The sequence below is a fragment of the Martelella sp. AMO21009 genome (genome assembly GCF_053484295.1).
Genome location: NZ_JBAKFR010000013.1, coordinates 1 through 56,878, shown reverse-complemented (window position 1 = coordinate 56,878; position 56,878 = coordinate 1). Strand labels below are relative to the sequence as shown.

At 63.0% G+C, this 56,878-nt stretch carries 50 protein-coding genes and 1 tRNA gene (1 of these 51 cut by a window edge); 24 read left to right on the top strand and 27 right to left on the bottom strand.

The features are described from left to right. Positions 1–122 carry the 5' portion of a DUF2842 domain-containing protein gene (locus V6766_RS15015; RefSeq protein WP_448428358.1) on the bottom strand. The gene continues 94 nt to the left of window position 1, outside the view, so only the first 122 of its 216 coding nucleotides appear in the window; it begins with the start codon at positions 120–122; the stop codon falls past the left edge of the window. A gap of 104 nt (positions 123–226) precedes the next feature. On the opposite strand from V6766_RS15015, the gene V6766_RS15010 reads away from it, so the two are divergent. Next, the gene (locus tag V6766_RS15010; protein WP_448467753.1) at positions 227–1,315 is read left to right on the top strand and encodes a COX15/CtaA family protein; all 1,089 of its coding nucleotides are present in this window, start codon (positions 227–229) and stop codon (positions 1,313–1,315) included. 9 nt (positions 1,316–1,324) lie between these two features. Here the strand turns inward: V6766_RS15010 and V6766_RS15005 are convergent, their stop codons facing one another. From V6766_RS15005 to V6766_RS14995, 3 genes are all read right to left on the bottom strand, one after another. Continuing rightward, positions 1,325–2,158 (bottom strand): DODA-type extradiol aromatic ring-opening family dioxygenase, encoded by an 834-nt coding sequence (locus V6766_RS15005; RefSeq protein WP_448467751.1) that lies wholly within the window; start codon positions 2,156–2,158, stop codon positions 1,325–1,327. A gap of 385 nt (positions 2,159–2,543) precedes the next feature. Beyond that, on the bottom strand, positions 2,544–3,470 hold the full coding sequence (gene argC, locus V6766_RS15000; protein ID WP_448467749.1) for an N-acetyl-gamma-glutamyl-phosphate reductase: 927 nt from the start codon (positions 3,468–3,470) through the stop codon (positions 2,544–2,546). An 83-nt stretch (positions 3,471–3,553) separates the two neighbouring features. Continuing rightward, entirely contained in the window at positions 3,554–4,810 is a 1,257-nt protein-coding gene (locus tag V6766_RS14995; RefSeq protein ID WP_448467747.1) for an AGE family epimerase/isomerase, read from the bottom strand. Between the two features lie 262 nt (positions 4,811–5,072). Here V6766_RS14995 and metH point away from each other — a divergent pair, with 262 nt between their 5' ends. Further along, a complete protein-coding gene (metH, locus tag V6766_RS14990) occupies positions 5,073–8,843 on the top strand; it encodes a methionine synthase (protein ID WP_448467745.1) in 3,771 nt (1,256 codons plus the stop codon). Between the two features lie 251 nt (positions 8,844–9,094). Here the strand turns inward: metH and V6766_RS14985 are convergent, their stop codons facing one another. The 5 genes from V6766_RS14985 to V6766_RS14965 form a co-directional block, all read right to left on the bottom strand. Continuing rightward, positions 9,095–9,712: a glutathione S-transferase family protein gene (locus tag V6766_RS14985; RefSeq protein ID WP_448467743.1), complete on the bottom strand. Its 618-nt coding sequence runs from the start codon at positions 9,710–9,712 to the stop codon at positions 9,095–9,097. 94 nt (positions 9,713–9,806) lie between these two features. Continuing rightward, positions 9,807–10,241, bottom strand: a complete 435-nt coding sequence (locus V6766_RS14980) for a DUF779 domain-containing protein (RefSeq protein WP_448467741.1) — start codon at positions 10,239–10,241, stop codon at positions 9,807–9,809. Between the two features lie 77 nt (positions 10,242–10,318). Then, positions 10,319–11,830, bottom strand: a complete 1,512-nt coding sequence (gene adh / locus V6766_RS14975) for an aldehyde dehydrogenase (protein WP_448467856.1) — start codon at positions 11,828–11,830, stop codon at positions 10,319–10,321. Positions 11,831–12,038: 208 nt separating this feature from the next. Continuing rightward, on the bottom strand, positions 12,039–13,052 hold the full coding sequence (locus V6766_RS14970) for a GAF domain-containing protein (RefSeq protein ID WP_448467739.1): 1,014 nt from the start codon (positions 13,050–13,052) through the stop codon (positions 12,039–12,041). A gap of 243 nt (positions 13,053–13,295) precedes the next feature. After that, positions 13,296–14,510, bottom strand: coding sequence for an NADP-dependent isocitrate dehydrogenase (locus tag V6766_RS14965; RefSeq protein WP_448428374.1), 1,215 nt, complete (start codon positions 14,508–14,510; stop codon positions 13,296–13,298). A 232-nt stretch (positions 14,511–14,742) separates the two neighbouring features. On the opposite strand from V6766_RS14965, the gene V6766_RS14960 reads away from it, so the two are divergent. From V6766_RS14960 to V6766_RS14950, 3 genes are read left to right on the top strand one after another with little or no spacing between them, the layout of a single operon-like run. Next, entirely contained in the window at positions 14,743–15,873 is a 1,131-nt protein-coding gene (locus tag V6766_RS14960) for a carbohydrate kinase (RefSeq protein WP_448467737.1), read from the top strand. Next, complete coding sequence (locus tag V6766_RS14955) at positions 15,866–16,861, top strand: pseudouridine-5'-phosphate glycosidase (RefSeq protein WP_448467735.1); 996 nt, start codon at positions 15,866–15,868, stop codon at positions 16,859–16,861. Before V6766_RS14960 ends, V6766_RS14955 begins: the two co-directional genes overlap by 8 nt. Further along, on the top strand, positions 16,858–17,850 hold the full coding sequence (locus V6766_RS14950; RefSeq protein ID WP_448467733.1) for an MDR family oxidoreductase: 993 nt from the start codon (positions 16,858–16,860) through the stop codon (positions 17,848–17,850). The genes V6766_RS14955 and V6766_RS14950 overlap by 4 nt, the downstream gene beginning before the upstream one ends. Before the next feature lie 6 nt (positions 17,851–17,856). On the opposite strand, the gene V6766_RS14945 is transcribed toward V6766_RS14950, so the two are convergent. Genes V6766_RS14945 through V6766_RS14935 form a run of 3 tightly spaced genes read right to left on the bottom strand, consistent with a single transcriptional unit; the run spans position 17,857 to position 22,352 of the window. Next, positions 17,857–18,741: a DMT family transporter gene (locus tag V6766_RS14945; RefSeq protein WP_448467731.1), complete on the bottom strand. Its 885-nt coding sequence runs from the start codon at positions 18,739–18,741 to the stop codon at positions 17,857–17,859. A 4-nt stretch (positions 18,742–18,745) separates the two neighbouring features. Further along, positions 18,746–21,121, bottom strand: a complete 2,376-nt coding sequence (locus V6766_RS14940; RefSeq protein WP_448467729.1) for a PIG-L family deacetylase — start codon at positions 21,119–21,121, stop codon at positions 18,746–18,748. 19 nt (positions 21,122–21,140) lie between these two features. Next, positions 21,141–22,352: an ROK family protein gene (locus tag V6766_RS14935; RefSeq protein WP_448467727.1), complete on the bottom strand. Its 1,212-nt coding sequence runs from the start codon at positions 22,350–22,352 to the stop codon at positions 21,141–21,143. A 261-nt stretch (positions 22,353–22,613) separates the two neighbouring features. Here V6766_RS14935 and V6766_RS14930 point away from each other — a divergent pair, with 261 nt between their 5' ends. The 8 genes from V6766_RS14930 (at position 22,614) to V6766_RS14895 (ending at position 30,362) form a co-directional block, all read left to right on the top strand. Next, on the top strand, positions 22,614–23,864 hold the full coding sequence (locus V6766_RS14930) for an extracellular solute-binding protein (RefSeq protein WP_448467725.1): 1,251 nt from the start codon (positions 22,614–22,616) through the stop codon (positions 23,862–23,864). A 14-nt stretch (positions 23,865–23,878) separates the two neighbouring features. Beyond that, the gene (locus tag V6766_RS14925) at positions 23,879–24,829 is read left to right on the top strand and encodes a carbohydrate ABC transporter permease (protein ID WP_448428389.1); all 951 of its coding nucleotides are present in this window, start codon (positions 23,879–23,881) and stop codon (positions 24,827–24,829) included. After that, positions 24,826–25,683 (top strand): carbohydrate ABC transporter permease, encoded by an 858-nt coding sequence (locus V6766_RS14920; protein WP_448467723.1) that lies wholly within the window; start codon positions 24,826–24,828, stop codon positions 25,681–25,683. The genes V6766_RS14925 and V6766_RS14920 overlap by 4 nt, the downstream gene beginning before the upstream one ends. A 4-nt stretch (positions 25,684–25,687) precedes the next feature. Further along, a complete protein-coding gene (argH, locus tag V6766_RS14915; protein WP_448467721.1) occupies positions 25,688–27,196 on the top strand; it encodes an argininosuccinate lyase in 1,509 nt (502 codons plus the stop codon). After that, complete coding sequence (locus V6766_RS14910; RefSeq protein WP_448467719.1) at positions 27,196–28,245, top strand: ABC transporter ATP-binding protein; 1,050 nt, start codon at positions 27,196–27,198, stop codon at positions 28,243–28,245. Before argH ends, V6766_RS14910 begins: the two co-directional genes overlap by 1 nt. Next, positions 28,242–29,135: a carbohydrate kinase family protein gene (locus tag V6766_RS14905; RefSeq protein WP_448467717.1), complete on the top strand. Its 894-nt coding sequence runs from the start codon at positions 28,242–28,244 to the stop codon at positions 29,133–29,135. The genes V6766_RS14910 and V6766_RS14905 overlap by 4 nt, the downstream gene beginning before the upstream one ends. 110 nt (positions 29,136–29,245) lie before the next feature. Further along, a tRNA-Ser gene (locus tag V6766_RS14900) sits at positions 29,246–29,335 on the top strand. A gap of 70 nt (positions 29,336–29,405) precedes the next feature. Then, positions 29,406–30,362, top strand: coding sequence for a sugar-binding transcriptional regulator (locus tag V6766_RS14895; RefSeq protein ID WP_448467715.1), 957 nt, complete (start codon positions 29,406–29,408; stop codon positions 30,360–30,362). Between the two features lie 15 nt (positions 30,363–30,377). Here V6766_RS14895 and dhaL read toward each other — a convergent pair whose 3' ends face one another. The 4 genes from dhaL to V6766_RS14875 form a co-directional block, all read right to left on the bottom strand. Further along, positions 30,378–32,126 (bottom strand): dihydroxyacetone kinase subunit DhaL, encoded by a 1,749-nt coding sequence (dhaL, locus tag V6766_RS14890; protein WP_448467714.1) that lies wholly within the window; start codon positions 32,124–32,126, stop codon positions 30,378–30,380. A 20-nt stretch (positions 32,127–32,146) separates the two neighbouring features. Beyond that, positions 32,147–33,139 (bottom strand): ABC transporter permease, encoded by a 993-nt coding sequence (locus V6766_RS14885; RefSeq protein ID WP_448467712.1) that lies wholly within the window; start codon positions 33,137–33,139, stop codon positions 32,147–32,149. After that, positions 33,129–34,658 (bottom strand): sugar ABC transporter ATP-binding protein, encoded by a 1,530-nt coding sequence (locus tag V6766_RS14880; protein WP_448467710.1) that lies wholly within the window; start codon positions 34,656–34,658, stop codon positions 33,129–33,131. The genes V6766_RS14885 and V6766_RS14880 overlap by 11 nt, the downstream gene beginning before the upstream one ends. Before the next feature lie 113 nt (positions 34,659–34,771). After that, the gene (locus V6766_RS14875) at positions 34,772–35,716 is read right to left on the bottom strand and encodes a substrate-binding domain-containing protein (RefSeq protein ID WP_448425678.1); all 945 of its coding nucleotides are present in this window, start codon (positions 35,714–35,716) and stop codon (positions 34,772–34,774) included. 468 nt (positions 35,717–36,184) lie between these two features. Here V6766_RS14875 and serS point away from each other — a divergent pair, with 468 nt between their 5' ends. The 6 genes from serS (at position 36,185) to metF (ending at position 42,892) form a co-directional block, all read left to right on the top strand. After that, positions 36,185–37,468 (top strand): serine--tRNA ligase, encoded by a 1,284-nt coding sequence (gene serS / locus V6766_RS14870; RefSeq protein WP_448467708.1) that lies wholly within the window; start codon positions 36,185–36,187, stop codon positions 37,466–37,468. Between the two features lie 7 nt (positions 37,469–37,475). Next, positions 37,476–38,234: a 5'/3'-nucleotidase SurE gene (gene surE, locus V6766_RS14865; RefSeq protein ID WP_448467706.1), complete on the top strand. Its 759-nt coding sequence runs from the start codon at positions 37,476–37,478 to the stop codon at positions 38,232–38,234. Between the two features lie 17 nt (positions 38,235–38,251). Further along, complete coding sequence (locus V6766_RS14860; RefSeq protein WP_448428588.1) at positions 38,252–38,905, top strand: protein-L-isoaspartate(D-aspartate) O-methyltransferase; 654 nt, start codon at positions 38,252–38,254, stop codon at positions 38,903–38,905. Positions 38,906–39,035: 130 nt separating this feature from the next. After that, on the top strand, positions 39,036–40,526 hold the full coding sequence (locus V6766_RS14855; RefSeq protein WP_448467704.1) for a LysM peptidoglycan-binding domain-containing protein: 1,491 nt from the start codon (positions 39,036–39,038) through the stop codon (positions 40,524–40,526). 442 nt (positions 40,527–40,968) lie between these two features. Beyond that, entirely contained in the window at positions 40,969–41,973 is a 1,005-nt protein-coding gene (locus V6766_RS14850; RefSeq protein WP_448467702.1) for an ArsR/SmtB family transcription factor, read from the top strand. 4 nt (positions 41,974–41,977) lie between these two features. Further along, positions 41,978–42,892 (top strand): methylenetetrahydrofolate reductase [NAD(P)H], encoded by a 915-nt coding sequence (gene metF / locus V6766_RS14845; protein WP_448467700.1) that lies wholly within the window; start codon positions 41,978–41,980, stop codon positions 42,890–42,892. A 167-nt stretch (positions 42,893–43,059) separates the two neighbouring features. On the opposite strand, the gene V6766_RS14840 is transcribed toward metF, so the two are convergent. Then, positions 43,060–44,940 (bottom strand): ABC-F family ATP-binding cassette domain-containing protein, encoded by a 1,881-nt coding sequence (locus V6766_RS14840; protein ID WP_448467698.1) that lies wholly within the window; start codon positions 44,938–44,940, stop codon positions 43,060–43,062. A 44-nt stretch (positions 44,941–44,984) separates the two neighbouring features. Continuing rightward, positions 44,985–45,497: a DinB family protein gene (locus V6766_RS14835; RefSeq protein ID WP_448467696.1), complete on the bottom strand. Its 513-nt coding sequence runs from the start codon at positions 45,495–45,497 to the stop codon at positions 44,985–44,987. A gap of 136 nt (positions 45,498–45,633) precedes the next feature. Between V6766_RS14835 and V6766_RS14830 the strand changes: the two genes are divergently transcribed. Further along, complete coding sequence (locus tag V6766_RS14830; RefSeq protein ID WP_448467694.1) at positions 45,634–46,302, top strand: glutathione S-transferase family protein; 669 nt, start codon at positions 45,634–45,636, stop codon at positions 46,300–46,302. Between the two features lie 97 nt (positions 46,303–46,399). Further along, complete coding sequence (ndk, locus tag V6766_RS14825) at positions 46,400–46,822, top strand: nucleoside-diphosphate kinase (RefSeq protein WP_026173380.1); 423 nt, start codon at positions 46,400–46,402, stop codon at positions 46,820–46,822. 54 nt (positions 46,823–46,876) lie between these two features. Here the strand turns inward: ndk and V6766_RS14820 are convergent, their stop codons facing one another. From V6766_RS14820 to V6766_RS14795, 6 genes are all read right to left on the bottom strand, one after another. Then, positions 46,877–47,584, bottom strand: coding sequence for a DJ-1/PfpI family protein (locus V6766_RS14820; RefSeq protein WP_448467691.1), 708 nt, complete (start codon positions 47,582–47,584; stop codon positions 46,877–46,879). Positions 47,585–47,696: 112 nt separating this feature from the next. Next, on the bottom strand, positions 47,697–48,158 hold the full coding sequence (locus V6766_RS14815) for a molybdenum cofactor biosynthesis protein MoaE (RefSeq protein ID WP_448467689.1): 462 nt from the start codon (positions 48,156–48,158) through the stop codon (positions 47,697–47,699). A 4-nt stretch (positions 48,159–48,162) separates the two neighbouring features. Next, the gene (moaD, locus tag V6766_RS14810; protein ID WP_448467687.1) at positions 48,163–48,417 is read right to left on the bottom strand and encodes a molybdopterin converting factor subunit 1; all 255 of its coding nucleotides are present in this window, start codon (positions 48,415–48,417) and stop codon (positions 48,163–48,165) included. Beyond that, positions 48,414–49,010, bottom strand: coding sequence for a CDP-diacylglycerol--glycerol-3-phosphate 3-phosphatidyltransferase (gene pgsA, locus V6766_RS14805; protein ID WP_448467685.1), 597 nt, complete (start codon positions 49,008–49,010; stop codon positions 48,414–48,416). The genes moaD and pgsA overlap by 4 nt, the downstream gene beginning before the upstream one ends. 128 nt (positions 49,011–49,138) lie before the next feature. Further along, positions 49,139–51,154: an excinuclease ABC subunit UvrC gene (gene uvrC, locus V6766_RS14800; protein ID WP_448467683.1), complete on the bottom strand. Its 2,016-nt coding sequence runs from the start codon at positions 51,152–51,154 to the stop codon at positions 49,139–49,141. Then, positions 51,151–51,912, bottom strand: coding sequence for an SDR family oxidoreductase (locus tag V6766_RS14795; protein ID WP_448467681.1), 762 nt, complete (start codon positions 51,910–51,912; stop codon positions 51,151–51,153). The genes uvrC and V6766_RS14795 overlap by 4 nt, the downstream gene beginning before the upstream one ends. A gap of 301 nt (positions 51,913–52,213) precedes the next feature. Here V6766_RS14795 and V6766_RS14790 point away from each other — a divergent pair, with 301 nt between their 5' ends. After that, positions 52,214–52,858 (top strand): outer membrane protein, encoded by a 645-nt coding sequence (locus tag V6766_RS14790; protein ID WP_448428613.1) that lies wholly within the window; start codon positions 52,214–52,216, stop codon positions 52,856–52,858. A 76-nt stretch (positions 52,859–52,934) separates the two neighbouring features. On the opposite strand, the gene V6766_RS14785 is transcribed toward V6766_RS14790, so the two are convergent. Further along, entirely contained in the window at positions 52,935–53,537 is a 603-nt protein-coding gene (locus tag V6766_RS14785) for a glutathione S-transferase (RefSeq protein WP_448467679.1), read from the bottom strand. Further along, positions 53,534–54,421, bottom strand: a complete 888-nt coding sequence (locus V6766_RS14780) for a 23S rRNA (adenine(2030)-N(6))-methyltransferase RlmJ (RefSeq protein WP_448467677.1) — start codon at positions 54,419–54,421, stop codon at positions 53,534–53,536. The genes V6766_RS14785 and V6766_RS14780 overlap by 4 nt, the downstream gene beginning before the upstream one ends. A 98-nt stretch (positions 54,422–54,519) precedes the next feature. On the opposite strand from V6766_RS14780, the gene V6766_RS14775 reads away from it, so the two are divergent. Next, positions 54,520–55,128 (top strand): NUDIX domain-containing protein, encoded by a 609-nt coding sequence (locus V6766_RS14775; protein WP_448467675.1) that lies wholly within the window; start codon positions 54,520–54,522, stop codon positions 55,126–55,128. Positions 55,129–55,524: 396 nt separating this feature from the next. Here V6766_RS14775 and V6766_RS14770 read toward each other — a convergent pair whose 3' ends face one another. Further along, positions 55,525–56,142, bottom strand: coding sequence for a flavodoxin family protein (locus V6766_RS14770; RefSeq protein WP_448467674.1), 618 nt, complete (start codon positions 56,140–56,142; stop codon positions 55,525–55,527). A 402-nt stretch (positions 56,143–56,544) separates the two neighbouring features. Here V6766_RS14770 and V6766_RS14765 point away from each other — a divergent pair. Continuing rightward, a partial coding sequence (locus V6766_RS14765) for a 2-dehydropantoate 2-reductase N-terminal domain-containing protein (RefSeq protein ID WP_448467673.1) occupies positions 56,545–56,878 on the top strand: 334 nt, incomplete at its 3' end.

Here is a 56,878-nt window from a genome sequence, read left to right as displayed (position 1 = left end):
GCGGCGCCGGCGGAGCGGCCGTCGAGCACGACGGTTGCCAGCATGGTGGCAGTCAGTGCATAGACGATGACGAGGGTGACGATTGCGATCGTCCCGATGAATTTGCGCAATCTGACTGGCACGGCTGCGATACCCTCCTTATGGGTGTTCGAGATTATGCCGTTGAGCGGCAGGTGTGAAGTCCGTAAGCCAGAACGGCGCAAATGGCAAAGCGAGCGGAGCAGGAATGATGGCGTTTGGAAGAAACATCACGTGGAGCGAGGACGAACTCCGGTTCAACGCCGCCATGGTGCGGGGGTGGCTGTATTTCGTGGTGCTGGTGCTGTTCTGTCTGGTGATCGTGGGCGGGGCCACGCGGCTCACCCATTCCGGCCTTTCGATCACGGAGTGGAAGCCGCTGCACGGCGTGATTCCGCCGCTCAATCTGGCTCAGTGGCAGGAAGAGTTCGAGCTCTACAAGCGCATCCCGGAATACCAGCTCGTGAACAAGGGCATGTCGCTCGCCGAGTTCCAGAACCTGTTCTGGTGGGAATGGGCGCACCGGCTGCTGGCCCGCACAGTGGGGTTGATCTTCGCCGTGCCGCTGTTCCTGTTCTGGATCACCGGCCGTCTGCCCAAGGGGCTGGGGCTGCCGCTGGTCGGCGTTCTGGCGCTTGGCGGTCTGCAAGGTTTCATCGGCTGGTGGATGGTGTCGTCCGGCCTGTCGGAGCGCACCGATGTCAGCCAGTACCGGCTCGCGGTCCACCTGATCATGGCCTGTCTGATCATCGCCTCATGCGTCTATATCGGCCGGGGGTTGACCCCGCGCAAGCATGAGCATGTCGGCGGCGCGCACTGGCTTGCGGTGATCCTGCTGGTCGCGACCTTCGTGCAGCTCTATCTCGGCGCGCTGGTGGCGGGTCTCGACGCCGGTCTTTCCTACAACACATGGCCGTTGATGGACGGCGCGGTGGTGCCGGGCGGTCTGCTGTTGCATGAGCCGGCCTGGATCAATTTCTTCGAAAACCCGAAGACGGTGCAGTTCGCCCATCGCTGCGGCGGCTATATCCTGCTGCTGCTGGCGCTCGCGCATTTCGTCATCGAATGGCGCAGCGCCGTGGCGCGCGGGCTTGATCTGGAACTCTCCCAGCATGCCCGCGGCGCGCTGATCCTGCTGGCTGCCGTGGTGATCCAGGCCGTCATCGGCATCATCACGCTGGTGACGATGATGCCGCTGCCGATCGCGCTTACGCATCAGGCGATGGCGATCATCGTGCTGATCATCGTCACCGCCCATCTGCGGGGCTATAGCGCGCCACGCTTCGAACTGGCTTAGAGCGGTTCGTCAGCCGAAGCGGTAGGCCGAATAGGGCTTGCCGAGGAAGTTGCCCTGAAAGATGCGTTTGCCGGCATCCGGGCCCGCGGCGCCCGCTGCGGCGAACACCGGGACCAGATGGTCGTGGTCGGGCACGTGGGCGGCGAGCGCGTCGGGATTGTCTTTCCACTCCGCCAGCTTTTGCGCCCGCGCCACCGGGTTCTCGATCGCCACGGCCTCTGTCAGCCACGCATCAAAACGGGCAGCGGCCTGTTCATGGCCGGCATCCCGGCGGAAGAACATCCGCATATTGTGATAGGAGAGACCCGATCCGACGATCAGAATATCCTCGTCGCGCAGCCCTTCCAGCGCCTGCCCGATCCGGAAATGGGTTTCTGCCGAAAGATCCGGATCGAGCGACATCATGATGATAGGCACGTCGGCATGCGGATAGATCATCATGAACGGGATGAACACGCCGTGGTCGAAGCCGCGCTCGGAATCCGCCACCGTCTCGATGCCGGCCTCGCGCAGCACATCGCGGACGTGCTCGGCGATGAACGGCGCGCCGGGGGCAGGATAGTCGAGCTGATAGGTATGCGGCGGAAAGCCGTAATAATCGAACAGCATCGGCGGATTGGAAGCCGTCGAGACGGTCAGCTTGTCGACCTTTTCCCAGTGCGCGGAAACGAGCAGCACGGCTTTAGGACGCCGGCCGAGTGAGGCGTCGACGCCTTTCAGGAAAATCTCGAGTTCCTTCCACGGGTCGTCATCGGGAAGCTGGCCTTCCGGGCCATGCATGAACGGCCACGGACCACCCCCATGGGGAACGAACAGGACGGGAAGACGTGATTGATCTGACATGATCGGAAACCTCGTTGGTTGCTTGAATGCAATATAGCGAGGCGGAGACCCGGCGGCGATGGCTCAACCGGTCGACGGAGCGTTCACGATATGGGGGGGGAGATTGGTGACGACGATTCAGCCCTTGGAGGACGTTGTTTTTCTACGGAGGGCCTGGCCGCCATAATCTCCCCCTTGAGGGGGAGATGTCGCGAAAGCGACAGAGAGGGGTAAAGGGCGCAAGCCCTAAAAGCCGCAAGCTCCGAATTTGCCGAGAGGGTTCACCCCTCTCTGCCCCTGTCGGGGCATCTCCCCCTCAAGGGGGGAGATTGTAGGTTGAGAGCTCGGTGGACGTCGTTAGGCGGAACGCGCCTGCCCGCTATCAAGCCAAAGCAGCTCCCCAACCTCACGCCGAGAGCATCAGATCCATGTTCTGCACCGCAGCACCCGAGGCGCCCTTGCCGAGATTGTCGAGCTGGGCCACCAGATTGACGTGATCGCTGCTGCCGAAGACATAAAGCTTCATGATGTCCTGGTCGGCGAGTTCCTCGGCGTTGACGCGGGGAAGGGCGGCGCTTTGTTCAAGCGGCACGACCTGAACGATGTCCTGGCCGGCATAGTATTCGACAAGCGTCGCGTGAATGCTTTCCGTCGTCTGGCTGCCTTCGAGGTCTTCCAGATAAAGCGGCACCTGCACCAGCATGCCCTGCGCGAAGCGGCCGACGGAGGGCGAGAAGATCGGCGGGCGGGCCAGCAGACCGTGGGTCGTCATCTCCGGCACGTGCTTGTGTTTGAGGTTGAGCCCATAAAGGAAATATGGCGCGTCGATATGGTCGTCGCGGCTCGCGTCCTCCATCTGGGCGATCATGTTCTTGCCGCCGCCGGTATAGCCTGAGACCGCGTTGATCGTGACCGGGTAGCTGTCGGGCAGAATGCCGGCAGCGCGCAGCGGCCGGATCAGGCCGATCGCGCCGGTCGGGTAGCAGCCGGGGTTTGCCACATGGCGGGCGGAGCGGATGCGCTCGGCCTGGGCCTTGTCCATCTCGGCAAAGCCATAGGCCCAGTCGGGATCGGTGCGGTAAGCGGTGGAGGTGTCGATGACGCGCACCTTGTTGTTGCCGGAAAGCATGGCGACGGCCTCCCGCGAGGCTTCGTCCGGCAGGCACAGGATCGCGATATCGGCGCTGTTCAGCATGTCCTCGCGCATGGCGGCGTTACGCCGTTCCTCATGCGGGATCGACAGCATTTCGACATCGCGGCGGCTTTCCATGCGGCTGCGGATCTGCAGGCCGGTGGTTCCGTGTTCGCCGTCGATGAAGATTTTCGCTGCCATGGTCTCGTCCTTCGATGGGAATTATGCAGCGTTATATAGAGCGGGCCGGCCCGGCCCGCAATCATTCTGTCCGGGCAAAGTCGTCAGGGTTGTTTGACGTCGCGGAAGATCATCTCCGGCAGGCTGCCGATGGCTGGGTAGAGCGGGATCAGGCAGGCCTGAAGGGCGTGATAGATGTCGCTCTTGCCGGGAAACAGCGTGGACTGCGGCACCAAATCCTCCGACAACTCCTCATGCCAGCCGCCGTTTTCGTGGTCGAAAAGGTGGTTGGCAATGAAGCTCCACTGCTTGCGATAGGCATACATATGCATGTCCTCGCCGAAATGGGCGGTGAGGAAGTGGGTGGCGCCGATGCCTTCGGCATGCGGCCACCACAGCTTCGCCCGGTTCTGCGGCTGGTTGTTCCAGTCAAGCGTGTAGAACATGCCCCGCTTATCGAAATCCCAGCCGTATTTGAAGGCGGAGACGAACAGTTCGCGCGCGGCTTTCGGCATCCATTCGTAGGAGCGGCCGGTGAGCGTGTAGAGCTGAAGCAGAAGACGGGTCCATTCCAGCCAATGGCCGGGGGTGGTGCCGGAGGGGCGGAACATCTCGTTGCCTGAATAGTTGTAGTCGACCTTCCAGTCTTCGGTAAAATGCTCGGCCACGCGATATTCGCTCGCGGTCGCGTGCTTCTTGATGATCAGTTCGGCGATGCGCTTTGCCTTGGTGAGGTATTCGACTTCGCCAGTCACCTCGTAGGCTTCCATCAGCGCTTCGGTCATGTGCATGTTGCAGTTCTGGCCGCGATAGCCGGGCACCGGCGTCCAGTCGGTCTCGAATTCCTCGGCGACCGCGCCGTACTTTTCCTCCCAGAAGCGGGTATTGATCACCTCGGTCACGTCCGCGATCATCGCATCGGCCAGCGGATGACCTGCGAATTTGGCAGAGGAAGCGGCAAGTAGCACGAAGGCATGGCCATAGGCCTGCTTGGTCGGTTCTCCGCACGGGCCGTTATCATCGACCTGCCAGAAATAGCCGCCATTTTTCTTGTCGCGATGATGCTCCCACAGATAGTTCATACCGTGGTCCATCAGGTCGTCGCAGCCGGGCCGGCCGAGAAGATGACCGATTGCCATGCAGTGGACCATGCGCGTGGTGGTGTGGATGCCGCGCACCGGATTGTCGCCGCCCGTCGGCTTGCCGTGCTTGTCGAACTCGTAGAAGCCGCCCTTCGGGTTGATCGAACGATATTGGAAATAATCGAAAAGGTTGTTCGCCTGCTGCATCAGCCATTCGCGGTGATAGGGCCGCTTGATCCAGCGCGGCGGGGCGACCAGCGTATTGATCTTCGGCTTCATGGCAAATCCTCCAATTTGTGCGGCCGGAGCCGGCCATGCTATGCGGAAACGCCGTCAGATACGGCGTGGGTCAATTGATTAAGGTATATCGCGCTCAGGGCATCATCACAATTCTGATTTGCATCGTCCTTGATCATGCGCGAACAATGAAACACATAGGTGACAGCTGCGGCGCGCGCTGAAAGGTCCGAATTCAGCCGCTATATATTGACATAAAGATATCTTTATGTGATCTCGCAGCTTCGAAATCTGGAGATGAGTGATGTTTGACGACCTGTTCGGGGAAGAAGCGCCCAAACGCGACGGCAAGGAAATCCGGGCCGCGCTGGAAACGGCCGCGCGCGAGCGCATTCTGGTTCTCGACGGCGCCATGGGCACGCAGATCCAGGGGCTCGGTTTCGACGAGGACCATTTCCGCGGCGACCGCTTCATCGGCTGCGCCTGTCACCAGAAGGGCAATAACGACCTGCTGATTCTGTCGCAGCCGAAGGCGGTCGAGGATATCCATTTCGCTTATGCCATGGCGGGCGCGGACATAATCGAGACCAACACGTTTTCCGGCACGCGGATCGCCCAGGCCGATTACCAGATGGAAAACATTGTCTATGATCTGAACCGGGACGGCGCGCGGGTGGCCCGACGCGCCGCAATCCGGGCGGAAAAGGAAGACGGTCGCCGCCGCTTCGTGGCCGGCGCCGTCGGCCCCACCAACCGCACGGCCTCGATCTCGCCGGACGTCAACAATCCCGGCTATCGCGCTGTTTCCTTTGATCAATTGCGCGATGCCTATCGCGAGCAGATCAACGGGTTGATCGATGGCGGTTCCGACCTGATTCTGATCGAGACGATCTTCGACACGCTGAACGCCAAGGCCGCCGTGTTCGCCGCGCGCCAGGCGTTTCGCGAAAAGGGCATTGAACTGCCGCTGATGATCTCCGGCACGATCACCGACCTTTCCGGCCGTACGCTTTCCGGCCAGACGCCGACGGCGTTCTGGAACTCGTTGTCACATGCCGACGCTTTCACCATCGGGCTCAACTGTGCGTTGGGCGCGGATGCCATGCTGCCGCATCTTCAGGAACTGTCCGGCGTCGCCGACACCTTCATCTGCGCCTATCCCAATGCCGGGCTGCCGAACGAATTCGGCCAATACGATCAGGACCCCGACGAGATGGCTGCGCTGATCCGTCCGTTTGCCGAGCAGGGGCTGGTGAACGTCATCGGCGGCTGTTGTGGCTCTACGCCGGAGCATATCGCGAAGATCCGCGACACGGTTTCAGCATTTGCCCCGCGCGAAGTGCCGGAGCATCGCGCCGTGATGTCGCTCTCGGGCCTCGAGCCGTTCACGCTGACCAAGGACATTCCATTCGTCAATGTCGGCGAGCGCACCAATGTCACCGGCTCGGCCAAGTTCCGCAAGCTGATCACCAATGCCGATTACGCAGCCGCCCTCGACGTTGCGCGCGATCAGGTGGAAGCCGGCGCGCAGATCATCGACATCAACATGGATGAGGGCCTGATCGACTCGCAAAAGGCGATGGTCGAGTATCTCAACCTGATCGCCGCCGAACCGGATATCGCCCGCGTGCCGCTGATGATCGATTCCTCGAAATGGGAGATCATCGAGGCCGGGCTGAAATGCGCGCAGGGCAAGTCGCTGGTGAACTCGATCTCGCTGAAGGAAGGCGAGGAGCAGTTCATCGAAAAGGCGCAGCTCATCCGCGACTATGGCGCGGCCACCGTGGTGATGGCCTTCGACGAAGCCGGCCAGGCGGACACCTATGAACGTAAGGTCGAGATCTGCACGCGGGCCTACAATATCCTGACGCAGAAGGTTGGTTTTCCGCCGGAAGATATTGTTTTCGATCCGAATATCTTTGCCGTTGCCACCGGCATCGAGGAGCATGACAATTACGGCGTCGACTTTCTGCAGGCGACCAAGACCATCCGCGAAACGCTGCCGGGCGCGCATATTTCCGGCGGCGTGTCGAACCTGTCCTTCTCCTTCCGCGGCAATGAGCCGGTGCGGCAGGCGATGCACGCCGTGTTCCTCTACCACGCCATCCAGGCGGGCATGGATATGGGCATCGTCAATGCCGGCCAGCTGATCGTCTACGAGACCATCGACCCGGAACTGCGCGAGGCCTGCGAGGACGTGGTGCTGAACCGCCGCAAGGATGCGACCGAGCGTCTGCTGGAGATTGCTGAACGCTTCCGTGGCACGGGCAAGACCGAGGAGCGCAAGCAGGACCTCGCCTGGCGCGAATGGCCGGTCGAGAAGCGGCTCGAGCACGCGCTGGTCAACGGCATCACCGAATATATCGAGGGCGATGTCGAGGAAGCCCGGCAGGCCGCCGAGCGCCCGCTGCACGTGATCGAAGGGCCGCTGATGGCCGGCATGAATGTCGTTGGCGACCTGTTCGGCGCCGGCAAGATGTTCCTGCCGCAGGTGGTGAAATCCGCCCGCGTGATGAAGCAGGGCGTGGCCGTGCTGCTGCCTTACATGGAAGAGGAAAAGCGCCTCAATGGCGGCGAGGAGGGCCAGTCCGCCGGCAAGGTGATCATGGCGACCGTCAAGGGCGACGTGCACGACATCGGCAAGAACATCGTCGGCGTCGTGCTCGCCTGCAACAATTACGAGATCATCGATCTCGGCGTGATGGTGCCGTCGGAAAAGATTCTTGCTGCCGCCAGGGAGCACAAGGCCGATATCATCGGGCTTTCCGGCCTGATCACGCCCTCGCTCGACGAAATGGTGCATGTCGCCGCCGAAATGGAGCGGCAGGGCTTTGACATTCCGCTGCTGATCGGCGGGGCGACCACCAGCCGTGTGCATACGGCGGTGAAGATCCACCCGGCCTATGAGAAGGGGCAGGCGATCTATGTGACCGATGCCAGCCGCGCCGTCGGCGTGGTCTCATCGCTGCTGACGCCGGAGATGCGCGACAACTATATCGACAATATCCGCGCGGAATACGCCAAGGTCGCCGATGCCCATCGCAAGGCCGAGGCCGCCAAGAACCGGCTGCCGCTGCCGGCCGCCCGCGCCAATGCGGTGAAGATCGACTGGAACGCCTATGAGCCGACGCGGCCGTCCTTCCTGGGCACGAAGACCTTCGAGGATTACGACCTCGAAACGCTGGCGCGCTATATCGACTGGACGCCGTTCTTCCAGACCTGGGAGCTGAAGGGGCGTTATCCCGATATCCTCAAGGACGAGAAGCAGGGCGAAACCGCGCGTCAACTGTTTGACGATGCCCAGGCGATGCTGAAGAAGATCATCGACGAGAAGTGGTTCCGGCCCCGCGCCGTGATCGGCTTCTGGCCGGCCAATGCCATCGGCGACGATATCCGGCTCTACAAGGATGAAGGCCGCAAGGAAGAGCTGGCGACCTTCTTCACGCTCCGCCAGCAGCTTTCCAAGCGCGGCGACCGGCCGAATGTTGCGATGTCCGATTTCGTGGCCCCGGAAGACAGCGGCAAGCAGGACTATGTCGGCGGCTTCGTGGTCACGGCGGGCTTTGAGGAAATCGCGATTGCCGAGCGCTTCGAGCGCGCCAATGACGACTATTCCTCGATCATGGTCAAGGCGCTCGCCGACCGCTTTGCCGAGGCCTTCGCCGAACGCATGCATGAGCAGGTGCGCCGGGAATACTGGGGCTATGCCCCGGACGAGGCGCTTTCGAACGCTGAGCTGATCGGCGAAGGCTATGGCGGCATCCGCCCGGCGCCGGGCTACCCGGCCCAGCCGGACCACACAGAGAAGAAGACGCTTTTCAACCTTCTCGACGCGACCAATGCCACCGGCGTGGAGCTGACGGAAAGCTATGCGATGTGGCCGGGCTCCTCGGTTTCCGGCATCTATATTGGCCATCCCGACAGCTATTATTTCGGCGTCGCCAAGGTCGAGCGCGACCAGGTGGAAGACTACGCGAAGCGCAAGGGCATGAGCGTCGAGGAAACCGAACGCTGGCTCTCCCCGATCCTCAACTACATTCCGGCAGATGCGAAACCGGTGGATGACGCCGCCTGAGGGCGGCGTTCAGACTGCTGACAAAGCACCAAGCTTTGACCATCATGTGTCATCGACCTTTCGTCTTGTGTCATGCTCGAACTTGATCCGAGCATCCAGGCGAATTAAGTCGCTGAATTTGCGAAGATTTATGGCGAGCCCTTGCCGTGCGGCCTGGATCCTCGGGTCAAGCCCGAGGATGACCCGGAATGTGGGAGACTTCTGTCAGCAAACTGGACGCCGTTTGACCGGCAGCGTTGTTTTTCGTCGTGTCAGCCCGCTGCCGCCGCGGCCTCGTCATCCAGCTTGCTGGCGCGGATCAAAGCCGGTCGGGCGGCAATGCGTTCGGCATAGGCCGCGAAGGAGTCTCGCTTGTCGATCGTGCCGAACTGCAGGCCCCACATGACCTGCGCGCCGACATAGACGTCGGCGGCGGTGAAGTTGTCGCCGGCAACGAAGCGGTTTTCCGACAGCAATTTGTCGAGCGTATCCATGACATGCTCGAAGTTGCCGTAGCCGACCGAGCGTTCCCGTTCCGCGGGCACGACAAAGCCGAAACTGTTGTTGACGATGGCTGCTTCGAACGGGCCTGCGGCGAAGAACAGCCAGCGGTAATAGGAAGCGCGCTCGGAGGGCGGCGGCGCAAGCCCGGCCTCGGGAAAGGCGTCGGCGAGATAGGCGCAGATCGCCGCGCATTCCGTCACCACATTGCCGTCATGGACAATCGCCGGCACCTTGCCCATCGGGTTGATGGCCAGATAGGCCGGTTCCTTCATCGTGCCGTTATAGGTCAGGATGCGGGGCTCATAATCGGCCCCGACTTCCTCCAGCATCCAGCGGGCGATCCGCGCGCGCGATAGCGGGTTTGTGTAAAATGTGATCTTGCTCATCCGTCCCCCTTGATGTTCGTGTTATGTTCTATATGGGCGGTGGCGGAAAATCAAGACCTAAATGATGAGCGTCGGCTCGGACGTCGGTACAGCGTCAGGAGCCGCTCTTGCCGCCGGCCTCTCCCAGTGCCGCCTGCTCGTCGTCGCTCAGAACGCGGGACCGGGTCAGAAACCGCTTCTCGCGGCCGTTATCAAGGCTGAACATGCCGCCGCGACCGGGCACCACGTCGAGGATTAACTGGGTGTGTTTCCAGGCCTGGAACTGCGGGCCGGATATCCAGACTTCCGCTCCTTCCACTTCGCCAAGCAGAACGTCGCCGCTGCCGAGGTGAAATTCGGCTTTCGGATAGCACATCGGCGACGAGCCGTCGCAGCAGCCGCCGGACTGGTGGAACATGATCTCGCCGTGGTCGGCCTTGATCTCGCGGATGAGCTCACGCGCCGCAAGCGTCGCGGTTACCCGGCTGCCCTTTTCGGCGCCGGCAGGCAGGTCGGCATCGGTGACGCAGCGGATGTCAGGCTTTTCCATATCCGTCTCCTTGTTGAACCGAAAGCGAACGGGCGAAGCCGAAGCTCCGCCCGCCACCTGGGAGGATTCCCCTGGCCTCAGAAGAAGCCGACTTTTTCAGTGCTGTAGCTGACCAGCAGGTTCTTGGTCTGCTGATAGTGGTCGAGCATCATCTTGTGGGTCTCGCGCCCGATGCCCGACTGCTTGTAGCCGCCGAAGGCCGCGTGTGCCGGATAGGCGTGGTAGTTGTTGACCCAGACGCGCCCGGCCTGGATATGGCGGCCGAAGCGGTAGCAGGTATTGGCATCGCGCGACCACACGCCGGCGCCAAGACCATAGAGCGTGTCGTTGGCGATCTCGAGCGCTTCCGCCTCATCCTTGAAGGTGGTGACGGAGACGACGGGCCCGAAGATTTCCTCCTGGAACACCCGCATCTTGTTGTGGCCCTTCAGGATCGTCGGCTGGATGTAATATCCATTCGACAGCTCTCCGCCGAGGTCAGCCGCAGCGCCGCCCAAAAGCACCTCCGCGCCTTCCTGACGGCCGATATCGAAGTAGGAGAGGATCTTCTCCTTCTGCTCGCTCGATGCCTGCGCGCCGATCATGGTGTTGTCGGCCCGCGGGTCGCCCTGGATGATCGCCTTGGTGCGGGCAATCGCCTTTTCCATGAAGGCGTCGTAGATGTCTTCCTGGATCAGCGCGCGGGACGGGCAGGTGCAGACCTCGCCCTGGTTGAGCGCGAAGAACACGAAGCCTTCGACCGCCTTGTCGAGGAAGCCGTCGTCCTCGCGCATCACATCCTGGAAGAAGATGTTGGGTGATTTGCCGCCAAGCTCCAGCGTCACCGGAATGAGGTTTTCGGTGGCATATTGCATGATCAGCCGGCCGGTCGTGGTCTCGCCGGTAAACGCGATCTTGGAGATGCGCGGGCTCTGCGCCAGCGGCTTGCCGGCTTCAAGACCGAAGCCGTTGACGATGTTGAGCACGCCCGGCGGCAGGATGTCGGCGATCAGTTCCGCCACCACCAGGATCGAGGCAGGCGTCTGTTCGGCGGGCTTCAGCACCACGCAGTTGCCGGCGGCAATCGCCGGGGCCAGCTTCCAGGCGGCCATCAGGATCGGGAAGTTCCAGGGAATGATCTGGCCGACCACGCCGAGCGGTTCATGGAAGTGATAGGCGACGGTGTCGTCGTCGATCTCACTCATCGTGCCTTCCTGGGCGCGCAGCGCCGAGGCAAAGTAGCGGAAATGGTCGGCGGCAAGCGGGATATCCGCGTTCATGGTCTCGCGGATCGGTTTGCCATTGTCCCAGGTCTCGCAGGTGGCGATGAAGGGCAGGTTGGCTTCGATCACATCCGCGATCTTCAGCAGCGCGCGGGCGCGTTCGGCCGGGGCCGTCGCGCCCCATTTGGCCTTTGCCGCGTGGGCGGCATCAAGCGCCAGCTCGATATCGGCAGCATCGGAACGGGCAATCTCGTTGATCGCGGCCCCGGTGATCGGCGTTGTGTTGGTAAAATAGCGGCCGTTTTTCGGCGGTACGAACTTGCCGCCGATGAAATTGTCATAACGGTCCTTGAAGGGGGATTTCAAAAGCCCTTCGGGTTTGCTCATCTCGTTCATAACAGTTCCTCCCAGAAATCATGCTGAACCTTGGTGATGGGCCAAGTTTCGACCGATGATCGCTGTTTGTCATCCGCCGCGAACCGGCAGAGAACGGAGACTGTCTCGCAATTGAGACAGTTTTCCGCGCCAAAGATGTTGCTCTGGTGAGGAGGTTGTGGTGGAACGGGCTGCTTCGCCCAAAAGGAGCCGTTTCCGTCTAGTTCTGTTCGAATCGCGATTGCAGGCCGAGGCGCTTCATGCGGCGATAAAGCGTTGCGCGGCCAATGCCAAGATCCTCAGCAGCGCGGCTTGCATTGCCGTGGCGGCGCGCGAGCGCCTTGAGGATGGCGGAGCGTTCCGCCGAGGCTAAACCGCTCTCCGGAGCCCCTTTCGCCAGCAGGTCGTCGGCCGGGACCGGGGAGAACCGGCCCGCGGGCACAAGGCCCAGCGCCAGCCGCGCGGCGCGGGTTGCGCCGATCACGAGGTCGTTCTCATCGACGGCGACAAGCGCGGCGGCATCGCTGCCGGTGGATTCCCTGTCATCGTCATCATCCACGAGAATGATTCGCTGACCGTTGTGATCGTGGCGGAAGCAGTCCGCCTCGATTTGCCGCGCGGCCTGGCGCACGAGCGCGGCGATGAGCTGGTTGGCGGAAGCGGTCTGGTCGCTGCGGGCAGAGGAGATATCGAGCGCGCCGATCAGCCGGCCATCCGCCCCGTAAATCGGCGCGTCGATGCAGCTCATGGCGATGTTGCGGTCCAGAAAGTGCTCGTCGCGATGAATGATGAGCGGCCGTTCCTCCGCAAGGCAGGTGCCGATGCCGTTCGTGCCGACGGCGGCCTCCGACCAGCTTCGGCCAGGGGTCAGACCCCAGCTTTCGAAACTCGACTGGTCGCCGCTGCGCCAGCGGGCGTCGATAACCACGCCATCGGCATCGCTCAGGAAAACGCCGCAGGCAGACAACGAGACGCATTTGTAGAGATGGTCGAGCCGGGCACGGGCGACATGCATCAGAAGGTCGGATTTCTCAATCCGCTGCCGTAATTCCAGTTCGGATAGCGTCTCGGCGCGACGCGTTCTGGCGCTGGCCGGATCGAGCCCGTGCTGAACGAGCGAGCGCCACCATGATGCTGCGACAGGCGAGCGCGCCGGCCCGTTGGCCGACAGCGCCGTCGCGGTCACGATGTCGGCATGGGCACGGCTTGCCGGCGGCCTTGACATATAAGCCATCGCTGTCTCCTCCCGCTTCCGGCGCGCATCTGTGGTGCCGCTACCGGCTTCCTCGGCGGTTTAGACGGATATTGTGATCCAAAATGAAGCGAGAGTGAAGGCATTTCGGCGCGAACGCATATCAGACTTTGGTGAGGCGGCGGGTTTTCCGCCACCGGTCCGCGGGTGAAGCGCCCCATTCTGGCGAGCAAAAACCCGGCGCGAGGGCCGGGTTTTCGGTATTTATCGCAAAAGGCGTCGGCCTCAGGCGGCCATGGCCTTCTGGAGGTTTTCGTCGATCTTGTCGAGGAACGCCGTGGTGGAGAGCCAGGGCTGGTCGGGGCCGATCAAGAGCGCTAGGTCCTTGGTCATGTGGCCGCTTTCGACGGTGTCGACGCAGACCTTTTCCAGCGTTTCGGCGAAGTGGATCAGGTCCTGGTTGTCGTCGAGCTTGCCGCGATGGGCGAGGCCGCGCGTCCAGGCGAAGATCGACGCGATCGAGTTGGTCGAGGTTTCCTGGCCCTTCTGGTGCTGGCGGTAGTGGCGGGTCACCGTGCCGTGGGCGGCTTCGGCTTCCACCGTCTTGCCGTCCGGCGTCATCAGAACCGAGGTCATCAGGCCGAGCGAGCCGAAGCCTTGGGCGACGATGTCGGACTGGACGTCGCCGTCATAGTTCTTGCAGGCCCAGACATAGCCGCCGGACCACTTCAGGGCGGCCGCGACCATGTCGTCGATCAGGCGATGCTCGTACCAGATCTTCTTCTTTTCGTATTCGGCCTTGAACTCGTTCTCGTAGACTTCCTGGAACAGGTCCTTGAAGCGGCCGTCATAGGCCTTGAGGATGGTGTTCTTGGTGGAAAGGTAGCAGGGCACGCCGCGCATCAGGGCGTAGTTCAGCGAGGCGCGGGCGAAGTCGCGGATCGAATCGTCGAGATTGTACATCGCCATGGCAACGCCGGAGGAGGGGGCGTCGAACACTTCGTGCTCGATTTCCTTGCCGTCCTCGCCGACGAACTTGATCGAAAGCTTGCCCTTGCCGGGGAACTTGAAGTCGGTCGCGCGATACTGGTCGCCGAAAGCGTGACGGCCGACGATGATCGGCTGGGTCCAGCCCGGCACCAGGCGCGGCACGTTCTGCATGATGATCGGCTCGCGGAAGATCACGCCGCCGAGAATGTTGCGGATCGTGCCGTTCGGCGAACGCCACATCTTCTTCAGGCCGAATTCCTCGACGCGGGCTTCATCGGGCGTGATGGTCGCGCATTTGATGCCCACGCCGTGCTTCTTGATGGCGTTGGCGGCATCGACGGTGACCTGGTCGTCGGTGGCATCGCGGTTCTGGACCGACAGGTCGTAATATTCGATCGGCAGGTCGAGATAGGGCAGGATCAGCTTGTCCTTGATGAACTGCCAGATGATGCGCGTCATTTCATCGCCGTCGAGATCGACAACCGGGTTAGCCACCTTGATCTTCGTCATGCTTCTTCCTCGTCTGCAGGGCCTGAAGGCCCGTGTTTTAACGTTTCCCGAGGGCTATAGCATCGCGGTCGCGGGGAAAAAAGGCATGGCGCGTCGAAACTTTGCGAAAAGTGCGTATGGGCAGGCTCCGCCTCTGGATTGGCGGTGTAACAAGTGTTATAGATGTAACTATTGTTATGAGGGCTCCTTCGCGTGATGAAGCGCCCGCATTCCTGCAGCAAGGGAAGGTGACATGACCGATTTGAGCGAAGCCGAGCAGGCGCTGCTAGCGCTGATCCGGGAGAACCCGTTTGCCGGTCAGCAGCAGATGGCCGACCAACTCGGCCTGTCGCGTTCCGCCGTGGCAGCCCATGTCGTGCGGCTGACCGAGAAGGGCCATATCCTCGGGCGGGGCTATCTGCTGCCGCAAGAGGGGCGGGTGGCGGTGGTCGGCGGGGCGGTGATCGACCGTAAATACCTCGCCCGCGCGCCGCTGATCGCCGGCACTTCCAACCCGGTTGAGGGCATGCGCAGCTTCGGCGGCGTCGCCCGCAATGTCGCCGAAAATCTGGCAGCGCTCGGCGCCGGCGTCAGCTTCGTCTCCGCTGTCGGCGCGGATGAAAGCGGGCGCGATCTCGCCCGCCATCTCGGCGCTCGCGGCATCGATGTCGCCAATCTCTTTCAGTTGCCGGATGAGCGGACGGCGGAGTATGCGGCCATTCTCGAGCCCGGCGGCGACCTTGCCTATGGCATTGCCGACATGGCGATCTTCGACCGCATGACGCCGGAGCTTCTCGCCAACGCCGCGCCATCGCTCGCCGCCGCAAGGCTCGTCTTCGCCGATTGTAATCTGCCGGCCGCGACCCTTGCCGCGCTGATCGAGCAAAGGCGCGCCGGACGGTTCGAGCTGGCGATCGACGCGGTGTCGACGCCGAAAGTGATGAAGCTGCCAAGGGATCTTTCCGGCATCGACCTGCTGTTTCTGAATCTGGACGAGGCTTCCGCCTATCTCGGATCAACTTATTCCAAAGATATCAATGGTATGAAGAAGGCTGCGAACGCGCTGATCGAAGCCGGTGCGTCCGCGGTCATTCTCACATCCGGCACGCTCGGCGCCGTGGTTGCCAATGGCGGCGGGGCGACCCTTGTGCCGGTGGTCGAAGCCCGGCCCGTCGATATGACCGGGGCCGGCGATGCGATGATTGCCGGAACCCTGCACCATTACCTGCACAGCGACGCGCTGCACGAGGCCGTGCGGCGCGGCGCGCTGATCGCGGCGCTGACGACCGAGAGCGCCGCGAGCGTTCATCCGCAAATGTCCCCACACTTTGTCGAGGCCAATCTTCACCGCCTCGCACCATTCGAAGGAGAAGCACGTGTCTGACATCGAAATCGTCCTCGGCACGGAGGTCAGGGGAGCGCTGGCGCAGGGCAAGCCCGTCGTGGCGCTGGAATCGACCATCATCACCCACGGCATGCCCTATCCCGCCAATCTCGAAACCGCGCTCGGTGTTGAAGCCGTGGTCAGGGAAAACGGCGCGGTGCCGGCGACCATCGCCGTGATCGACGGCAGGCTGCATGCCGGCCTCGACCGCGACGTCATCGAGCGGCTCGCGAAGGTCGAGGACGGCGTGGTCAAGGCGTCCGGCCGCGACCTCGCGGTGGCGATCGTCAAGCGCCAGACGGCGGGCACCACGGTCTCCGCGACCATGAAGATCGCAGAACTGGCCGGCATACCGATCTTCGCCACTGGCGGCGTCGGCGGCGTGCATCGCGGCGCGGAGCAGACCTTCGATATCTCCGCCGATCTGACCGAGCTTGGCCGCACGCCGGTGACGGTGATCTGCGCAGGAGTCAAATCGATCCTCGATATTGCGAAGACGCTGGAATATCTCGAAACCCAGCGCGTGCCGGTTATCGCCTATCGCAGCGATGACTTTCCCGCCTTCTTCACCCGCTCCAGCGGCTTCAAGGCCGACCACCGGCTGGACAGCGCCGAGGAGATCGCCGCCGCCATGATCGCCCATGACGGGCTCTCCACCGGAACCGGCATGCTGATCGCCAATCCGGTGCCCGAAGCCGATGCGCTGACGCCGGAATTCATCGACGGCACCATCGACGACGCGGTGCGCGAGGCCGATGAGCGGGGCATTGCCCGCAAGGAACTGACGCCCTTCCTGCTGGCGCGGATCAACGAGCTGTCGGAAGGCCGCAGCCTGAAGGCAAACATCGCGCTGGTGAAGAACAATGCCGCGCTTGCCGCACGGATCGCGGTCGCAAGGGTTGCAGCGCCGCCTGAAGGCGGATTGCGTTTCGCGCCCGCCTCGTTACTCTCCGTTGCAAAATCGCAGAACCCGAGGAGACCGCGATGACCGAGACCTTTCCCGCGCTGCTGATCCGCGACAAGGACCATCCCGCAGCCGAGATGACGGAGCTGACCCGCGACGACCTGCCCGCCCTGCCGGTGCTGGTGCGGGTCGATTATTCCAGCCTGAACTACAAGGACGGGCTTGCGGTCACGGGCAAGGGGCGGATCGCGCGGCGCTTTCCGATGGTGCCGGGCATCGATGTCGCCGGCACGGTGGTCGAATCGGCAAGCGATGCCTTTCAGCCCGGCGACCGCGTGATTGCCACCGGCTCCGGCCTTTCGGAGACGGAGTGGGGCGCTTTCTCGGCCTATCAGCGGCTGAAGCCGGAATGGCTGATGAAGCAGCCGGACGGCTTCGACCAGCGTCAGGCGATGGCGATCGGCACGGCGGGCGTGACGGCGGCGCTCTGCGTCAACCAGCTTCTCGCCTGGGGCAATCTTTCAGAAAATGGCGGCAGCGTGCTGGTCACGGGGGCGGCCGGCGGCGTCGGTTCCTATGCGGTGGCGCTGCTTTCAGCGCTCGGCTTTCACGTGACCGCTTCCACAGGCCGGCCGGAGACCCATGACTATCTGCGCCGGCTCGGCGCGAAGGACTTCATCGACCGCAAGACGCTTTCGGAAGCCGGCAGGCCGTTGCAGGAGGAGCGCTGGATGGGCGCCGTCGACAGCGTCGGCTCGACCACGCTTGCCAATGTTCTGGCGCAGACGGTGCGCGACGGCGCGGTTGCCGCCTGTGGCCTTGCCGGCGGGCCCGATCTTCCCGCAACCGTGATGCCGCACATATTGCGCGCGGTCACGCTGATCGGCGTCGATTCCGTGTTCGCCCCGCCAAAGCGCCGCGAGGCCGCATGGCGGCTGTTGCAGAACAATCTGACGCCGGAGCATATCGACCTCGTCACCGCCGGCGAAATCGATCTTAAGGGCCTGCCCCAGGCCGCCGAAGATATTCTGGCCGGCAAGGTGCGCGGCCGGCTGATCGTGAAGGTGGCTTAGCGCTGCCTATCGCCGCCGTGCCTCCAACCACCGCGTTCCCTGAAGCGCAAGCAGGATCACCGCCACGCCGATGAAAATACGCGGTGGGGGCACCTCGGCGAAGAAGAAGAAACCGGCGGCGGCGGAGAAGAACACCGAGAGGTAGCCGAAGGGGGCGAGCACGCTTGCGTCGCTCTTCTGATAGGCTTTCAGCCAGCAATATTGTCCGGCCTGCGCCAATAGCCCGATCAGCGCCAGCACCGGCCAGTGGGCGAGCGGCACGGGCTGCCACAGCATGAGGGCGGGGATGCCTGTCAGCAGCGCGAGGCCGACGGTGTAGAATACCATCATCACGATCGTGCTTTCGTCCTTCAGCCGCCGGGTCTGGATCGTCGCCATCGCGCCGAAGACGATGCTGGCAAGCACCACCAGCAGGCCGGGATGAAACGCCATTTCGCCGGGCGCGACGATGATCAGCGCGCCGCCAAAGGCGAGGCCTGCGCCGAGCCAGCGGAGGCGGCTGACCTTTTCGCCAAGCAGCAGGGCGGCAAGGCCCATGGTCACCAGCGGCCGGGTGAAGCCGAGCGCGTTCACCAGCACGAGCGGCAGCATGGCGAAGGCGAGGAAGTTCGAGGTCAGCGCGATCGCGTTGCAGGAGACGCGAAAGGCATTGCGCAGCGGATAGCGGATGTTCATCAGCGCCGCGCGATTGCGGACGATCATCGGCAGGATGAAGACGAGGCCGATCAGGGCGCGGATGAAGACGAGCTGGATCGCCGGATAGGCGACGCTGTTGGCCTTCACCAATACGCTCATGAAGGTCACCAGCGTCATGTCGGCCAAGAGCCATGCGACGCCCTGGCCCGCCGCGTTCTTATCCTCGGTCGGCGGTGCCGCTGGCTCGGCGCTCACGGGATCATGCCGGCTGAACGAGGTTCGCCATCAGCCGGAAGGCGCCGGGGGTGAGGCGGTCCATCTGGTGGTGGAGCACGAGGCTCGTATGGGTGTGCCGGCCCTTGCCGATGACGGCGGAGACGAGCGCGCCGGTGAGCGGCTTTTCGTCGGCATCATGCATGGCGAGCAGCGGCTCGTAGGCGTCGTCCCATTCGGAAGCGAAATAGAGCCCGCGCTCCTTGTGCCAGCCGGCCCAGTCTTCCGGTCCAATGACGTTCGGGCTGGCGAGAAGCGTGTGGCCGGGCGACAGCACCTCGACCTCGGCCTCCGGATTGGTGACGCGCCAGCGCAGCGATGGTGATCCGATCTTCAGATAGCGCGGCGGGGTCGTCTCCGGGTTCCAGCCGTCGGAGGGACGGTGGTAGAGGGTGACGAGGTGGCCGCCGTCTTCGACGAAGCGGTGAAGCTTCTTCGTGGCCGCCGCAAGGTCCGGTCGCGTGCCGAAGGCGAAGATGCCGATCACGATCGTGGTGAAGGCCGAGAGATCGCCGGAAAGGGCGTTGGCGTCGAGTTCGGTGACGTCGAGCCCCATGCGTTGCAGCCAGACGCCGACATTGTCCGCGCCGCCGCCGACATAGCCGACCTTCGCGCCTTCCGGGAGCTCGAGATCGAGGGTCAGAACGTTCAGCAGCTCCGGCCGGACGAAGCGGTTGCGGCCGATATGGGGATAGCTGAAGGTGGTGATATTGGCCGCCGGCTTGCCGTCGATCTCGGGCATCATGACGGTGAGGCCGGCGGAGGGACTGGAGGGTATTTTAATCTTGAAGCTTTCACCTTCGCCGGTGACCTCGAAACCGTTAACGCTCTTGAAGTGAAGTGGCAGGTCGGTGTCAGCGGTAAATGAAAGTTCCGACGGAAGCTTTTGAAGTGGAACGATAAATGCGGCTGGTTTCAACGTTACGGAATGGGCAGGCGCAAGCGGAAGGGCGGCTTCTAGGTCGAAGCTGCACGTCACTTCGCGTCCGGCGATGCCGGCCGAAAGCGTCACCGAAACCGGGCCGTTGCCGCCAAGCGAGGACCAGAGCGGTGGGTACTGGTTGGAAAGCGGTGCGTCGGCATCTGCGGCAAGCGTGAAGCGGTGGATGCCATCGGCCACGGTGGCGTCGGCGACGCGGACGCCCTCCGGCAGGCTCGGCGTCACGGTGGCGTCCGCGCCCTCGGCGAGCACGACCGTCAGCGTCGCGGTTCCGCCGGGCGTCAGATAGTCGACCTCGCCATAGGCCCGCTCGAAGATCTGCGCGCTCTCGAACAGGGCCGCCTCGATCTCGGCACGCTTACGGGCGAGACGGTGGCCATGGAGGGTGCGGAAAGTCTCGTCGGCGGCAGCTTCCGCCGCCTCGATCCGATCCGCCGCCTCGGCAAGGCACTGCTGCACGGCATCGGCATTCGGGAAGGCGGCCAGCGCCGCGGCTATCACCTCATCGACGACGGCCAGCGCCGCGCCGAGCGCGCCTTCGGGGGTGAGAGCCTCAAGCGTCGACGGCAGGCCGTCGAGGATCGTGGCCTCCGGCATGCCGGCCTTGTCGCCGCGCAGCAAATGGAGCTGCCAGACATGGTCCGGGCGTTCCGGCCACCAGCCCATGCCCTGCGACGCGTGGTAATAGCGCGACCATTCGCCGATGCGGTCGTAATCGGCGCCGGTGACCGGGTCCTTGTCCTGGACCTCAATGGTCAGCGTTGCGGGGGGCGGGGGCAGGTCGTCATCATAGGTCCCGCCGCCGCCGGACCATGCCGGCAGGTAGTATTTCGCAACCCGCCAGGGTTTCAGGCCCTCGGCGAAATGCTCCGGGTAGGCGGTCTCGTCGGCGGCAAGCCGGATCGCGGTTTCGGCGGCCCGCGTCATGGCGCGGTGGTGGCCGTGCTGGCCCGGCACGTCGAGAAAGGTCGGGATCACGATATCGGGCCGCTCCGCGCGGTAGGCGCGCACCAGCCGCTCAACGATCAGGTCCTCGCCCCAGCGGGCGAAGGTGGCATCGCCATCCTTGGAGAAACCGAAATCGTGAACCGGGTCATCCGGGCCGTGGCCAAGCCAGTGGATATCCGCATCGAGCGCGCGGGCGGCCTCTTCCAGTTCGCGGGTTCTGAGCACGCCGAGCGCGCCGAGCCGTTCGGGACCCAGCACGTTCTGCCCGCCTTCGCCGCGCGTGGAACACGCGATGATCACCCGCATGCCGAGGCCGAGGCTCAACCAGGCGAGCATGCCGGACTGTTCGTCATCGGGGTGGGCGCCGGTGTTCATCATCGTCACCGGCGAGGTCAGCCGCGTCAGCGCCCGGTAGAGACGCACATGGGCGGAAGACGACATTTCCTGTTCGATGCGCTGGCGCGGCGTAAGCATGCTGTTCCCCGTGATTGTTTCAGGCCACCTGTTGGTCAGATGGCGATGTTTCCAGTTTCGGTGTCAGGATTTCGAAAAGCGGCAGGGCGGCAGCACCCAGCGCGGCCGTGTACTGACCTGTCTGGCCGCGCATCACCCGCGGCTCTTTACGCCCGGCGCGGGCGGCGACGGAAGGCGGAAGCGGCGGTAACCGGGCGATCACCGCATCCATGACGCTGTCGGAAAACGCGCCGCTGAAGATGATCGTTTCCGGGTCGAAGATGTTTTCGAGCAAACCGATGACGGTGGAGAGGTGGGCAGCCGCCTCGTTGATCCACTCTTCAACCACTTTGTCACCGGATTCAAAAAGTTCTTCTATTTCAGATATCTGCGGTCGTTCTTTGCCGTAGTAGTCGAATTTTTCATGAAGCGCGTGAAGCGAGGCGTAGCGCTCCAGGCAACCGCGCTGGCCGCAGGGGCAGAGCCTTCCGGACGGCACCACCGGCACATGGCCGATCTCGCCGGCATTGCCGAAAGCGCCGCGATAGGGCGCGCCGTCCTGGATCATGCCAAGGCCGATGCCGGTGCCGAAATAGAGCATGCAGAAATGCGAGATCGCATGGCCCGCGCCGAACAGCCGTTCGGCAACGGCGGCGGCGGCGGCATCGTTTTCCAGCGCCACGTCCATGCCGCAGGCCTCGCTCAGCGCGGCCTTCACGTCGATACCGCTCCAGCCGGGCAGCGTGGTGGGGCCGACGAAGCTCATGCCCTCGATGCCGAATGGTCCGGGCATCACCACGCCGACGCCGAGCAGAGGCGAATCGAAGGCGCTGCGCGCGCGCTCGACCTCGTGGGCGAATACCGGCAGGCAGCGTTCCGGCGTGGTGTCGGAAAGCGCAACGATCCGCTTGTAGCGTAGCACGCCGGTCAGATCGAGCACGGTCACGACCATCTGGTCGGTGGCGATCTCGACGCCGATCGTGGCGGCCCCTTCCGGATTGACGGCGAACTGGATCGGCGGCTGGCCGCGGCCGGAACGGCGCCTGCCGGTGCTGATCAGCAGGCCGGAGCCGACAAGGTCGTCGACGATGTTGGCGACGGCCTGGGCGGTAAGTTGGGTCTGGCGCGCGATCTCCATGCGGCCGAGCATCCCATGCTGGCGCACGAGGTCGAGCACGACCCGGCGATTGTGCTCCCTGTTGCGTTCCGGATTGTTGCCGATGGCGAACTGCCCGCGCGACTTCTCGTTCATTTCATTCCGCTTTCTGATGTCGTCAGTCTGATCTGCGCCGTTTCTAACGTCAATATATTAATTCAATTAGATTATGTTATTGACAAAACCGCGATGTCACGCGACCGTAATGACGAGGCGTCGGGATTGCGGCGTCCCCGGCGCGCCGTAACAGCGGGCGCCGGCAGGGATAAACAATGGCCGCCACCGAGAGGGATGACGGCTTTTCGGGAACAAAAGCCCAGAGGGCCGTGGCGGCCGTCATGGGAAGTGGAGAGAATTATGCGCAAGGCAGTTTTGCTCGCCGGACTGATGTCCGGCATCAGCCTCTATTCCGTCGCCCCGGCGAATGCGGTCGAGATCGAGTACTGGCAGTATATCTATGAGACCCGCGTCAACGCGATGGATCAGCTGATTGAGAAGTTCGAGGAAGCCAATCCGGATATCACCGTCAAGCAGGTGACCTTTCCCTACGCCGATTACCAGACCCGCATCGTCGCCGCCAACATGGCCGGCAAGGGTCCGGACGTGATGCAGCTTTTCTACGGCTGGCTCGACAAGTTCGTGGCGGGCAACCTGTTGCAGCCTTTGCCGCAGGAAGCATTCCCGCATGACCAGATCGAGAGCGAGTTCTTTCCGATCGTGACGGCGATGAAGCGCGACGGCGAATATTACGGCCTGCCGACGGCGGTGCGTTCGCTGGCGCTGTTCTACAACAAGAAGCTTTTCGAAGAGGCCGGTCTCGATCCGGAAAACCCGCCGCAGACGCTGGATGAGCTCGTCGCCGCCGGGAAGGCCATCGCCAAGTTCGACGACGCCGGCAATATGGTGACCGAGGGCATGACGCTCGACATGGCCGGCCAGGACCATCAGTGGTGGCGCGAAGTGCTGGTGCGCCAGTTCGGCGGCGAGCCTTATGCCGATGATTATCGCAAGGTGACCTATGACAGCCCCGAAGGCACAGAGGCGCTGGAATTCTATACCAATCTGCAGCTCGTGGATAAGATCGGCCAGTCCGGCTTCATGGATGAAGGCCAGGCCGCTTTCCGCGCCGGCAAGGCGGGCATGACCATTGACGGCACCTTCCGTCTCGGCTCCTTCAGCCAGATCGAGGATTTCGACTGGGCCGTGACCGAACTGCCGGCCAATGCCGACGGCATGCGCTCCAACTATTCGAGCTATTTCGCAAACGGCATCGGCGCCAAGGTTGAGGGCGAGGAACTCGAGGCAGCGGAAAAATTCCTCACCTATCTGACCTCGCCCGAAGCCATGAGCATCTGGCTCGATGTGGTCGGCGAACTGCCGGCGCGCCGCGCGGTGGCGCTCACGGACGAGAACACCTCGAACCCGATCTACGGTCCGTTCCTCAAGGGCCTCGACTATGCCCACACCACGCTGTTCGTGGATGAGGCCGCCCAGCGCCAGGTTGCCATCGACATGGCCAACCGGGTGCTCCTGAACGGCCAGTCGCCCGCCGACAGCATCAAGGAAGCGGCCGAGGAAGAGCAGGCCATCATCGACGACGCGATGTAAGCCGGATCGAGCCAATGTCTCTTCAGGCGGAAAACACCAAAGGGGCGGCCGCCGGCCGCCCCGAAGGCGGCGGCTTTGCCGACCGTTTCTCCATGCACACTAAGCGCCTTGTCTGGGTCTGGACCTTCCTGGCGCTGCCCGTGCTGTTTTACAGCGTCATCCGGTTCTATCCGACGCTCGACGCCTTCCGGCTGTCGCTGACCGACTGGAACCTGATGCGTCCGCCGAAATTCATCGGCTTCGAGAATTATACCAAGCTCTTCGCCGATCCGGATTTCTGGCAGGTGTTCAAGAACACCTTCGCCTATCTGATCTTCGGTACGCCGATCTCGCTGGTGCTGTCCTTCACCATCGCCTTCTTTCTCGATCGCGTGCGCTTCGGTCACGGCCTCATCCGCGCGCTTTATTTCATGCCGTTTCTGACGACGGCGGCGGCCATGGCCTGGGTCTGGCGCTGGTTCTATCAGCCGGCTCCCATCGGCGTGATCAATGACGTGCTCGCTGCCTTCGGCCTGCCGCAGCAGCCCTTCCTGCGCTCCACCACCCAGGCGCTGCCCTCGATCATGGTAACGGCAATCTGGGCCGGCCTCGGTTTCCAGATCATCATCTTCATGGCGGGGCTTCGCGCCATTCCGACGACCTTTTACGAGGCCGCGCGGATCGACGGGCTCGGCGAATGGGCAATCCTGCGCAAGATCACGCTGCCGCTTTTGAAGCCGACCACCGTGTTTCTGGTCGTGCTGTCATCCATCGGTTTCCTGAGGATCTTCGACCAGGTCTACAACATGACCACGAATGATCCGGGCGGTCCGCTTGGCACCACCAAGCCGCTCGTGCTGATGATCTATCAGTCGGCGTTTTCGTCTTACCAGATGGGCTACGCTGCGGCGCAAACCGTGGTTCTCTTCCTCATTCTCCTCGTCATATCACTGCTGCAGCTCTGGATCCTGAGGGACAAGTCATGAGCGAACTTCGCCAACAGGACGCGGTCTCGCGTTACAAGCGCAAAGTGCGGCCGGGCAGGGTGCTGATGTGGACGCTGCTCTTCATCGGCGGCATCATCATGATCACGCCGCTGCTCTTCATGTTTTCCACCTCGCTGAAGCCCGCAAGCCAGGTCTATGACCTGCGGCTGATCCCGCAGGACCCGACATTTTCGAACTATGTGAAGGTGCTGACGACCACCGGCTTTGGCCGCTGGTTCTTCAACTCGCTGCTGATTGCCACCATCGTCACCTGCTCGAACGTGTTCTTCGACAGTCTTGTCGGCTATACGCTGGCGAAATTCCGCTTCCGCGGCCGCCGCTTCATCTTCCTCGCAATCCTCTCGACCCTGATGATCCCGACCGAAATGCTGGTGATCCCGTGGTATCTGATGTCGGCCAATTTCGGCTGGCTGGACAGCTATTGGGGCATCATGTTCCCCGGCATGATGACCGGGTTCGGCACCTTCCTGATGCGTCAGTTCTTCGAGGGCGTGCCGGATGATTTCATGGAAGCCGCCCGTATCGACGGCATGAACGAGTTCGTCATCTGGTGGAAGATCGCCATGCCGCTCGTCGCGCCCGCGCTTTCGGCGCTTGCGATCTTCACCTTCCTCGGCAACTGGACCGCTTTCTTCTGGCCGCTGATCGTCACCACCTCGAGCGAGCTCTACACGCTGCCCGTCGGCCTTTCGAGCTTTGCCGTCGAAGCCGCGATCCAGTGGGAGATGATCATGACCGGGGCAGCGCTTGCGACCATACCGACGCTTCTCGTTTTCCTCATCTTCCAGCGCTACATCGTGCGCGGCGTGATGCTGGCAGGCGTCAAGGGATAAGAAAATGCAGAACCCAGCCAACAACGACACCACGCAATTTCCCGATCCCGTGTATAAGGAAACGGTCCTCAAACCGCTGTTCGACGGTGCGAAGACGCATTTCGTCGATGGTTTTCGCGCCATCGATCGCGCCCATCTGGTGATGCTCGCCGAGACCGGCATTCTCACCGCCGAACAGGCCGGAAAGATTGCCGACGCGCTGGTCGCCATCGACGCCGAAGTCGATCCTTCGGCGCTTGAATATACCGGCGAGGTCGAGGACTTCTTCTTTCTGATCGAGAAGGAACTGAAAACCCGGCTCGGGCCTGATCTCGGCGGACGCCTGCACACTGCCCGCTCGCGCAACGATATCGACCACACGTTGTTCAAGCTCGGCCTGCGCCGCTATATCGACGTCGCGCTCGGCAAGGCGCTCGGCTTGCTCTCGGCGATGATCGATACGGCGGAGCGCGAGAAGGCGACGCTGATCGTTGCCTATACTCACGGCCAACCGGCGCAGCCGACCACCTTCGGTCATTATCTCGGCGCCGCCATCGAGGTGCTGTCGCGCGATATCGCGCGGCTTTTCGAGGCCCGCAGGACGGTCGATCTGTCGCCGATGGGCGCCGCCGCGATCACCACATCTGGGTTCCCGATCGACCGCCATATGATGTCGGAGCTGCTAGGGTTTTCGGCGCCGCTGCAGAATTCCTACAGCTGCATCGCCGCCGTCGACTATGTGACCGGCGTCTATTCGGCGCTCGAACTCATGTTTCTTCACCTCGGCCGGTTGATCCAGGATTTCCAGTTCTGGACCAGCTTCGAGGTCGGCCAGCTCTATGTGCCGAACGCGCTGGTACAGATATCCTCGATCATGCCGCAGAAGCGCAACCCGGTGCCGATCGAACATATGCGCCATCTCGCAAGCCAGACGGTCGGCCGGGCGCAGACGGTGCTGACGGTGATGCACAACACGCCGTTCACCGACATGAATGACAGCGAGGGCGAAACCCAGGCGATGGGCTATCAGGCCTTCGAGACAGGCTTCCGGGTGCTTGATCTGATGGCCAGCCTGATCTCCGCTGTCCGGATCAATGGCGAGCGGGTGGCGGCCAATCTTGACCGTTCCTGCATCACCATCACCGAGCTTGCGGATTCGCTGGTGCGGCGCGAGCAGCTCTCCTTCCGCCAGGCCCACGAGATTGCCGCCGACGTCGCCCGCGCCGTCGTTGCCGCCTCCGGCGCACTCGCAAGCGATGGCTATGCGCCGTTCCGCAAGGCCTTCGCCGCCCATGCCGGACGCGAGACCGCGCTGGATGAGGCCGCCTTCCGCGAGATCGTCTCGCCCGAATATTTTGTCAGCGTGCGCGCCCGTTACGGCGGGCCGGCGGAAGAGCCGCTCGGCAACGCCATTGCCGGCTACCGCCATACGCTCGTGAACTATCAGCAACAGGCCGACAAGCAGGCCGCCCGCCTTGCGGCGGCAAGCGCGGAGCTCGCTGCCCGCTTCGAACGGTTGAGGGGAAAAGCATAATGGCTTCAATCGCACTGGAAAAACTGGTTAAGCGTTACGACAAGGTCGAAGCGGTTCACGGCATCGATCTGGAAATCGCAGATGGGGAGTTCGTGGTGTTCGTCGGCCCGTCCGGCTGCGGCAAGTCGACGACCCTCCGCATGATCGCCGGGCTGGAGGAAATCTCCGGCGGCACGCTCCGGATCGGCGGCGACGTGGTCAATGAGCGCGCGCCAAAAGCCCGCAACATCGCGATGGTGTTCCAGAACTACGCCATCTATCCGCATCTGACGGTGCGCCAGAACATCGGCTTCGGCCTCTATACCGCGAAGCTTTCCAAGGAAGAGAAAAACGCCCGGATCGATGAGACGGCCCGGATCCTCGGCCTCACCGATTATCTCGAGCGTCGCCCGGCGGCGCTTTCCGGCGGACAGCGCCAGCGGGTCGCGATCGGCAGGGCGATGGTGCGCAATCCGTCAGCCTTCCTGTTCGACGAGCCCTTGTCTAACCTCGACGCCCAGCTCCGCGCCCAGATGCGCATCGAGATCAAGAAGCTGCACCAGGAGCTGAAAACCACCACCGTCTACGTCACCCACGACCAGATCGAGGCCATGACCATGGCCGACCGGATCGTGGTGATGAAGGACGGCAATATTCTGCAGACCGGCACGCCGGTGGAGCTTTACGAACATCCCGCCGACGTGTTCACCGCCCGTTTTATCGGCTCGCCGTCGATGAACATGCTGAAGGCCGGAAATCTCGGTGAACCCGGCGAGGCCATCGCGGAAGGCCGCGATGTGCTCGTCGGCATCCGCCCACATGATCTCGTCGCCGTCGTTGATGGCGAAGCGCCGCTCGACGCGATCCTGACGCTTCAAGGCAAGGTCGAGGCGGTCGAGCCGCTCGGGCCGGAAACCATGGTGCATCTCGTTGTCGGCGGCGAGAGCGTGATCGCCACCTCGCCGGGCACGGTGTCGCCGGCGGTCGGCGCGGCGGTCACATGCGCCGTCATGCCGGGAAAACTCTATCTGTTCGACGCCAAGACGGAAAAGAGCCTAGGCCGCAGATGACATCCGGACATGATGAAAGGTCGGCCGTCCTCTGCGTCGGCCGGATTTACTGCGACCTGATCTTTACCGGGCTTTCGCGCATGCCGGTGCTGGGGCGCGAGGTGTTCGCCGACGATCTGACGATTGCCGCCGGCGGCGGGGCCTTCATCTCGGCCGCGCATTTCGTCGATGTCGGCCGCCATGCAGCCCTTGTCGGACGCCTCGGCCGCGACGCGATGTCGATGGCGATCGATCCCCAGCTTCAAGACAGCGGCATCGACCTTTCCTTTGTGGAACGCGCCGATGATGCCGGGCCGCAGCTTACCGTCGCCTCGGTGATCGGGTCGGAACGCGCCTTTCTGACGCGAAGGGCGGGGGCGGCGGAGCCATCCACGCTTGATGCGGCTCTTGCTTGGCCGCGCGCCCGCCATTTGCACATCGCTGAATATGCGACGCTTGCGGAAATGCCGGATCTCGTCACCCGCGCCAAAGCCGCCGGCCTCACGGTCTCGCTCGATCCGAGCTGGGATGATGCGCTGATCGGTGATCCGTCATTGCTGGAAAATTGCCGGGGCGTGGACGTTTTTCTGCCGAACCTCGAGGAGGCCCGCGCGATCACCGGCGAGCGCGACCCGACCGCTATGCTGGACGTTCTGAAGGCACGCTTCCCCTGTGTCAGCATCAAGGCAGGGGAAGGGGGCGGCTATGCCGCTTCCGCCGAGCACGTCCTGCATCACCCGGCGGAAGCCGTCCCGGTCGTCGACACCACCGGCGCGGGCGATGCCTTCAACGCCGGTTTCGTCAATGGCTGGCTTTGCGGGGCGGAACTGCCCGCCGCCCTTGCCGCCGCGATCCGGGCCGGCAGCCGCGCCGTCCAGGTCGCCGGCGGCGCCGTGCGGCGAAAGGTCTGAGCCCTTTGACCGCCCTGTTTCCGCGCCCCGGATACGACGCCTGCTTTTTTCAGCGGAAAAACAACGAGCGTCTTGATCGACGTGCGAAAAACGCCTATCAGGGCCGGACCGGAGAGGTGGCCGAGTGGTCGAAGGCGCTCCCCTGCTAAGGGAGTATACCAGAGATGGTATCGAGGGTTCGAATCCCTTCCTCTCCGCCATCCATGTCTGGCGTAGATTTTTATTATTGTTATAGAACAATAATTTATTACGCGGCGGAGAATGCCGAGCGTGAACGATCCGAACGACAGCCTTCCGGAACAGCTTGAACGCGCGCGTGTCGCCTGGTTCTACTTCGTGGGCGGGCTGACCCAGCAGGAAATCGCCGCCCGGATGAACATGACCAGGCTCAGGGTGAACAAGATCATCGGTCAGGTGCGCGAGGACGGAGCCGTCCAGATCGATGTCAAGCTGCCGCTCACCGGCTGCATTGCGTTAGCCGAAGCGGTTGCCGAGCGCTACGGCCTTGCCGAAGCCACCGTGGTGCCCGATGTGCAGGATTTTCTGGAACAGAAACGGGTGATCGGCGAGGCGGCCGGCGCGATGGCCGGCGGCCTGATCGAACGGCGGGATCTCGGCATCGGCATCGCGACGGGCCGCACGCTCAGCTTTGCCGTGCGTCGGCTGAACGCGCGCCCGCATGCCAATAGTTGGGTCGTTGGCCTGACCGGGGGCGCCACGCGCTCATCCGGCACCAACACGTTCGAGGTGGCGACGAGCCTTGCTCGCAAGCTCGGCGTCGAATGTCATTATCTCACAGCGCCGCTCTATTGCGCCTCGCCCGAAAGCCGCGAGGCGCTGCTGCTGATCGACGAGCTGACGGATGTGCTGGCGCGCACCGAGATCGCCGATCTCGGTATCGCCTCCTGCGGCTGGCTTGCCGAGGACACGACGCTGACGCAGATCAGGGTCGTGAAGGACAATCTTGACGATATCCTGAAACGGGGCGCGGTTGGCGAGTTTCTTGGCTGTTTCCTGGATGCCCAGGGACAGCCGGTCGATCATTTCCTCAATGACTCGATCATGGCGCTCGCCCCTGAGAAGATGAAGCTCAAGCCGATGTCGATGCTGGTCTCCGGCGGCATCGAGAAGGTGCAGATCATCCGGGCGATCCTGCGCGGCGGCTATGTCAACCGGCTTGCCACCAACGAAGCCGTGGCCCGGGCGCTGATGGCCGGGCCACGGTAGATTTCATGCTTGAGCCTAGGCCTCTGCCAGGGCGGCGGCCATGGCCCGCAGCGTGACCCATGTCGACGCCGCGCCCGGGTCGATATGGCCCTTTGAGCGCGCACCGAGCTTGGCCGAACGGCCGCGGCGGGATTCAAGATCCGCCGTCGCCTTCATGCCGGCTTCCGCGCCGTCGCGGGCGGCATTGATGACATCGAGCTCCGATCCATTGGCGGCGGCCTGCTGCGCGCGCTCCACCGCCGGCACCCAGGCGTCGATCATCGTCTTGTCGCCTGGCTCGGCGCGGCCCCGGTCGCGCACGCCCTGAAGCGCTGCGGCAAGCCACGCCGAAAGCGCCTCGGCATCGAGGTTCAGCCGGTCGCTGACCGCTGCACCCGCACGCAGGAAGGCCGTCGCGTAGAGGGGACCGGAGGAGGCGCCGACGGCGTCGAGGAAGGCCTTGGCCATGCGCTTGCAGCTTCCCTCGATGGTCTCGTCTTCCTCGGCATTGGCGAGCGCACCCTGAACGGCCTTCCAGCCGATTTCCATGGTGACGCCGTGATCGCCGTCACCGATGACGCCATCCAGTTCGGACAGCCAGTCGCGCTCGGCGATGATTTCGTCGCCAGCCCGCTGCATCATGGCCCGGAAGATGGAGGGGGTAATGATCCCTTCGCGCTTCAGATTGGTTGCGACTTTCGCCTTGGCGGGCGCGTCTCCGGCCTGGACCGTCCTTCTTATCGATCGGGCGCTGCTTGCCGCGGCGCCCTCGATGGCTCCGACGGTCAGGGCCGGCGTGCGGCAGGGATGGTCGAGAAGCCGCGTCAACTCGTCGTCCAGCTTCATGAGCGTGATCGAGGCGCCCGCCATTTCCAGCGAGGTGGCGTATTCGCCCACCCATGAGTGATGGATCTCGATGCCTCTTTCGTCCAGGATGTGCTTGAGCCTGTCAAAGATGATGTAGAGTTCGACCAGCGAGGTCGAACCGAGCCCGTTGACGAGCACGGCGACGCGGTCCCCCTTGGCGGGGGCCATTTCGCCGAGGATGGTCTCCATCAGCTCGTCCGTCACCGTATCGGCCGGGGCCAGCTTTTCGCGGCGCACGCCCGGCTCACCGTGCAGGCCCATGCCGATTTCCATCTCGTCGTCGCCGATCTCGAAATTCGGTTTGCCGGTCTGGGGCAGGGAGCAGGCGCCAAGCGCCACGCCCATCGACAGCGTTGCGTCATTGGCCTTTTGAGCCAGCGCCTCGACCCGGGCGAGCGGTTCGCCGAGATCGGCCGCAGCACCCGCGATCTTGAACACGAAGAAGTCGCCGGCAATACCGCGCCGCTCAGAGCGCCGTTCCATCGGTGCGGAGGCGACATCGTCCGCCACCTGCACCTGGCGCACCTGCGTGCCGGAGGCTTCAAGTTCCTCCGCGGCCATGGTGAAGTTCATCACGTCGCCGGTGTAGTTGCCATAGAGGAAAACCACGCCCGCTCCGCCATCGGCCGCGCGGGCCGCGTCCAGGATCTGTTCGGGCGAGGGAGAGGCGAAGATGTTGCCGACCGCGGCCGCATCCGCAAGGCCGCGCCCCACATAACCGGCAAAGGCGGGCTCGTGGCCTGAACCGCCGCCGACGACGATGCCCACCTTGCCGTCGCGCGGTCCATCCACGGCGACAATGGCGCGCCCCGTTTCGCCCTCGCGCATCAGCATGTCGGGATGCGCCGCGACCATGCCCGAGATCAGCTGCGGGATGATATCTTCGGGCGCGTTGATGAGTTTCTTGGTCTTGGTCATTTGAATTCCACTTTGTCAGTTCATGCGCCGTCGCGGCGAAGATAGCGGCGGGAGATCGCGTCAAACGAGATCGCGATTACCACGATGGCGCCGGACACGACACCCTGCCAATAGGGCGAGACACCGAACAGCACGATGATGTTCTCGATGATGGCGATGATGCAGGCGCCGAAGATCGCGCCGAGCGGCGAGCCGACGCCGCCCGTGGTCGCCACCCCGCCGATGACCGCCGCCGCGATCGGCGCGAGGACCCAGGTCTGGCCGATCGAGGGCTGGGCGGTGCCAAGGCGGGCCACCATCAGGAGGCCGGCAAGCGCGGACAGCATGCCGGCGAAGGTGAAGACCAGGATCCGGATCCGGTCAACGCGAATGCCGAGCATGCGCGCGGCTGCCGCATTGTTGCCGATGGCGTACATGTAGCGGCCCATCGACGTCTTCATCGTCAGGAACAGCGCGATGACCAGCACGATCAGCATGATCAGGAAAGGCACAGGAAGGCCGAAGACATCGCCCCGGCCGAGGAACTGGATGCCCTGCGGAATGCCGGTGATCGCGACGCCCTTGGTCAGGACCAGAATCGCGCCGCCGTAAATGCCTGCCGTACCGATCGTCAGAACCAGCGAATGCAGGCCGAGCGTGGTGACCAGGAAGCCGTTGAGGAAGCCGAGCGCCATGCCCAGCGCCAGCGCCAGAACCAGGGCCATGCCCCAGGGGAGGCCGGCCTGCACCATTAGCATGCCGGAGACGACGCCGCACAGGCCGCCGATGGTTCCAAGCGACAGGTCGAGCTCGCCAAGGATCATCAGCGACGACTGGGCGATGGTGACCAGCCCGACGAAGGCCAGACCGCGCGCGATCACCGACATGTTGTAGCCCGATAGGAAATAGGGCGATATCAAAGCCGACACGGCAAAGATGACGACGAGCGCCACGAAGACGCCGGCAAGCGGATTGCGGACCAGGATTGCAAGCGCCGATGGCGCGCGGGATTGAGTGGTCTTGTCAGTTGACATGGGAAGCCTCTGCCTCGTTCTGGGTCTGTGCCTCAGACCCGGCGCCGGTCGCGAAGATGGCGCCAACCAGTGTTTCGGTATCGGTGGCGGCGGCATCGAAATCGCCGGTGATGCGGCCGCCATGCATGGTGATGATCCGGCTTGCGCAGCGGCGCAGTTCCGTCATCTCCGAGGAGATCAGGATGATGCCGACGCCGTCCTCGGCGAGCTCCTTCATGATCCGGTAGATCTCCGCCTTGGTGCGGATGTCGATGCCCTTTGTCGGCTCGTCGAAGATCAGAACGCGCGGCGTGGTCGCCATGGCCCGGCCGATGATCGCCTTTTGCTGGTTGCCGCCGGAAAGGTTTGAAATCCGCTGGCCGGGGCCAGACGCCTGGATTTCGTAATCGTCAATAACCTTGCGCACGAGCTTGCGCTCCTTGCCGAAATCAATCCCCGCGGCGCCCGAGGTGAGCGACAATACGGAGATCCCGATATTCTCGCGAAGCGACAGCAGCGGGAAAATGCCGTGATGCTTGCGCTCCTCGGAAAGATAAAGCATGCCGGCGTTGACCGAGGCGGCGGTATCGTTCAAACGCCATTTGCGACCTTCCACCTCGACCTTTCCGGCTGAGGCCTTGCGAAAGCCGAAGATGGTCTGCATCAGTTCCGAACGGCCCGCGCCCACCAGTCCGGCAAAGCCGAGAATCTCGCCACGCTTGAGGCTGAAGCTGACGTCGCTGAACATGTGACCCGACAGGTTGTCGACGGTCATGATCGTGTCGGTGACGGGGCAGGCCGGCCGAAAGTGCTCGTCGATCGCCACCTCGCGGCCGGACATCGCCCGGATCAGCGCGGTCTCATCGATATCGGCGATCCGTCCCGCATCCACCTTCCGGCCGTTACGCAGAACGGTGTAGTCGTCGCCGATCTCGAAGACTTCCTCCATCTTGTGCGAGATGAAGACGATCGCGTGGTCGCTGTCGAGAAATCCGCGGATCACCTTGAAGATGCGCGCCACTTCGCGGGCCGTCAAAGCCGAGGTCGGCTCGTCCAGGATCAGGACCTTCATGTCCTTGTTGGTCGAAGCGCGGGCGATCTGCAGAAGCTGCTGGTCGGGCACCGAGATGTGCCGCACAAGATCTGACGGTCTTGCGTCGATGCCGAACCTGTCGAGATAGGCTTGCGCCTCGGCCTCCATCCGCCGCCGATTCACGAATGGGCCGTGGCCGGTGCGATCGAAGGGCATGAACAGGTTTTCCGCGACGCTCACGTCTGCGAAAAGCGAGAGTTCCTGCGGCACATAGGCAATGTTGCGAAACAGATCCGGGTGATTGACGGGGTCCTTGCCATCGATCTCGATCGTGCCGGTGGTCGCACGATCAGAGCCGGTCAGGATCTTCACAAGCGTGGATTTTCCCGCGCCGTTTTCGCCGGCCAGAATGTGGGTCCGGCCCAGTTCGATGTCGAGATCGACATCGTCAAGCGCGGTCACGCCGGGAAAAACCCGGCCAAGACCGCGTGCCTTAAGGTAGGTCATGTGTCCTCCTGAGCAGTTTTCCGATCAATCCATTGAGAGGCATTGAAAGGAACGCGGGCCGCAAATGCGGCCCGGCGAGTGCGACCGGCCGGGGGCCGGTCGCGGCAAACGGCTCAGCCGTCCACATTGTCCTTGGTCAGGAACGCGTTGCCGGTATCGAGATACTGCGGAACCGGCGCGCCCGTGGCCTGTGCCCAGAGCAGCATGACCGACCAGTAACCCTGAAGCTCGGGCTGCGAGGCGGAAGAGCTGTCGGCGACGCCCGAACGGATCATGTCGAGCATTTCCGGCAGGTTGTCGAGGCCGACGAGCGTGACCTGGTCCTGCTTGCCGGCTTCGATGATCGCCTGGCCGATGCCGATTGGACCGGCAGCGTCGGAGGCAACCCAGCCCTTCAGGTTCGGATGGGCCTGCATGATGGCGGCCGCCTGCTGCTGTGCCGTCTCGATGCTGTCATTGTCGATGCCTTCGGCAACGACCTCGATGCCCTCATGCTCGGCGAAGACCTCGCGGTGGCACTCGGCGCGGATCGAATGGTTCGGCGCCGTCGGCACGCCCATCATGATCGCGACTTCGCCTTCGCCGCCGAGAACCTCGACCAGCCGCCGCGAGGCGATCTTGGCCTGCTCGCAGAAATCCGAGCCGATATAGGGGATCGCCATGCCTTCCGGCGGGATCGAGTCGAAGATGACCAGCGGAATGTCCTGGCCCTGGGCGGCTTCGAGCGAGCCGCGATTGCCCGAGGGGTCGAGCAGATCGATTGCGATGCCGTCGGGGCGCGTCGAGATCGCGCTTTCGACGATCTGGACCTGCTGGACGACGTCCGCCGTCTGCGGTGCTGAGTAAACGATCTCGATATCCGCGCCGGTCTGCGCCTTCAGCGCTTCGGCGGCCATCTGCGCGCCGTCATTGACCTTGTCGAACCACGGATGGACGACCTTCGGCACGATAAGAAAGCGGTAGCTGTCCTTCGTGGCGGTTCCGGCTGCGTCCTGCGCAGCAGCGGCCAGCGGCATGGCAATAACCAGTCCCGCCAGCAAAGCGGTGAGTTTCTTCATCGATTTTCCTCCCGATCGTGTTCGCCGCTCTTACGGGCGATCCTCCTGGCGGAGGGGTGAAACGCCCAACGGCCAATCACTGAATACATCTGTTAATTTAAAAATACAAGTGCATTCGAATGAGTGGCCGAACACACCGGCGCTGTCAGTTGCCAGCGCCGGTGTGAGAGAATGCTATTCAATTCGGGTTGCAGGCGGCCGGGCTATGGGGGGGTGGGCCGGCAGTATCGCGTCCCGTGGCGGGTCCGCTCGACAGGATTGGTTTGCGGCACAAGTTTGCCCAAGAGGCACCTGGCAACACGGCGATCAGACACTTGCTGACCACCGCCGGTCTGTCGAACCACCTCGGAAGGGCGATTTTCGCCGATGCGCTCTGGGCCCTCCACTTGCGCTTTTGATATGAGTTGGGCACAAGAGGGCCGCCGGTAAATCGACCGGCGACCCTTTTATTTTTCTGGAAGCTCCATCATGCTCGATATCAAATGGATTCGCGAAAACCCGGAGGCGCTCGACAAGGCGCTGGCCGCGCGCGGCGCCAAGCCGCTTGCCGCAGAAATCGTCGATCTGGATGAGAAGCGCCGCTCCGTCGTGCAGCGCCTCCAGGAAATGCAATCCCGCCGCAACGCCGCATCCAAGGAAATTGGCATCGCGATGGGCAAGAAAGATACGGAGCTTGCCGAAAAGCTGAAGGCCGAAGTCTCGGAGATCAAGACCGCGATGCCGACGCTGGAGGCCGAGGAGCGCGAAGCGACGACAGCACTCGACGATCTTCTCGCCGGCATCCCCAACGTGCCGCTCGACGATGTGCCGGTCGGCGAAGACGAAGAGGCCAATGTCGAAATCCGCCGCTGGGGCGAAAAGCCCGGCTGGAATCACGCCGCGAAGGAGCATTTCGAGATCGGCGAGGCGCTCGGCGGCATGGATTTCGAGCGGGCGGCGAAGCTTTCCGGCTCGCGCTTCACGGTGCTGACGGGCGCGTTTGCTCGGCTGGAGCGCGCGCTCGGCCAGTTCATGATCGACATGCATACCAGCGAGCACGGCTATCAGGAAGTCAGCCCGCCGCTTCTGGTGCGCGACGAGGCGCTTTTCGGAACCGGCCAGTTGCCGAAATTCGCCGACGACCTTTTCAAGGCCTCGGAGGATCGCTGGATGATCCCGACGGCGGAGGTGCCGCTTACAAATCTGGTCGCGGGCGAGATCCTGCCGGCGGAGGAATTGCCGCTGCGCTATTCCGCGCTCACCTACTGCTTCCGGTCCGAAGCGGGATCGGCCGGTCGCGACACCCGCGGCATGTTGCGCCAGCACCAGTTTCTGAAGTGCGAGATGGTGTCGATCACCGACGCCGAAAGCTCGCTCGATGAACTGGAGCGGATGACGGCGGCGGCCGAGGACGTGCTGAAGAAGCTCGGCCTGCATTACCGCGTCATGGCGCTTTCGACCGGCGATATGGGCTTTTCCGCGCGCAAGACCTATGACATCGAGGTCTGGCTGCCGGGGCAGGATACCTATCGCGAAATCTCGTCCTGCTCGGTCTGCGGCGATTTCCAGGCGCGGCGCATGAATGCGCGCTATCGCGGCAAGGACGAGAAGCAGACCCGCTTCGTGCATACGCTGAACGGCTCCGGCGTCGCCGTCGGCCGCGCGCTGATCGCCGTCGTCGAGAATTATCTCAATGAAGATGGTTCCGTCACGGTGCCGGAGGTGCTGGTGCCTTATATGGGCGGCATGACCCGCATCGAGAAGGCGAAGTGAGATCGATATGCGCATTCTGCTGACCAATGACGACGGCATCCATGGCCCCGGCCTTGCCGTGCTGCAATCCCTTGCCGCCCAGCTTTCCGACGACGTCTGGACGGTGGCGCCGGAGACCGACCAGAGCGGCCTTGCCCATTCGCTTACCCTGTCGGAGCCCCTGCGGCTCCGACAGATGGGCGAGAAGGAATATGCGTTGCGCGGCACGCCGACCGATTGCGTGATCATGGCGGTGCGTGAAGTGCTGCCCGAGCCGCCGGACCTGATCCTCTCCGGCATCAATTCCGGCGCCAACATGGCCGATGACGTCACCTATTCTGGCACGATCGCCGCGGCGATCGAAGGCACGATGCAGGGCGTCCGCTCGATCGCGCTCAGCCAGACCGGCAATTACGATGATGGCCGGCGCTATTTCCCCTGGGAGGTGGCCGAGCGCCATGCCCCGGAGTTGATCGACAAACTGTTGACGCTCGACCTTCCCGACGGCACCTTCCTGAACGTCAATTTCCCGTGCTGCGCGCCGGAGGAGGTCAAGGGCGTGCGGGTTACGGCGCAGGGCAAGCTTGAGTCGGGCCTCTCTGTTGATAAGCGCACCGATGGCCGCGGACTTCCCTATTACTGGCTGACCTTCCGCGAGCGCCTCAGCGCCTTTGCCGATGACAGCGATCTGCAGGCGATCGGCGAGAATTATCTCTCGGTCACCCCGCTCAAGCTCGACTTGACCGACCATGCGGTTCGCGACAGGATCAAAGCTGCGCTCGGTTGATGTGAAGAGGGATGGCGGTGGCGACGAAGCTTCAGGAACGGGAAGGGTTTGCGGCGCTTGTCATGCGCCTTCGCGCCGGCGGCGTCACCAATCTTGACCTGCTGTCGGCGGTCGAGGCCACGCCGCGCTCGCTGTTCACGCCCTCGCATCTTTCGCCCTATGCCTATAGCGGCCGCTCCGTGCCGATCGAATGCGGGGCGTTCATGGAAAGCGCCGATCTCGCCATCCGCCTTATCGATATCCTCAAGGTGAAGCCCGGACAGCGCGTGCTCGAGGTCGGCACGGGTTCGGGCTATACAGCCGCGATCATGGGGCGCATTGCCGAGCGGGTGCTGACGGTGGAACGCTATCGCACGCTTGCCGACCTTGCCCGCAGGCGACTTGCCGAACTTTCGCTGCAAAGGGTCGTCGTGCGCCAGGCTGATGGCCGCGAGGGCATGAGCGGCGAGGGCACCTTCGACCGTATCCTCTATACCGTGGCGCTGCCGGAAATTCCCCGCGCGCGCGTGGAACAACTTGTCTCCAACGGCGTCATCATGGCACCGCTGATCCGCGAGGGCGCCCGGCCGCTGATGGTGCGCATGACGCGAATCGGCAGCCGGTTTGAACGGGAAGACCTGTTCGAGGTGCCGTATCTTGCCGCCGAGCGCGGTCTCTCAAAGGCCTTGTAGGGCCCCGCTTTCCGGCTGACCTGACTTTTTGCGCCCGAATTTCACGCTTCGTCGCCGGCCTTAACCGTGCGGTAACTCTGATGTGGTTAAAACCGGTGCAGTAAAGAGTTCAAGCGTACAGGGTCGGTTCATGCGTATTTCTGGGCTGCCGGAAGTCGGCAAAGCAACACAAGGCGTACTGCTCGTTTCGTCGCTGGCCATATTGGCCGCCGGGTGCAGTTCTGAAACCTCGCGCCTGAGCAATGGGCCGGACACGATGACCACCGGCTCGGTCGTTCCCCAATATCAGCAGCTCGTGCCCCCCGCCAATGTCGGCGGTGGCGGATATCAGGGCCTGCCATCGGCTTCCTCCGGCCAGGCCGTCGTCAGCAACCAACCGATCAATACCGCGACCACCGCCGGTTCGGGCGCCCGCATGGCGACCACGCCGGTGACGGTGCAGAGCAACACGCTGCCGCCGCCGTCAGCGCCAACGCAGACAGCGGCGCTTGCCCAGCCGGCCAATCCCGCGCCCCAGCCGGCCGCCGTAGGCCAGCCGAGCACGCTTCCCTCCAGCACGCAGGATGTGGCGACGCGGCGCGTGATGATGCGTTCGGACGAATCGCTTTCCGCCTTCGCCAGCCGCAATGGCGTCAGCGAGCAGGAACTCCTCCGGCTGAACGGCCTTACCAGCGCCTCGCAGGTGCGTCCCGGCCAGGTTCTCGTTGTCCCGGTGGGTTCCACGCAGCCGTCGGTTGCCAAGTCGGCAAGCCAGACCCAGGGCCTGCCGCCGGCCGCGCCGTCGCAGATCCCCTCCGATACACCCGATCAGCGCGTCGCGGTTCTGCCGGGAACGGCGGGCGTGCGCGAGCGCCAGAGCGTGGAGGCGACCAGCACGGCCTCCGCCGCCCGCAATGGCGAGAGCGGCGATGGCAACAGCTACACCGTCAAGAGCGGCGACAGCCTCTACACGATCGCGAAGTCCTATGGCGTCACGGTTGATTCGCTGAAGGCGGCCAATGGACTGACGTCGGCCAATATCCGCATCGGCCAGAAGCTCGTCATTCCGAGCAAGGGCGCGCCGGCCCAGCCGACCGCGCCGGTGCAAACGGCTGCCGCCGCGCCGACGACCCCGGTCAACAAGACCGCTCAGACCGCAGACAGCCCCAAGCCCTATCAGCCACCGGCCGCCGAAAAGACCGCCGTCGTGGAAAAGGTTGCCGTTCGTTCCGACGCAGGCGAGGAAATTCCGGAAGGCACCGGCATCGCCACCTATCGCTGGCCCGTCAAGGGCGCGGTGGTCGTCGGCTTCGGCCAGCCATACGGCGACGATATTTCCGAGGGCATCGACATTTCGGTTCCACAGGGCACGCCGATCAAGGCCGCCGAAAACGGCGTTGTGGTCTATGCCGATGACGGGCTCTCCGATTACGGCAACGCCATCCTGGTCCGCCATGACGACGGACGGGTGACGGTCTATGGCTATGCCGAGGAGCTGAAGGTCAAGCGCGGCGACAGCGTCCAGCGCGGCCAGACCATCGCCACCTCCGGCATGAGCGGCAAGGCGCAGCGCCCCATGGTGCACTTCGAGGTTCGCGACAACACCACCGCCGTCGATCCGATGCCGTTCCTGAACGGTTGATAAGCCGACATTGAATTGCGAGGCAGCTGCAGGGCACTGAACGACGCCGTCAACCTGCTGACAAAGCCGAGGCTTTGACCATCGTATGTCGTCGGCCCCTCGTCTTGGGTCATGCTCGGACTTGATCCGAGCATCCAGACGATTAAGTCACTGAATTTGCGAAGACTTATGGCAAGTCCTTACCGGGCGGTCTGGATCCTCGGGTCAAGCCCGAGGATGACCCGGAATGTGGGGCAGTGTTTGTCAGAAAACTGGCGGCGCCGAGGGGCGCTGTTTTGCTTGTCCGGGCAATTTGCCGGCCGATCAGGTTCGCTGTTTCGCTGACGCCGCCTCGCGATGGTGGGCAGCGCTGCTGTGCTATTGTACCATGCTTCATCAGTGGGCTTGCGCAAACTGCGCAGGCAATATAAAGACATCTTTATATCTTGATGAAAGTCGGAAGATGGCGAAGTTCGATCTGGAGACCATGGTGGAGGTGCTGAAGGCGGTGGGCGAGCCCACGCGGCTGCGGCTGCTTGCGCTTTTGTCCGCCGGCGATCTTACGGTTTCCGATCTTACCGATATTCTTGGCCAGTCGCAGCCGCGCATTTCCCGCCACCTGAAACTGCTGGCAGAGGCCGGACTGATCGACCGCTATCAGGAAGGCGCGTGGGCCTATTTCCGACTGAAGGACGAGGGCTTGCCCGCGCGGCTTGTGCGCCAGCTTCTCGATAACGCTTCGCCGGAGGATTCGGCGCTGAAACGCGACATGGCCCGTCTTGCGGCGGTCAAGCAGGCGCGGGCGGAAAAGGCCGAGGCCTATTTCGCCCAGCATGCCGGCGAGTGGGACCAGATGCGCCGCCTCCACATTTCCGAGGCCGAGGTGGAAGAATGCCTCGTCAGCCTGATCGGCAACAAACCGGTGCAGAACATGCTCGATCTCGGCACCGGCACCGGGCGCATGCTGCTGTTGCTGAAGGATGTCTATCGCCGCGCCGTCGGCATCGATGCCAGCCGCGACATGCTGGCCGTCGCCCGCGCCAATCTCGATGCCGAGGGCCTGACCCGCGCCGTTGTCCGGCTCGGCGATATCCTGAACCTGCCGCTGGAAAGCGAGGATTTCGATCTGGTGATTATCCATCAGGTGCTGCATTTCCTGGAAAACCCGGACGAAGCGATTGCCGAGGCCGCGCGCGTGATACGGCCGGGCGGGCGGCTGGCGGTCATCGATTTCGCGCCGCATGACCTCGAATATCTGCGCGCCGACCACGCGCATCTGCGTCTCGGCTTTTCCCATCAGGCGATGGAAGACTGGATGCAGGAAGCCGGGCTGGACGTGGAAAAGGTGATCGATCTTCCCTTCGCGGCAGCAAACGAACCGTCGCTGACGGTGACGGTCTGGCTTGCGCGCGATCCCCGCCGGCTGGTGGCCGGCGGCAATGAAAAGACTTTTGCGAGGAGTGTCTGAGGCAATGACCGATGGAACCGGGGCGCTGACGCGGCCGATCGAGTATTCGTTCGAATTTTTTCCGCCCAAGAGCGAGGACGCCGCCGCAGGTTGGTGGCGGGCGGTTCAGGCGCTCTCTGCCTATGATCCCGCCTTCGTCTCCGTCACCTATGGCGCCGGCGCATCCAGCCAGGCCCCGACCTTCGACGCCGTCAAGCGCCTGATCGACGAGACCGATTTGGTCACCGCCTCGCACCTGACGGTGGTCAAGGCCACGAGCGGCGAGGTCGATGATGTAATCCGCAGGTTCCGCGATGCCGGCGTGAAGCGTTTCGTCGCCCTGCGCGGCGATGCACCGGATGGCGTCGGCGCTGCCTACCGGCCGCATCCGGGCGGCTACGCCAATGCCGCGGCATTGGTGGCCGGACTGAAGGCCATCGACGATTTCGATATCTCGGTTTCCGCCTATCCGGAAAAACACCCCGAAAGCGCCGATCGCGCCGCCGATATCGCCATGCTGAAGGCCAAGGCCGATAACGGCGCCGACCGCGCCCTGACCCAGTTCTTCTTCGACAATGACGTGTTCGAGGACTACCTGAACGACGTCCGCAGGGCCGGCATCACTCTTCCGGTTCTGCCGGGCATCATGCCCGTGCAAAACCTCAACCAGCTCAAGCGTTTTGCGGCGATGTGCGGGGCGAGCATCCCGGATTTCCTCGAGAAGCGGCTGGGAACCCTGGTCGACGATCCGGCGGCGCATTTCGAGGTCGCGGCCGATATCGCCGCCGAGCAGGTGCTCGATCTGCAAAGGCGCGGCATTTCCGAGTTCCATTTCTACACAATGAACCGCTCCAAACTGCTGATCGCGGTGTTCGAGCGGCTCGGCATCAAGCCTGCCGAAAGCGCATCGGATGAAAAGATGCTGGGGCGCACGGGATAGAAGCGATGTAGCGTGTTCCCGGATAGTTGCCGGTGATCCAGAGGATTTCGCAGTCAGGTGGGAACACCTGACGTCCTCTAACATGCGTAAAAACAAAGAGATAGAGCCATTTCGCGTTTCCGTGAAACTGCTCTGGTTTTCACCGGTAATGCTTCCGCCACCGACGATCAGTCAGCCATGCCGGCTTCGTATTTCGCTGAAAGCGCCAGCCATTCCTCCTCGATTTTGGACAGTTCCGCCGCCGCGTTGGCGCGCGCCTGGATCATGACCTTCGCCTTGTCCGGTGACTGGGTGTAAAGCTTCGGATTGGCGAGGTCGGCGTCGAGCTTGGCGATGATTGCCTCGATCTTCGCGGTCTTCTTCTCGGCCAGATCGATCTGCTTCTTCAGCGGCGCGAGCGAAGCGCGTCGGTCGGCGGCGCTCCGGCGCTGTTCGGCTTTCGAGCGGGTATCCTCGACTGGCGCCTTCGCCGCCTTCGGCTTGCCGCCGGAGATGATCAGCTCGCGGTAATCCTCGAGGTCGCCGTCATAGTTCTTCACCGTGCCATCATGGACCAGCCACAGCCGGTCAACGGTCGCCTCGATCAGGTGACGGTCATGCGAGATCAGGATCACCGCGCCGGGATAATCGTTCAGCGCCTGGATCAGCGCGTTGCGGCTGTCGATGTCGAGGTGGTTGGTCGGCTCATCGAGGATCAGCAGATTGGGAGCGTGGAAGGCGGCAAGGCCCATCAGGAGCCGCGCCTTTTCGCCGCCGGAAAGATCGCGGGCGGGGGTGTCCATCTTTTCCGTCGCAAGCCCCATCTGGGCGACACGGGCGCGCACCTTCGGTTCGGGGGCGGCCGGCATCAGCTTGCGCACATGGGCGATCGCGCTTTCTTCCGGCACGAGGTCATCGATCTGGTGCTGGGCGAAGAAGCCGGTCAGAAGATTCGGCGCGAGCTTCAGCGTGCCGGACTCCGGCTTCAGCCGGCCGGAGATGAACTTCGCGAAGGTGGACTTGCCGTTGCCGTTGGCGCCAAGCAGCGCGATCCGGTCGTCATTGTCGAGGCGCAGGTTGAGCCCGGTGAGGATCGGCTTACCCGGTGCATAGCCAACCGCGCCGTCCTCGATTGCGACGATCGGGGAGGCGGGTATCTTTTCCGGGGCGGGGAAGGAGAAGCCCTGCACGTGATCCTCGATCACCGCCGAAACCGTTCCCATCCGCTCCAGCGCCTTGACCCGGCTTTGCGCCTGGCGGGCCTTGGAGGCCTTGGCCTTGAACCGGTCGATGAAGCTTTGCAGGTGCTTGCGCTGGGCCTCGTTCTTGGCATGCGCCTTCATCTGCAACTCGTCCTGGGCCGCCTTCTGGCGGGCGAACTGGTCGTAGGAGCCGCGATAGAAGGTCAGCTTTTTCTGGTCGAGGTGAACGATGGCATTGGCCGCGGTGTTCAGCAGATCGCGGTCATGCGAGATGATGATCACGCTGTAGGGATAGCGGCGGATATAATCCTCCAGCCACAGCGTGCCCTCGAGATCGAGATAGTTGGTCGGCTCGTCGAGCAGCAGCAGGTCGGGTTCGGAAAACAGCACCGCCGCCAACGCCACGCGCATGCGCCATCCGCCGGAAAACGACGAGGCGGGGCGCTTCTGGGCGGCCTCGTCGAAGCCGAGGCCGGAGAGAATGCTGGCGGCGCGCGCTTCTGCCGAATGGGCGTCGATATCGGCAAGCCTTGTGTGGATTTCGGCGATCCGGTCCGGGTCTTTCGCGGTCTCGGCCTCGGCAAGCAGGGCGGCGCGCTCCTTGTCGGCGGCGAGTACGATGTCGATCAGCGGATCCTCCGTGCCGGGCGCTTCCTGCGCCACCTGGCCGATGCGCGCGCGTTTGGGCAGCGAAACCGTGCCGGTCTCGGGCGCAAGCGCGCCGGTCAACACGCGAAACAGCGTCGACTTGCCGGCGCCATTGCGCCCCACAAGCCCGGCCTTCATCCCGTCAGGGATGGAAACGGAGGCGTTTTCAATGAGCAGGCGTCCGGCGACGCGGACGGTAAGGTCGGATATCGAGATCATGCCAGCGGTTTTGTCTGAAACAAGTCCGCTTGGCAAGCGCTGCGTCAGGCCTCGTCGAGCGCGCATCCTTCCGGGGTGCGCAGGAAATAGATCATGTCCAGCGCCAGCGATGGTTGCCCGAGCACCGTCAGCATCATATGCGCCTGGCCGCGGTGGTGGGTCTGGTGATTGAAGAAATGCGCGAGCGTGGTGCCGAGCCGGTCGGTATAGGTCTTGGGCGGGTTGCCGCGCTGATAGGAAAATGTTCCTTCGACGCTGTCGAGCCCGTCGATGAAGTCGATGATTTTCTCGTCCATCGCCGCGCGCGCCGCCCTCAACGCCGTGAAATCATCGAACAGGATGGTGTCGAGCAGAACCGGGCCGGTGTCCTTGCCCGCAAACCGCGTCATCCACACCCCGTCGGCATAGAGCACATGGTTGAGCGTTGCATGCACTGAGGGAAAGAAGGCGCCGAGATCGCGGCGATATTCCTCATCGGACAATTCCGCGGCCGCGGTGTAGACAAGGCCGTTGGCCCAGGCATTATAGGCGGCGAAACGGCGGTAATGCTGCAGCATGGGGGTCTCCTTTTGCGGCAGGATAGCGCCGTGCCGGCCGTTCGCCAGCGAGAAATTTTGATGGTTTCAGCAATAAGTCTCATGCGTCATTCCCCCTTGACGTGCTAATTTTTCAACCGCGACGAAGGAGTTTCTCATGGTTCGAATTCTCTACACGCTTTGTGGCGCCGATCCCGACATCCGCTTTTCCCCCCATTGCTGGAAAATCATCCTGGCCTTAAGGTACAAGGGGCTCGACTTTGAGGAAAAGCCCGTCGGCTTCACCGAGATCGCGAAGCTGGAGAACGGGTTTTCGAAAACCGTGCCGATCCTGAAGGATGGCGACAAGCTGATTGCCGACAGTTTCGCGATCGCGCTCTATCTGGAGCAGACCTATCCGGAAGCGCCGTCGTTGTTCAAGGGCGAGGGCGGGGCCGGCATGGCGCGGTTCGTCGAGGCCTATTCACAGGCGACGCTGCATCCCGCCATCACCCGGATCGCGGTCAAGAATATCCACGACATGCTCGCCCCCGTCGATCAGGTCTATTTCCGCGAAAGCCGCGAAGCTCGGCTCGGGGCGACGCTGGAAGAGGTCGCGACCGGGCGCGAGGCGGAGATCGCCGCTTTCGCCGACAAGCTGAAGCCGCTGAGGGTGATGCTGAAGAACCAACCCTTCATCGGCGGCAGCGAGCCGCTGTTTGCCGATTACATCGTCTTCGGCGCCCTCAAATGGGCTCTCCTGACTGGCAACCCCGATATCCTCGATCCCAATGATCCGGTGATGAACTGGTTCGAACGCTGCCAGGGCTTCACCGAAACGTCATAATCGCGAACCGCGCAAATTCGACGCGTCCGACTGCTTCCATTTTGGCCGAAACCGCTTTATACACCGGCCAAATTTCATGAACGCAAAGGACGACGACATGGCGATTGAACGCACTTTTTCGATGATCAAGCCGGATGCCACCAAGCGCAACCTGACCGGCGCGATCACCAAGGTTTTCGAGGAAAACGGCCTTCGCGTCGTCGCCTCCAAGCGGGTATGGATGGCAAAGCGCGAGGCGGAAGCCTTCTACGCCGAGCACAAGGAGCGCCCGTTCTTCGGTGAGCTCGTCGATTTCATGTGCTCGGGTCCGACCATCGTTCAGGTTCTGGAAGGCGAAAACGCCGTGCTGAAGAACCGCGAAATCATGGGCGCGACCAACCCGGAAAAGGCCGATGAGGGCACGATCCGCAAGACCTTCGCGCTGTCGATGGGCGAGAATTCGGTTCACGGCTCGGATGCGCCGGAAACCGCCAAGCGCGAAATCGCCTTCTGGTTCTCCGAAACCGAAATCGTCGGCTGATTTTTTAGTCGAACCGGTTTTCAGAACCCGCGGCTTGCCCGCGGGTTTTTTGTATCAACCCTTGCGCGCGGCGAGGCGTTCGGCGGCGCGTTCGCTGGCGGAGCGGCGGCTGGACTGGAACATGTGAAGCCGCGCCCTGACGGCGTCGACGATCTCCGGCGGCGCGGTTTTCGGCGTGCCGCAGCGATAGGGCGGCTCGGGATCGTATTCCATCTGCAGCTGGATCTGCTGGGCGGTAGCCCGGTCGGTCATGTCCTCCACCACCCGCAAGGCGAAATCGATGCCGGAGGTGACGCCCGCACCGGTGATGCGGTTGCGATCCACGACGACGCGCTCATGCACCGGTTTGGCGCCGAACAGCGCGAGCTGCTCGATCGAGGTCCAGTGCGAGGTGGCGCGGTAGCCCTCCAGCAGGCCCGCCGCTCCCAGCACCAGCGAACCGGTGCAGACCGAGGTCACCAGCCGGCAGCCCGGCGCGATCCGCCGCAGGAAGTTCAGCGTCTCGTCGTCGTCCATCAGCGCGATCTGGCCGGGTCCGCCGGGGACGCAGACGATATCGAGGCTCTGGCATTGGCCGAAGGTGGTGTTGGGCAGAACGCGCAGCCCGCGATCGACGATCACTGGATCGAGGTTCTTCCAGAGGAACTTGATGTTGGTGCCCGGCATGCGGTTGAGGACGTCGGCGGGCCCGAAGAGATCCAGCTGGGTCAGGCCAGGATACATGATCAAGCCGACATCTATGGAAGCGGCATTGGCGGGCATGGCGGTCCTCGTCGCACGGTAAATCGATTGAAAGATTTCATCAGCAGGATAGAGCGATTTACAATCCGGGCAAGCCCTGCAATCGCGCTTCTACAGCAACATCGTGACCGTTTTATTGCCAGCGGTCGCGGGCATGGTCATCCTGTTCGCGGGCGCTGACCCATTCGCCGGAGCCGCCATGCTTGAGGTGTTCCTTCTTCCAGAACGGCGCGTCGGTCTTCAGGAAGTCCATGACGAAGGAGGCGCCGTCGAAGGCGGCATGGCGGTGGCTGGCGGCGGCGATCACCACCACGATCGGATCGCCGGGCAGCATGCGACCGAAACGGTGGATCACCGTCAGGCCGAGCAGGCCGAAGCGTTCGATCGCCTGAGCGCCGATCCGGGCGATCTCCTCCTCGGCCATGCCGGGATAGTGTTCGAGCTCCAGCGCGGCAAGCCTGCCGCCCTCGTCGCGGCAATGACCGGTGAAGCTAACGGTCGCGCCGATATCCGGGCGGCCAGCGGTAATGTTTTCTATTTCCGATGCGATATCAAACGCTTCCGCCTGTATCTTGATCTTCGGTGTGATCTGCATTGTCTTACCCGCCCGTCATCGGGGGAAACAGCGCGATCTCGCGCGCGCCGGCAATCGGGGCGTCGTGCTCGGCATGGAACTTGTCGAGCGCGACCCGGATCACCTCCGGCTCGGCAAGCGCCGCGGCATAATTATCGCCGCGCGCCTGCAGGAAGGTGAGCAGGCCGGCGACATCCGTCACTTCGGCCGGAATCTCCAGTTCCTCCTCGCCGGTCCCGATCCGCTCGCGCACCCATGCGAAATAGACGAGCCTGGTCATCGCTCCGCCTCCACGACATGTTTCAGCCCGGCGCGGAAATAGTCATAGCCGGTATACATCGTCAGCGCCGCCGCGACCCAGAGCAGCACGATGCCGAGATGGGTCGTATAGGGGATCACCTTGTCGCCGGCGGGGCCCGCCAGCAACAGGCCGATCGCCACCATCTGGAAAGTGGTCTTCCACTTGGCGATGCGGGTGACCGGGACCGAAACCTTGAGGCCTGCCAGATATTCGCGCAGGCCCGAGACCAGCACCTCGCGGCACAGGATGATGATCGCCGCCCACAGCGACCAGCCGGCGATCGTACGCTCGACATCGGCGGCGAGCAGCAGCAGGCAGGTCGAGACCAGCAGCTTGTCGGCGATCGGGTCGAGCATGCGTCCGATATTGGAGGTCTGGTTCCACGCGCGCGCCAGATAGCCGTCGAAGAAATCGGTGATCGAGGCGATCAGGAAGATCGTGAGCGCCGCCCAGCGGGCGAAATCGGAGCTTGAGAGCTTTCCCTCCAGGAAAAAGCAGAGCACGATCAGCGGAACCGCCAGAATGCGCCCATAGGTCAGAAGGTTGGGTAGGTTATAAGCTTTCGATGCCATCGCGTCATTCCGTGTGCTCGGGCGGGCCGGTCGCGCCCCGCCGCAAGATGCTTCCAATGCAACCCCGCGGTCAATGCGGCGCGGCATTAAACCTGTGACAGGTTTTCAGAATCTCCGAAAGCCGGCCGTCATTTGCCGCCGCCGTCGTGAAAATGGTCGTAGATCAGACGGGCCATCGCTTCCGAAATCCCGTCGACGCCGGCAAGGTCGGAAAGTCCGGCGCGCGACACCGCCTTGGCCGAGCCGAAATGCTGAAGCAGCGCGCGCTTGCGCGACGGCCCGATTCCCGCGATCTCGTCGAGCGGGTTCCTGACCATCTCCTTCTTGCGCCGCGCCCGGTGGGAACCGATCGCGAAGCGATGGGCCTCGTCGCGCAGGCGCTGGATGAAGTAAAGCACCGGGTCGCGCGGCGGCAGCGAGAAGTCGGGCCGGCCCGTCATGAAGAAGCGCTCGCGGCCGGCCTCGCGGTCGGCGCCCTTGGCGACGCCGATCGCGGTGACCGCTTCGGTGATGCCGAGGTCTTCCAGGATCTTGCGCACTGCCGACATCTGCCCCTGTCCGCCGTCGATCAGGATCACGTCCGGCCAGGCGGGGAAGGGAGCTTCGCCGTCGCCCTCCGGCGCAACGCTGCGGTCGGGAATGCCGTGCTCCTTGATCAGCCTTGCGAACCGGCGGGTCATGACCTCGCGCATCATGCCGAAATCGTCGCCGGGGGTGATCTCGGTCGATTTGATGTTGAACTTGCGGTACTGCGCCTTCACGAAACCGTCGGGACCGGCGACGATCATGCCGCCGACAGCATTGGTGCCCATGATGTGCGAGTTGTCGTAAACTTCGATCCGGCGTGGCGGATGGGGCAGGCCGAAGGTTTCGGCAAAGCCCTCGAGCAGGCGTGATTGGGTGGCGGTCTCGGCGAGCTTGCGGCCATGGGCCTCGCGGGCATTGGCAAGGCCGTGCTCGACCGCCTCGCGCTTTTCCCCGCGCTTGGGCACGGTGATCTGCACCTTGCGTTCGGCGCGCTCCGACAGCGCCAGTTCCAGCAGCGCCTGCTCCTCGATCTCTTCCGACAGGAATATATTCCTCGGGATCGGCTTGTCGTCATAGAACTGCGCCAGGAAGGCGTTCAGGATTTCCGCTCCGGTGAGCGATGGATCGGCCTTCGGGAAATAGGCGCGATTGCCCCAGTTCTGGCCGGTGCGGTAGAAAAACACCTGAATGCAGCAGAGCCCGCCCTCATTGTGGATCGCGAACACATCCGCTTCCTCGATGCCGGCCGGATTGACGCCCTGGTGGCCGAGCACGTGCGAAAGCGCGGACAACCGGTCGCGATAGATCGCCGCGCGCTCGAAATCGAGGTTTTCGGAGGCCGCATTCATCGCATCGGCGAGTTCGGCGTGAACCTGCTTGCTCTTGCCCGACAGAAAGGCGCGGGCCTCGTCGACAAGCTCGGCATAGCCCTCCTTCGATATCTCGCCGGTGCAGGGCGCGGCGCAGCGCTTGATCTGGTAAAGCAGGCAGGGGCGCGTGCGGCTTTCATAGACGCTGTCGGTGCACGACCGGATCAGGAAGGCGCGCTGCATCGCATTGATGGTGCGCCCGACTGCGCCGGCCGACGCGAAGGGACCGTAATAATCGCCCTTGCGGGCGCGCGCGCCGCGATGCTTGAACAGGGCCGGCGCCTCATGATCTCCGGTGATCAGGATATAGGGAAACGACTTGTCGTCGCGTAGCAGAACATTAAAGCGCGGCCGCAACCGTTTGATAAGATTGGCTTCCAGCAGCAGCGCCTCGGTTTCCGTCCTGGTGGTGACGAATTCCATATGCGCGGTCTGCGCGATCATGCGGGTGATGCGGTTGGAGTGGCCGCGGCCTTGCGCATAATTGGTGACGCGTTTTTTCAGCGACCGCGCCTTGCCGACATAAAGCACGTCGCCATTGGCGTTGAACATGCGGTAGACGCCGGGGGCGTTCGGTAGGCGCTTGACGAATTCGGAGATCAGTTCCGCGCCCTTCAGCGCGTGCTGCTCGCTCGCCGCGTCATTCCACTGGATCGCGTCGGGCGAGGGCAGCGCGACCTCCGGCAGAGCGTCGTCGTCATCTTTTTCGTCGTAAACAATGCCGCCGTCAGGCGCGTTGCGTGTCATTCATTGATACCCGTTACGTCAGGTGTTTCCCAGGCCAGGTGCTGCCCGCCATCAAGCGCGATCATCTGGCCGGTGATCGAGGGCGTTTCGTAGAGATAGCGAATCGTCGCCGCGAACTCCGAAAGCGCCGGCCCTCGTCTTAAGATAAGCGTTCCGATCTGGCTTTCAAAATCCTCGTCGCTCTGGCGAATGTTTTTCAGCGTCGGGCCGGGGCCGATGGCGTTGACGCGGATATTCGGCGCAAACGCCTGCGCCATGGTCTGCGTGGCGGTCCAGAGCGTGCTCTTGGACAGCGTATAGCTGAAGAAGCGTGGCGTGAGCGCCCAGACGCGCTGATCGATCATGTTGACGGTCAGGCCGTCATCCGTCTGTTTGGCGAAATGCTCCGCCAGGATCAGCGGCGCCTTCACATGGATCGCGAAATGACGGTCGAACCGGTCGGCGTCAAAATGCGCGGCCGCGTCGTCCTCGAACAGCGAGGCGTTGTTGACCAGGATATCGACCGGCCCCATCGCCTCATTCACGGCCGCAATCAGCCCGCCCGTCTGGTCGCCGTCGAGAAGGTCGGCCGTGAAAACCCGCGCATCGATTCCGGTTTCACGCAGCGATTGCGCGAGCGATTCCGCCGCCTCGACGCTGCGATTGGCATGGATTGCCACATTGAAGCCGTAATTGGCCAGGCCCTCGCCGATGGCGCGGCCAAGTCTTTTCGCGCCGCCGGTGACGAGAACGGTTCTGGAGCGCGGGTTTTGCTGCATATGTCGATCCTTTGGACGGCGTTGCGAAGCTTATATCGTCTTGTCGCAGCAACAACCAAGTGGAAGTTGGCGCGCTTACGGCGCGGGGCGGAAGCGGCCACCACGCAACAATACGGCAGAATTTAAATATAAATAATGTATTAACTCTGATTTTCTCAGTTTATTTTTGTATAAATCCATTGTTAACGATATATATGAGGTGTTCAGCGGAAGCATTGATAACATAATTAATCGCGCCTATCTCATTTCTTAAGTGCTATACGCGCAGATACGATAGCGAAGCACAAAAAGGAGAGACAAGATGCGGAATTTCAAAACGACGACCGCCGTCGCGATGGCGGTACTGGTAAGCGCTGGCGCGGCACAGGCCGCAGACGCCATCGTCTCCACCCCTTATGAGCCGAGCCCGGTCAGCTACGCCCCGCCGGCCAAGATTTCGAACTGGAGCGGCTTCTACCTCGGCGGCGCCGCCAACTGGGACTGGGGCACGTTCGACGAGGGCGACTTCAACGCTGATGGTTGGGGCGGCACGCTGTTCGGTGGCTACAACATGCAGAACGGCAACATCGTCTACGGCGTCGAAGCCGACCTCGCCACCTCGAACCAGAGCGAAGTCGTGTTCCCGAGCGTGAAGATGGAACAGGGCGTCAACGGCTCGCTCCGCGGCCGCGTTGGTTACGCCATGGATCCGGTTCTGCTTTACGGCACCGCCGGTCTCGCCGGTTCCAAGCTGGTCGCCAAGCAGGCCGGCGACAAGGATACGCAGATGGGCTGGGGCTGGACGGCCGGCGCCGGCGCGGAAGCCATGCTGACGGACAACATCTCCGCCCGCCTGGAATACCGCTACACCGATTACGGCAAGCAGGATTTCAAGCTGAACGGCGCGACCTATGAACGCGGCTTTCAGGAAAACACCGTCAAGGTCGGTCTCGGCGTTCACTTCTGAGAACCCGACAACGCCTGATGCAGGGGAGGCTCGCCGCAAGGCGGGCCTTTTTCGTTCGGAGGGGAAACGCCGCGCGCTACGCCTGTGGGCGCAGACGGCCATAATCGGGAAAGCGTTCCTCGAATGCCGCGGGCCAGTTGACGAGGCGGACGCGGTGTTCTTCCCACTGGCCGGGAAAGCGCAGCATCAGATAGCCGAGCAGGCTCGCGAGCGCGAAATGGCCGGCATTGAGCCGCTTTCCGAATTTCGGCGGATGGACATCCAGATGATCAAGCCCGCGGCGCACCTTGTCCCACTGGCGGTCGACCCAGGGCTGGTGCCAGGCCTCCGGCGTGCGGAAGCGCGTCTCGTAGATCACCAGAATGGCGGCGTCGCAGATGCCGTCGCAAAGCGCCTCGGTGCGTTCCACCGCCGCGCGCTTTTCCGGGCTGCACGGATAGATGCGGGCATCCTCGCCGGCAATCGCGTTCAGATAATGCATGATGGTGCGGCTGTCGTAGTAGGTCTCGCCCTCGTCGGTGACCAGCGTGGGGATCTTGCCGAGCGGGTTGGCGGCGAGGAGGTCTTCCGGATTGTCCTGCGTTGCTGTGGGCACGAGGTCAAGCCCGATGCCCAGATGGTGGGCCGCCATCACCACCTTGGTGGAGAAGGGCGAGGCGGGGGCGTAAAACAGTTTCATCGGCCGTCTTCTTTCTCATGGGCGGTCTCGCCGGCGATCCAGAAGCTTTTGGCGCGGGCGAAACGATCCTGCGCCAGGCAGGTCTTCAGATAGGGCAGCAGAATATCGAGTTCGCCCGCCAGCGTATAGGGCGGATTGACGATGACGAGGCCGGAGCCCGCAAGCCCCTCGGTGTCGCGCTCGCTTTTGACGACAAGCTCCGCGCAGAGGATTTTCGGGATCGCCAGTTGCTTCAATTTCTGATGGAAGGCGGCGACCGGGGCGCCGTTCTTGATCGGATACCACAGCAGATAGGTGCCGGTGGCGAACCGGCGGTGGGCCTTCGCCAGACCGTCGGCGAGGCGATCGAATTCGCCCGGCTCCTCGAACGGCGGATCGACCAGAACGATGCCGCGCCGCTCCTTCGGCGGCAGATGGCCGGCTAGCGCAAGCCAGCCGTCGAGATGGGTCGCGCGGACCTGATAGTCGCCCTCGAAGGCCGCATGCAGGGTCTCGAAATCGGCAGGATGCAGCTCCATCAGCGAGAGCCGGTCCTGCTTGCGAAGCAGCATGCGGGCAAGCCGCGGCGAACCCGGATAGGATTTTATTCCGCTGTTCGGCCCCATTCCCGGATTGAGCGCGCGCACGCAATCGAGGTAGGGGGCGAGCAGGGGTGCGATAGTGTCGGGAAGCTCGGCGTCCAGCAGGCGGCCGATGCCGTCGCGCCATTCCCCGGTCCTTTCCGCTTCCCCGCTCGAAAGATCGTACTGGCCGATGCCCGCATGGGTGTCGAGAACCCGGAAGGCGGCCTCCTTGCGCTCGAAATAGCCGATGACATTGGCGAGCACGGCGTGTTTCAGAACGTCGGCGAAATTTCCGGCGTGGTAGATATGGCGGTAATTCATCGCGTCCTCGCATTGCCTTTGGCCGGGATGGTATTAAGAGTCTCGCCATCGCTTTACAAGCGGCTCTCCGCCCGCCTGCTTTCAACAAGGATTTCCCCATGACCACGGATCGCGCCCGAATCCTCCAGAAAAACGTGCTGTTCGAAGGCTGGAGCCGGATCGTCGAATATGCCTTCCATTATCGCGACAGCCGGGGACGCGAGAGCGACCGGTCCTGGGAGGTCTGCGAGCGGCCCGAGGCGGCGACCGTGCTGGTCTATGATCGCGATCTCGGCAAGTTCGTGCTGGTGCGCCAGTTCCGTGTGCCGGTGTTCGCCATGGGCGGGCGTGACGGCTTTCTACTGGAAGCCGCGGCCGGGCTGATCGATGAAGGCGAATCTCCCGAAGAGGCCGCGATCCGCGAGGCCCGCGAGGAAACCGGCTACGCGATCGACAAACTGATTCCGGTCAGCGCGATGGTCCCCGCGCCGGGCATTCTCACCGAGGTGGTGCACTGTTTTGCTGCGATCGCCGACAGCGGCATGAGGATTGATGATGGCGGCGGGCTCGCCGACGAGCACGAAGACATCGAGATCGTCACGCTCACGCTCGACGAGGCAATGGCGATGGTTGCCTCCGGCGATATCAGCGACGCCAAGACGATCATCTTGCTGCAATGGGCGGCGATGAACCGGTCCGTGTTTGGAGCGGACGCGTCAGCTCCCTGAAAATTTTGATCATCGCGTTGGGGGGAAGAGCCACACGCAAGCTATTGCGTCTGGCCGGATCTGTTCCAGCTTTATGGGTGAGGTACAAAGCCGCTTTGCTCTTACCGCTCCGGGAATTGATCATTCGGATAGACAGGTGTCATGCCGTTAGCCCTCAGACGCGCGCGTGACGGAAAACCCGTTGGGCGAACTTCGCGCTCATAATCCCATCGACGGTATCTGACCTGAAAAGCCGGCATCCGCATAGCGTTCATCATTCCGGGCGCAGAGCAGAGGTTCGCTGCGATGGGCCCGAATCTGTCAGTCGGCGGCATCTGTTTTATCCCGTCCTCCAGCGATCGGACGTATCCTGCTGCGACTATTCTCTTGGTTTTTTTGGGGCTGGCATGGGCGTGGTTATGATTTTGGCTCGGGATAACCGTGATCGGCAAGCAATCTCGCCAGATGCACGGAATTGGAGACGGCCATATCGATGGTTGTCTGCACCTTGGCTGGTACCTCTTTCAAGTCGACGAAATTGACGGATTGCATCGCTTCGCCGACCCAATAGGCGACCGCGTTGGCGGGTACCGTGAAACCCACGTCATTCAACGCCTGGTAAACCTCCGCAGATACATGATGCGCGCCGTCTTCGTTGCCCACGACGGCGACAAGGGCGACCTTGCCGAAGGTGCGCATACGACCGGCGTCGTCGGTTTCGCTCAGGAATGCATCCATGCGCTCCAGGGCTCTTTTGCTTACGCTCGATGGCTGACCCATCCAGATCGGCGTGCCCATCACAAGAATATCGGCGTCGAGGATGCGCTCTCTGATGCCGGGCCATGCGTCGCCTTCGCCCTCGTCGGCGCTCACGCCCGGCTTTATGTCGTGGTCTGCGAGGCGCACCGTTTCCATCTCGACGCCATGTTTCGAAAATGTTTCTGCGATGATCTCAAGCATGCGATCGGTCGAGGATGGGGCTTTGTTGCTGGACGCTTTCAATGTTGCATTGAGTGCAATTGCTTTGAGCGGCATGTCGATCTCCCGGTGTCGGTTGTCATTTCCATTGGGCTGGCGGGCCGGCGGCTCGGAGACCGAAGAATCCCGCGCGGCTAGGCGGATTTCCTCGGTCCTTCGGAAGGCGGAGGCAGCTTCCTGCGCTTCGGATGCCGTCGCGCAGCCCCGCCATCCACTGTTCCTGCGTCTTGGGCTTGTTTTGCATCCAACTGCAGGGGGCTGGGAATGTTCCAGCCGACGCTCTGTCCTGGCGCTTTCTGGTCCTGCGGCGCGGGAACAATTGGGCAGGCGCTGGGTTTGGCAGCATCCGAACCAGGACGAGGAGACGCGGCAATGCTGCGCTTTGTCTGCGTTGGGGCGAGTGATGTTCCTGCAGATGCCGCCATCCTGGCAAGATCACTGAAACAGCTGGAGTGAAACATGAAAATCGCGGTTGCCGGTATCGGCTATGTCGGGCTTTCGAACGCGGTGCTGCTGGCGCAGAACAATGAGGTGGTGGCCATCGATATCGATCCGGGTAGAGTTGATGCGCTGAATGCCGGTAAGAGCCCGATCGGCGATGCCGAGATCGAGCGCTATCTGGCGGAAAAGCCGCTGCGGCTGAAGGCGACGACCGAAGCGGCGGCCGCCTATCGCGAGGCCGATTTCGTGATTGTCGCCACGCCGACCAATTACGATCCCGAGACCAACCACTTCGACACCTCGTCGGTGACCAAGGTTATAAGTGATGTGCTGGCCTCGGGCAGCGCCGCCA

What these genes read in the sequence shown, in the direction of transcription:
- V6766_RS15010 (WP_448467753.1), top strand. Translation starts at nt 227, where the DNA reads ATGATGGCGTTTGGAAGAAACATCACGTGGAGCGAGGACGAACTCCGG.
- V6766_RS15005 (WP_448467751.1), bottom strand. Translation starts at nt 2,158, where the DNA reads ATGTCAGATCAATCACGTCTTCCCGTCCTGTTCGTTCCCCATGGGGGT.
- argC (WP_448467749.1), bottom strand. Translation starts at nt 3,470, where the DNA reads ATGGCAGCGAAAATCTTCATCGACGGCGAACACGGAACCACCGGCCTG.
- V6766_RS14995 (WP_448467747.1), bottom strand. Translation starts at nt 4,810, where the DNA reads ATGAAGCCGAAGATCAATACGCTGGTCGCCCCGCCGCGCTGGATCAAG.
- metH (WP_448467745.1), top strand. Translation starts at nt 5,073, where the DNA reads ATGTTTGACGACCTGTTCGGGGAAGAAGCGCCCAAACGCGACGGCAAG.
- V6766_RS14985 (WP_448467743.1), bottom strand. Translation starts at nt 9,712, where the DNA reads ATGAGCAAGATCACATTTTACACAAACCCGCTATCGCGCGCGCGGATC.
- V6766_RS14980 (WP_448467741.1), bottom strand. Translation starts at nt 10,241, where the DNA reads ATGGAAAAGCCTGACATCCGCTGCGTCACCGATGCCGACCTGCCTGCC.
- adh (WP_448467856.1), bottom strand. Translation starts at nt 11,830, where the DNA reads ATGAGCAAACCCGAAGGGCTTTTGAAATCCCCCTTCAAGGACCGTTAT.
- V6766_RS14970 (WP_448467739.1), bottom strand. Translation starts at nt 13,052, where the DNA reads ATGGCTTATATGTCAAGGCCGCCGGCAAGCCGTGCCCATGCCGACATC.
- V6766_RS14965 (WP_448428374.1), bottom strand. Translation starts at nt 14,510, where the DNA reads ATGACGAAGATCAAGGTGGCTAACCCGGTTGTCGATCTCGACGGCGAT.
- V6766_RS14960 (WP_448467737.1), top strand. Translation starts at nt 14,743, where the DNA reads ATGACCGATTTGAGCGAAGCCGAGCAGGCGCTGCTAGCGCTGATCCGG.
- V6766_RS14950 (WP_448467733.1), top strand. Translation starts at nt 16,858, where the DNA reads ATGACCGAGACCTTTCCCGCGCTGCTGATCCGCGACAAGGACCATCCC.
- V6766_RS14940 (WP_448467729.1), bottom strand. Translation starts at nt 21,121, where the DNA reads ATGCTTACGCCGCGCCAGCGCATCGAACAGGAAATGTCGTCTTCCGCC.
- V6766_RS14935 (WP_448467727.1), bottom strand. Translation starts at nt 22,352, where the DNA reads ATGAACGAGAAGTCGCGCGGGCAGTTCGCCATCGGCAACAATCCGGAA.
- V6766_RS14930 (WP_448467725.1), top strand. Translation starts at nt 22,614, where the DNA reads ATGCGCAAGGCAGTTTTGCTCGCCGGACTGATGTCCGGCATCAGCCTC.
- V6766_RS14925 (WP_448428389.1), top strand. Translation starts at nt 23,879, where the DNA reads ATGTCTCTTCAGGCGGAAAACACCAAAGGGGCGGCCGCCGGCCGCCCC.
- V6766_RS14920 (WP_448467723.1), top strand. Translation starts at nt 24,826, where the DNA reads ATGAGCGAACTTCGCCAACAGGACGCGGTCTCGCGTTACAAGCGCAAA.
- argH (WP_448467721.1), top strand. Translation starts at nt 25,688, where the DNA reads ATGCAGAACCCAGCCAACAACGACACCACGCAATTTCCCGATCCCGTG.
- V6766_RS14910 (WP_448467719.1), top strand. Translation starts at nt 27,196, where the DNA reads ATGGCTTCAATCGCACTGGAAAAACTGGTTAAGCGTTACGACAAGGTC.
- V6766_RS14905 (WP_448467717.1), top strand. Translation starts at nt 28,242, where the DNA reads ATGACATCCGGACATGATGAAAGGTCGGCCGTCCTCTGCGTCGGCCGG.
- dhaL (WP_448467714.1), bottom strand. Translation starts at nt 32,126, where the DNA reads ATGACCAAGACCAAGAAACTCATCAACGCGCCCGAAGATATCATCCCG.
- V6766_RS14885 (WP_448467712.1), bottom strand. Translation starts at nt 33,139, where the DNA reads ATGTCAACTGACAAGACCACTCAATCCCGCGCGCCATCGGCGCTTGCA.
- V6766_RS14880 (WP_448467710.1), bottom strand. Translation starts at nt 34,658, where the DNA reads ATGACCTACCTTAAGGCACGCGGTCTTGGCCGGGTTTTTCCCGGCGTG.
- V6766_RS14875 (WP_448425678.1), bottom strand. Translation starts at nt 35,716, where the DNA reads ATGAAGAAACTCACCGCTTTGCTGGCGGGACTGGTTATTGCCATGCCG.
- serS (WP_448467708.1), top strand. Translation starts at nt 36,185, where the DNA reads ATGCTCGATATCAAATGGATTCGCGAAAACCCGGAGGCGCTCGACAAG.
- surE (WP_448467706.1), top strand. Translation starts at nt 37,476, where the DNA reads ATGCGCATTCTGCTGACCAATGACGACGGCATCCATGGCCCCGGCCTT.
- V6766_RS14855 (WP_448467704.1), top strand. Translation starts at nt 39,036, where the DNA reads ATGCGTATTTCTGGGCTGCCGGAAGTCGGCAAAGCAACACAAGGCGTA.
- V6766_RS14850 (WP_448467702.1), top strand. Translation starts at nt 40,969, where the DNA reads ATGGCGAAGTTCGATCTGGAGACCATGGTGGAGGTGCTGAAGGCGGTG.
- metF (WP_448467700.1), top strand. Translation starts at nt 41,978, where the DNA reads ATGACCGATGGAACCGGGGCGCTGACGCGGCCGATCGAGTATTCGTTC.
- V6766_RS14840 (WP_448467698.1), bottom strand. Translation starts at nt 44,940, where the DNA reads ATGATCTCGATATCCGACCTTACCGTCCGCGTCGCCGGACGCCTGCTC.
- V6766_RS14835 (WP_448467696.1), bottom strand. Translation starts at nt 45,497, where the DNA reads ATGCTGCAGCATTACCGCCGTTTCGCCGCCTATAATGCCTGGGCCAAC.
- V6766_RS14830 (WP_448467694.1), top strand. Translation starts at nt 45,634, where the DNA reads ATGGTTCGAATTCTCTACACGCTTTGTGGCGCCGATCCCGACATCCGC.
- ndk (WP_026173380.1), top strand. Translation starts at nt 46,400, where the DNA reads ATGGCGATTGAACGCACTTTTTCGATGATCAAGCCGGATGCCACCAAG.
- V6766_RS14820 (WP_448467691.1), bottom strand. Translation starts at nt 47,584, where the DNA reads ATGCCCGCCAATGCCGCTTCCATAGATGTCGGCTTGATCATGTATCCT.
- V6766_RS14815 (WP_448467689.1), bottom strand. Translation starts at nt 48,158, where the DNA reads ATGCAGATCACACCGAAGATCAAGATACAGGCGGAAGCGTTTGATATC.
- moaD (WP_448467687.1), bottom strand. Translation starts at nt 48,417, where the DNA reads ATGACCAGGCTCGTCTATTTCGCATGGGTGCGCGAGCGGATCGGGACC.
- pgsA (WP_448467685.1), bottom strand. Translation starts at nt 49,010, where the DNA reads ATGGCATCGAAAGCTTATAACCTACCCAACCTTCTGACCTATGGGCGC.
- uvrC (WP_448467683.1), bottom strand. Translation starts at nt 51,154, where the DNA reads ATGACACGCAACGCGCCTGACGGCGGCATTGTTTACGACGAAAAAGAT.
- V6766_RS14795 (WP_448467681.1), bottom strand. Translation starts at nt 51,912, where the DNA reads ATGCAGCAAAACCCGCGCTCCAGAACCGTTCTCGTCACCGGCGGCGCG.
- V6766_RS14790 (WP_448428613.1), top strand. Translation starts at nt 52,214, where the DNA reads ATGCGGAATTTCAAAACGACGACCGCCGTCGCGATGGCGGTACTGGTA.
- V6766_RS14785 (WP_448467679.1), bottom strand. Translation starts at nt 53,537, where the DNA reads ATGAAACTGTTTTACGCCCCCGCCTCGCCCTTCTCCACCAAGGTGGTG.
- V6766_RS14780 (WP_448467677.1), bottom strand. Translation starts at nt 54,421, where the DNA reads ATGAATTACCGCCATATCTACCACGCCGGAAATTTCGCCGACGTTCTG.
- V6766_RS14775 (WP_448467675.1), top strand. Translation starts at nt 54,520, where the DNA reads ATGACCACGGATCGCGCCCGAATCCTCCAGAAAAACGTGCTGTTCGAA.
- V6766_RS14770 (WP_448467674.1), bottom strand. Translation starts at nt 56,142, where the DNA reads ATGCCGCTCAAAGCAATTGCACTCAATGCAACATTGAAAGCGTCCAGC.